Genomic DNA, 57,671 nt, shown 5'->3' with positions numbered 1-57,671 from the left:
TCTACGTACCGGAGGTCGACCAAGAGGACATCCCGGTATTCGACACCAGCGAATACACGTTCAACTATGCCTCGCTGTTCCGCGACAACCGCTTTTCCGGCGCCGACCGCGTCGGCGACGAGAACAAGCTGTCGCTGGGCGTGACCAGCCGCTGGATCGAGGACGACGGCTTCGAGCGTCAACGCATCAGCGTCGGCCAGGCCCTCTACTTCAAGGATCGCGAAGTCCAGCTGCCGGGCATCGACGCCAAGACCCGCGACGACGCGCACTCCAACGTCTCGCCGTACGCGCTGGAATACGAGTACCGCTGGAACCGCGACTGGCGCACCACCGCGGACTACAACTGGGATCCGGACAGCCGCAGCCCGCGTTCGGGCAGCGCGATGTTCCACTACCAGCCTGAAGACAACCCGAACAAGGTGGTCAACTTCGGTTACCGCTACCGCAACGACCAGGTCCGCTACGACCAGAACACCGGCAAATGGTCGGTGGGCGGCGGCGACTACGGCGTACCGGGCGATCCGAACTACGTGAAGGACTACTACAAGATCAAGCAGCACGACTTCTCGGCGATCTGGCCGATCGTGCCGCAGTGGAGCGCCATCAGCCGCTGGCAGTACGACTACAACCGCAATCGCACGCTGGAAGCCTTCGGTGGTTTCGAGTACGACAACTGCTGCTGGAAACTGCGCCTGATCAACCGTTACTGGGTGTCCTACGACGAGTTCAGTCAGCAGGCTCCGCAAAACGAAAAAGGCGACCACGGCGTCTTCCTCCAAATCGTCCTGAAAGGCCTCGGCGGTGTCGTAGGCACCAAGGTAGAGAGCTTCCTCGACAAAGGCATCCAAGGTTATCGTCAACGTGAAGACCAAGCTTTCTGATTGTCTGCGCCCGCTGATGCTGGGCGCGCTGTTCCTCGGTACTTCGGCCGGCGCCGCGGTGCAGTCCATCGATAAAGTGGTGGCCATCGTCGACAACGACGTGGTCATGCAGAGCCAGCTGGACCAACGCGTCCACGAGGTGCAGAAAACCATCGCCAAGCGCGGCGGCGGCCTGCCGCCTCCGGGCGTGCTGGACCAGCAAGTGCTGGAACGCCTGATCGTCGAGAACCTGCAACTGCAGATCGGCGAACGCTCCGGCATCCGCATCACCGACGAAGAGCTGAACCAGGCCGTAGGCACCATCGCCCAGCGCAACAACATGACCGTGGACCAGTTCCGCGCCGCGCTGTCCCGCGACGGCCTGTCCTACGACGAAGCCCGCGACCAGATCCGCCGCGAGATGGTCATCAGCCGCGTGCGTCAGCGCCGTGTGGCCGAACGCATCCAGGTGTCGGAACAGGAAGTGAAGAACTTCCTGGCCTCGGACCTGGGCAAGATGCAGCTCTCCGAAGAGCTGCACCTGGCCAACATCCTGATCCCGACCCCGGAAAGCGCCAACTCCGAAGCGATTCAGAGCGCCGCCCGCCAGGCCATGGACGTTTACCAGCAGCTCAAACAAGGCGCCGACTTCGGCCAGATGGCCGTGGCCAAGTCCGCCAGCGACAACGCGCTGGAAGGCGGCGACATGGGCTGGCGCAAGGCCGCCCAGCTGCCGCCGCCGTTCGACCGCGAACTGAGCAGCATGTCGCCGGGCGAAATCACCCAACCGGCCCGCACCCCGGGCGGCTTCATCATCCTGAAGCTGCTGGAGAAGCGCGGCGGCGAAGGCCAGGTGCGCGACGAAGTGCATGTGCGCCACATCCTGGTCAAGCCAAGTCCGGTCCGTGACGAGGCGAAGACCAAAGAGCTGGCCCAGTCGCTGTACAACCGCATCGAAGCCGGCGAAGACTTTGCCGAGCTGGCGAAGAAATACTCGGAAGACCCGGGTTCCGCCCTCAACGGCGGCGACCTGAACTGGATCGACCCGAACGCGTTGGTGCCGGAGTTCCGCGCCGTGATGGCCAAGTCCCCGCAGGGTCAGCTGTCCAAGCCGTTCCAGACCCAGTACGGCTGGCACGTGCTGGAAGTCCTTGGCCGCCGCGCCACCGACAGCACCGCCCAGGCGCGGGAGCAGCAAGCGATGACCGTGCTGCGCAACCGCAAGTACGACGAAGAGCTGCAGACCTGGCTGCGTCAGATCCGTGACGAAGCCTACGTTGAAATCAAACTCCCTGGCGCAGACCAGGCAGCGCAGTGAAACCCAAGCGTTTCGCGCTGACACCCGGCGAACCGGCCGGCATCGGTCCCGACCTGTGCCTGCTGCTCGCCTCGCAGGCCCAGCCGCACCCCCTGATCGCCATCACCAGCCGCGACCTGCTCCTTGAGCGGGCCGCGCAGCTGGGGCTGGCCGTCGACGTGCTGGCCGTCACCCCTGACCACTGGCCGGACGCTCCGGCGCCGGCCGGCAGCCTGTACGTCTGGGACACGCCGCTGAGCGCCCCGGTGGTCGCCGGGCAACTGGACAAGGCCAACGCCGCGTTCGTCCTCGAAACCCTGACCCGCGCCGGCCAAGGCTGCCTGAACGGCGACTTCGCCGGGATGATCACCGCCCCGGTGCACAAGGGCGTGATCAACGAATCCGGCATCGCCTTCTCCGGGCACACCGAATTCCTCGCCGACCTGACCCACACCGCCCAGGTGGTGATGATGCTCGCCACCCGCGGCCTGCGCGTGGCGCTGGTCACCACCCACCTGCCCCTGCGCGAGATCGCCGACGCGATCACGCCGCAGCGGCTGGAGCGGGTCACGCGGATCCTGCACGCCGACCTGCAAGACAAGTTCGGCATCGCCCGGCCGCGCATCCTGGTCTGCGGGCTCAACCCGCACGCCGGCGAAGGCGGCCACCTGGGCCATGAAGAAATCGACATCATCGAACCGACGCTGGAGCGTCTGCGCAGCGAAGGCATGGACCTTCGCGGCCCGCTGCCGGCCGACACCCTGTTCACCCCCAAATATCTGGAGCACTGCGACGCGGTGCTGGCGATGTACCACGACCAGGGCCTGCCCGTGCTGAAGTACAAAGGCTTCGGCGCAGCGGTCAATGTGACCCTGGGCCTGCCGATCATCCGCACCTCCGTCGACCACGGCACCGCCCTGGACCTGGCCGGCAGCGGCCGGATCGACACCGGCAGCCTGCAGGTCGCCCTGGAAACCGCCTACCAGATGGCCGAGACCCGTTTATGACCGAGCAATACCAACACAAGGCGCGCAAACGCTTTGGCCAGAACTTCCTGCACGATGCGGGCATCATCGACCGCATCCTGCGCGCCATCCACGCCAAGCCCGAAGACCGCATGCTGGAGATCGGCCCGGGCCAGGGCGCATTGACCGAAGGCCTGCTCGGCGCCGGCGCCCAGCTCGACGTGGTCGAGCTGGACAAGGACCTGATCCCGATCCTCAACAGTCAGTTCGCCGGCAAGAGCAACTTCAACCTGCACCAGGGCGATGCGCTGAAGTTCGACTTCAACACCCTCAACGCCGCGCCGAACACGCTGCGGGTGGTGGGCAACCTGCCGTACAACATCTCCACCCCGCTGATTTTCCACCTGCTGGACAACTCGCACCTGATCCGCGACATGCACTTCATGCTGCAGAAGGAAGTGGTCGAGCGCCTGGCCGCAGGCCCCGGCGGCGGCGACTGGGGTCGCCTGTCGATCATGGTCCAGTACCATTGCCGGGTCGAACATCTGTTCAACGTCGGCCCCGGCGCGTTCAACCCGCCGCCGAAGGTCGACTCGGCCATCGTCCGCCTGGTGCCCCACGCCGTGCTGCCGCACCCGGCCAAGGATCACCGGCTGCTCGAGCGCGTGGTGCGCGAAGCGTTCAACCAGCGCCGCAAGACCCTGCGCAACACCCTCAAGCAACTGCTCACCAGCGCCGAGATCGAAGCGGCGGGCGTCGACGGCAGCCTGCGCCCCGAGCAACTGGACCTGGCGGCGTTCGTACGCCTGGCCGACCAGCTCGCCGAGAAACCCCAGCAGCCGCCCAAGGCCGACTGACGGCGTCATCGGGCAACCGCCGCGCTGGTCTGTTGCCCGATACTTGCCTAGACTGAATCCCCATCAGCCGCACCCCTGCGTTGCGCTTCGCTCTTAAGGCCTTTTGCATGTCCGATCCCCGTTATCAGGTCGACGTCAGCGTGGTCACCCGCTACCTGGCAGACCAATCGCAACCCGAGCACGACCGCTTCGCCTTCGCCTACACCATCACCGTGCAGAACAACGGCGACCGGCCGGCCCGACTGATGTCGCGGCACTGGGTCATCACCGATGGCGACGGGCATGTCGAGGAAGTCCGCGGCGCCGGCGTGGTGGGCCAGCAACCGCTGATCGAAGCGGGCCAGAGCCACACCTACAGCAGCGGCACGGTGATGACCACCCAGGTCGGCACCATGCAGGGCTCCTACGAAATGGTCGCCGACGACGGCAAGCATTTCGACGCCGTCATCAAGCCTTTCCGCCTCGCCGTGCCCGGAGCCCTGCACTGATGGCGACCTACGCCGTGGGCGACCTGCAAGGCTGCCTCGAACCGCTCAAGTGCCTGCTCGGCCAGGTCGCCTTCGACCCGGCGCTGGACCGTCTGTGGCTGGTGGGCGATCTGGTCAACCGCGGCCCGCAGTCCCTGGAGACCCTGCGCTACCTGTACGGGCTGCGCGACTCGCTGGTGTGCGTGCTGGGCAACCATGACCTGCACTTGCTGGCCGCCGGCCAGAACATCGAGCGCATGAAGAAGAGCGACACCCTGCGCGAGATCCTCGAAGCCCCCGACGGCCCCGAGCTGCTGGACTGGCTGCGCCGGCAGAAGCTGATGCACTACGACGAGCGGCGCGAGATCGCCATGGTGCACGCCGGGATCCCGCCGCAGTGGTCGCTGCGCAAGGCGCTCAAGTGCGCCGAAGAGGTCGAGTCGGCCCTGCGCGACGACAACCTGTTCCCCGCCTACCTGGACGGCATGTACGGCAACGATCCGGCGAAATGGGACAACAGCCTCAAGGGCGTGACGCGCCTTCGGGTGATCACCAACTATTTCACCCGGATGCGCTTCTGCACCCCCGAGGGCAAGCTCGACCTCAAGAGCAAGGAAGGCCTGGACACCGCCCCGCCCGGCTACAAGCCCTGGTTCCAGCACAAGGAGCGCCGGACCCGCGGCCTGCGGATCATCTTCGGCCATTGGGCGGCGCTCGAAGGCATCGTCCACGAGCCCGGCATCTGCGCCCTCGACACCGGTTGCGTGTGGGGCGGCAGCCTCACCCTGATGAACGTCGACAGCGGCGAGCGCCTGTCGTGCAAATGCGACGACCACGGCAACGCCCTGCCGACCGTCGCCCCCCTTATCCCCCACTCCACGTCAGCCAGCGCCCCGCGCTAGACTGCGTCACCCGCCGGACCACAGGAACCCGCCATGAGCGAATTCAAACGCATCCCCCCGGAACAGGCCAAGGCCCTGCGCGAGCAAGGCGCCGTGGTGGTCGACATCCGTGACCCGCAAGCCTTCGCCAGCGGGCACGTCACCGGATCGCACCACCTGGACAACCACTCGGTCGCCGACTTCATCCGCAACGCCGACCTCGACGCCCCGACGGTGGTGGTCTGCTACCACGGCAACTCCAGCCAGAGCGCGGCCGCCTACCTGGTGGGCCAGGGCTTCTCCGACGTGTACAGCCTGGACGGCGGCTTCGAGCTGTGGCGTGCGACCTATCCTTCGGAAACCGCCCAAGGCGCCGCCGAATAATTTTTTTGCAACCTGCAAGCCCCGGCTCCCGCGGGCTTGCACGGTGGCGGACGAACGGTCTGCCACAACTAATTACGCATCTCGCCTTTACCTCGCCAATTCCCAACTATCCTTAAGCCCAGGCCATCCAAAACAGGGGAGAGCCGGTACACCGGCGCACGGGTCATCGGGAGTAGCTTTCGCGGTTGTCGGCGCGGAAGAGTTCTGGGGGGTAAACAACAGCTGCTCAAGCGGCTGCTTGCCAGCATCGACTGAGTGATCCGGCGTCGGCTCCACGTATCGAGCGAGGTGACGTCATGAGTATCTTTAGCCACTTCCAACAACGCTTCGAGTCCACACGCCAGGAAGAATTCTCGCTGCAGGAATACCTGGAACTGTGCAAAAAGGACCGCAGCGCCTACGTTTCCGCCGCCGAGCGTCTGTTGCTGGCCATCGGCGAACCCGAGCTGCTCGACACCTCGACCAATTCGAGGCTGTCACGCATCTTCTCCAACAAGGTGATCCGCCGCTATCCGGCCTTTGAGGACTTCCACGGGATGGAAGAATGCATCGACCAGATCGTGTCGTACTTCCGCCATGCGGCCCAGGGCCTGGAAGAGAAGAAACAGATCCTCTACCTGCTCGGCCCGGTGGGCGGCGGCAAGTCGTCCCTGGCCGAGAAGCTCAAGCAACTGATGGAGAAGGTGCCCTTCTATGCCATCAAGGGCTCGCCGGTGTTCGAATCGCCCCTGGGGCTGTTCAACGCCACCGAAGACGGCGCGATCCTCGAAGAGGACTTCGGCATCCCCCGCCGCTACCTGAACACCATCATGTCGCCCTGGGCGACCAAGCGCCTGGCCGAGTTCGGCGGCGACATCAGCCAGTTCCGCGTGGTCAAGCTGTACCCCTCGATCCTCAACCAGATCGCCGTGGCCAAGACCGAACCGGGCGACGAGAACAACCAGGACATCTCCGCGCTGGTGGGCAAGGTCGATATCCGCAAGCTGGAGGAATTCCCGCAGAACGACGCCGACGCCTACAGCTATTCCGGGGCGCTGTGCCGGGCCAACCAGGGCCTGATGGAGTTCGTCGAGATGTTCAAGGCGCCGATCAAGGTGCTGCACCCGTTGCTGACCGCCACCCAGGAAGGCAACTACAACAGCACCGAAGGCCTGGGCGCGATTCCGTTCACCGGGATCCTGCTGGCCCACTCCAACGAATCGGAGTGGCACACCTTCCGCAACAACAAGAACAACGAAGCCTTCATCGACCGGATCTACATCGTCAAGGTGCCTTACTGCCTGCGGGTCAGCGATGAGGTGAAGATCTACGACAAGCTGCTGTTCAACAGCTCCCTGGCCCGGGCCCACTGCGCGCCGGACACCCTCAAGATGCTCGCGCAGTTCACCGTGCTGTCACGCCTCAAGGAGCCCGAGAACTCCAACATCTACTCGAAGATGCGCGTGTACGACGGGGAAAACCTCAAGGACACCGATCCGAAGGCCAAGTCGATCCAGGAATACCGCGATGCGGCGGGCGTCGACGAGGGCATGAACGGCCTGTCGACCCGGTTCGCCTTCAAGATCCTGTCCAAGGTGTTCAACTTCGACCCGCACGAGATCGCTGCCAACCCGGTGCACCTGCTCTATGTGCTGGAACAGCAGATCGAACAGGAACAGTTCCAGGCCGAGACCCGCGAACGCTACCTGCGCTACCTGAAGGAGTACCTCGCCCCGCGCTACATCGAGTTCATCGGCAAGGAGATCCAGACCGCCTACCTCGAGTCCTACAGCGAGTACGGCCAGAACATCTTCGACCGCTACGTGCTGTACGCGGACTTCTGGATCCAGGACCAGGAATACCGCGATCCGGAAACCGGCGAGATCCTCAACCGCGTCGCCCTCAACGAGGAACTGGAAAAGATCGAGAAACCGGCCGGCATCAGCAATCCGAAGGATTTTCGCAACGAGATCGTCAACTTCGTGCTGCGTGCCCGCGCCAACAACAACGGCAAGAACCCGACCTGGCTCAGCTACGAGAAACTGCGGGTGGTCATCGAGAAGAAAATGTTCTCGAACACCGAAGACCTGCTGCCGGTCATCAGCTTCAACGCCAAGGCCAGCAAAGAGGACCAGCAAAAGCACAACGACTTCGTCACCAGGATGGTCGAACGCGGCTACACCGACAAACAGGTACGGCTGCTCTCCGAGTGGTACCTGCGGGTCAGGAAATCACAGTAACCCGCGGCCGGTCAGACCGGTTGTCGTCAGCCCGGGGCCTGTGTGCGCATTTTCTGTTACACAGGCCTCAGGAAGGTGTTCCAAAGGCGGTAGCGGGGTTCAGGCAGCACCCAAAGCGCTTGGGGGAGCGTGTACGTCCCTTGGCATTCGGTTCAATGCTGCATGAGCGCTCGGCCCTTTGCAGGACAGCTTCTAAGGAGCAGTCATGAGCTATGTGATCGACCGACGCCTCAATGGCAAGAACAAGAGCACGGTGAACCGCCAGCGCTTCCTGCGGCGCTACCGTGACCACATCAAGAAGGCTGTCGAAGAAGCCGTCAGCCGGCGTTCCATTACCGACATGGAGCACGGCGAGCAGATCAGCATCCCCGGTCGCGACATCGACGAACCGGTGCTTCACCACGGCCGCGGGGGCAAGCAGACCGTCGTGCACCCCGGCAACAAGGAGTTCACCGCCGGCGAACACATCGCCCGCCCGCCGGGAGGCGGCGGAGGCCGGGGGCCCGGCAAGGCCGGCAACTCCGGCGAAGGCATGGACGAGTTCGTCTTCCAGATCACCCAGGAGGAATTCCTCGAATTCATGTTCGAGGACCTCGAACTGCCGAACCTGGTCAAACGCAACCTGACCGGCACCGACACCTTCAAGACCGTGCGCGCCGGCATCAGCAACGAGGGCAACCCCTCGCGCATCAACATCATCCGCACCCTGCGCTCGGCCCATGCCCGGCGCATCGCGCTGTCCGGCAGCAGCCGGGCGAAACTGCGCGAGGTGAAGGAAGAACTGGCCCGGCTGAAACGCGAAGAGCCGGACAACTTCGGCGATATCCAGGATCTGGAAGCGGAAATCGAGAAACTCAGCGCCCGCATCCATCGGGTGCCGTTCCTCGACACGTTCGACCTCAAGTACAACCTGCTGATCAAGCAGCCCAACCCCAGCTCCAAGGCGGTCATGTTCTGCCTGATGGACGTGTCCGGCTCCATGACCCAGGCGACCAAGGACATCGCCAAGCGCTTCTTCATCCTGCTGTACCTGTTCCTCAAGCGGAACTACGACAAGATCGACGTGGTGTTCATCCGCCATCACACCAGCGCCCGGGAAGTGGACGAGGAAGAGTTCTTCTATTCGCGGGAAACCGGCGGCACCATCGTCTCCAGCGCCCTGAAGCTGATGCAGGAAATCATGGCCGAGCGCTATCCGAGCAACGAGTGGAACATCTACGCCGCCCAGGCCTCCGACGGCGACAACTGGAACGACGATTCGCCCATCTGCCGCGACATCCTGATCAACCAGATCATGCCGTTCGTGCAGTACTACACTTATGTGGAGATCACCCCCCGCGAGCACCAGGCCCTCTGGTACGAGTACGAACGCATCGCCGAAGCCTTTTCCGACACGTTTGCCCAGCAGCAACTGGTCTCGGCCGGGGATATCTATCCGGTCTTCCGTGAACTCTTCCAGCGCAGGTTAGTGACATGACCGCCAAAGAGCAGAAGCGCCAACCCATCTCCACCGGCTCCGAATGGACGTTCGAGCTGATCCAGGCCTATGACCGCGAAATCGCCCGCATCGCGGCCCGCTATGCGCTGGACACCTACCCCAACCAGATCGAGGTGATCACCGCCGAGCAGATGATGGACGCCTACGCGTCGGTCGGCATGCCGCTGGGCTATCACCACTGGTCCTACGGCAAGCACTTCCTCAGCACCGAAAAATCCTACAGCCGCGGGCAGATGGGCCTGGCCTACGAGATCGTGATCAACTCGGATCCGTGCATCGCCTACCTGATGGAAGAGAACACCATCTGCATGCAGGCCTTGGTGGTGGCCCACGCCTGCTACGGCCACAACAGCTTCTTCAAGGGCAACTACCTGTTCCGCACCTGGACCGACGCCAGCTCGATCATCGATTACCTGGTGTTCGCCAAGCAGTACATCATGCAGTGCGAGGAGCGCCACGGCATCGATGCGGTGGAGGATCTGCTCGATTCCTGCCATGCCCTGATGAACTACGGCGTGGACCGCTACAAACGGCCGTATCCGATTTCCGCCGAGGAAGAACGGCGGCGACAGAAGGACCGCGAAGAGCACCTGCAAAAGCAGATCAACGACCTGTGGCGCACCATCCCCAAGGGCACCGACAAGCTCAGCGACAAGGACAACGCCCGGTTCCCCGCCGAGCCGCAGGAGAACATCCTGTACTTCATCGAGAAGCACGCGCCGCTGCTGGAGCCGTGGCAACGGGAAATCGTGCGCATCGTGCGCAAGATCGCCCAGTACTTCTACCCGCAGCGCCAGACCCAGGTGATGAACGAAGGTTGGGCGACCTTCTGGCACTACACGCTGATGAACGACCTGTACGACGAAGGCCTGGTCACCGACGGCTTCATGATGGAGTTCCTGACGTCCCACACCAGCGTGGTGTTCCAGCCCGGGTTCGACAGCCCCTACTACAGCGGCATCAACCCTTACGCCCTGGGCTTTGCGATGTACCGGGACATCCGGCGCATGTGCGAGGAGCCCACCGAGGAAGACCGCCGCTGGTTCCCGGAGATCGCCGGCTCCGACTGGCTGTCGACCATCAAGTTCGCCATGAGCAGCTTCAAGGACGAGAGCTTCATCCTGCAGTACCTGTCGCCCAAGGTGATCCGCGACCTCAAACTGTTCAGCATCCTCGACGACGACCAGCGGGACGACCTGCTGGTGCCGGCCATCCATGACGAGGGCGGCTACCGGATCATCCGCGAGACCCTGGCGGCGCAGTACAACCTCGGCAACCGCGAGCCGAACGTGCAGATCTACAGCATCGACCGCCGCGGCGACCGCTCGCTGACCCTGCGCCACCAGCAGCATGACCGCAAGCCCTTGGGCGATTCCACGGAAGAAGTGCTCAAGCACCTGCACCGGCTGTGGGGCTTCGACATCCACCTGGAGACCCTGCAGGGCGACCAGGTGATGAAGACCCACCATGTGCCGCCGCGAAACGAGCACAGCGAAGGGGACTACGGTCGGCTCGACTTGGCCGTCATTCATCTTTGATCCCGTTCCAGCCTCCGAAAGTCCGGCGCAAGGGTTATCCTGTCGGGCCAACGGAGGTTTTTTATGCAGATTTACAAGGTCGGCGGCGCCGTGCGCGATCGCCTGCTGGGCAAACCGGTCACCGACATCGACTGGGTGGTGGTCGGCGCGACCACCGAAGAGATGCTCGCCCAGGGCTTTCGCCCGGTCGGCGCGGACTTCCCGGTGTTCCTTCACCCCAAGACCGGCGAGGAGTACGCCCTTGCCCGCACCGAGCGCAAGAGCGGCCGCGGTTATGGCGGGTTCACCTTCCACGCCAGCCCCGAGGTCACGCTTGAGGAAGACCTGATCCGCCGCGACCTGACCATCAACGCCATGGCTGAGGACGACGGTCAGAACCTGACCGACCCCTACAACGGCCAGCGCGACCTTGAAGACCGCATACTCCGTCACGTTTCCCCGGCGTTCGCCGAAGATCCGCTGCGGGTGCTGCGGGTGGCGCGTTTCGCCGCCCGTTATGCGGCACTGGGGTTCACCGTCGCGCCCGAGACCCTTGAACTGATGCGCACCCTCAGCGAATCGGGGGAGCTGGAAGCCCTGACCGCCGAACGCAGCTGGAAGGAGATTTCCCGCGCCCTGATGGAAGAGCAGCCGCAGGTGTTCATTCAGGTGCTGCGCGACTGCGGCGCGCTCAAGGTGCTGATGCCGGAAGTGGATGCGCTCTTCGGCGTGCCGCAGCCGGAAGCCCATCACCCGGAAATCGACAGCGGCATCCACACCTTGAGCGTGCTGGAGCAATCGGCGCTGCACAGGCAACCGCTGACCGTGCGCTGGGCCTGCCTGCTGCACGACCTGGGCAAAGGCCTGACGCCGCAAGAGGAATGGCCGAGGCATATCGCCCACGAGCACACAGGGCTGAAGTTGATCAAAGCGGTCAACGAACGCTTCAAGGCTCCGAAGGAGTGCCAGGAACTGGCACTGCTGGTCGGCCAGTACCACACCCACGGGCACCGCGCCCTTGAGCTGAAAGCCACGACGCTGCTGGAGTTGCTGCAGAGCTTCGACGTCTACCGCCGGCCGCAGCGTTTCGAGGAGTTCATTGCCGCTTGCGAGATGGACGCCCGCGGGCGAAAAGGCCTGGAACAGCGCAGTTATCCACAGGCGGATTACTTGCGCGGCGCCGCGACGGTGGCGCGCAGCGTGGCGGTACAGCCGTTGCTGGAGAAAGGTTTCAAAGGCCCGGAACTGGGCGAGGCGCTCAAGCGCGAACGGCTCAAGGCGTTGAAGGCGTACAAGGAGGCGGCGGCCTCCTGAAACGGGCAGTCCGAATCGTCGCGCCGCCGCTCCCGCAGGGAACGGCGGCGCTCACGGATTCTGTGCTCCCCCAAAAGTGAGGGAGCCAGCCTGCTGAAGAGGGCGTCAGTGAAGACACCGCTCAGGCCGACAACAGATCCTCGGGGGTCAACGGCTCGCCCCGCCACTCAAAGGCCACCGGTGCCAGTTCCTGATCGATCTGCGCCTCTGCCCACAGCGCAGCAAAGCTTTTTCCCACGCCCGGATGCACCCGCTCCGGCGCAATCAGCGACAGCGGCCACAGCACGAAGGCGTTTTTCAGGATCTCCGCCCGCGGCAGGACCAGCCCGTCGAAATTGCCCGTCAGGTCGCCGTACAGCAGCACGTCGATGTCCAGCGGCAGGCCCTTGCGGTCCGGCGCGTAACGGCCGTTGTCCGCCTCGATGAACTTCAAGCGGCGATCCAGCTCCATCAGGGGCAGGTCGGTGAACGCCGACACCACGAAATTGAAGAACGGACCGCTCTTGATGCCCACCGGCTGGCTCTCGAACACCGCCGAACAGCGGATATCCACCAGGAACGCGGCCAGGGCCTCGAGCCCGGCGCGCAAATGGGTTTCACGCTCGATATTGCTACCGAGGCCGAGGTAGACCTGAGTCAGCGACATCCGCGCTCGATCTCCACACCCACGCCGCCCTTGGCGGCCGGCACGGCGCCCGGCTTGGTCAGCTTCAGGCGCACCCAGGTGATCTTGAATTCGTCCATCAGCGTCTCGACCAGCCGTTCGGCGAAGGTCTCGACCAACTGGAACTGCGCCTGCTCGGCGAAGGCCTGGATCCGCGTGGAGACGCTGGCGTAGTCGAGCGCCAGGGTCAGGTCGTCGCCGGCGGCGGCCGGACGATTGTCCCAGGCGAAGCTCAGATCAAGGCGCAGGCACTGTCGGATGCCGCGCTCCCAGTCGTAGGCACCGATCACGGTGTCGACTTCCAGGCCCTCGATAAACACTCTGTCCAAGCACTTTTCTCCGTTGCACGACAAGGGCGCGTTGCGCCGTTAGAATCAGGGCGTCCTCGCCCGGAATAGTTAGCATGTTTTGGTCACTGGCGGTTTTCGCCTACCTGCTCGGCTCGCTGTCCTTCGCCATCTTGCTCAGCCGCCTGACCGGAAACCCGGATCCGCGAATGAGCGGCTCGGGCAATGCCGGCGCCACCAACATGCTGCGCCTGGCCGGCCGCAAACTGGCGGTCCTGACCTTGCTCGGCGATCTGTGCAAAGGCCTGCTGCCGGTGCTGATCGCCTCGGCGGCAGGCCTGTCGCCGCAGGACCAGGCCTGGATCGGCGTCTGCGCCGTGATCGGTCACCTGTTCCCGCTGTATTTCCGTTTCCGCGGCGGCAAAGGCGTCGCCACGGCGGCCGGCATGCTGCTGGGGCTGTATCCGCCCGCCGCACTGCTGGCCATAGCCGCCTGGCTGCTGACGTTCTACCTGACCCGCACCAGCTCGCTCGCGGCCCTCATCGCCACCCCCCTCACCCTGCCGCTGCTGGCCTGGCAGGAACCGGCCGCCCTGCTGCCGATGAGCACGCTCACGCTGCTGATCGTCTGGCGGCACCGGGGCAATCTACGCGACCTGTTCGCCGGGCGCGAACGGCATTTTTGAATGCCGCCCTTGAACGACGCTCATCCCAACGCGGACAACTGCTCCATCGGCCAGCGCGCCTGCACGGTGATCGCCAGGCTTTCCTGCTGGCCGGCCTGCAGCCGCTGGCAACCGGCGAACGCGATCATCGCGCCGTTGTCGGTGCAGAACTGCGGACGGGCATAGAAAACGCTGCCCTTCATGTCGCCGAGCATTTTCTCCAGCGACGCACGCAACGCCCGGTTGGCGCTGACGCCGCCGGCGATCACCAGGCGCTTCATGCCGGCCTGCTTGAGGGCACGCTTGCACTTGATGGTCAAAGTCTCCACCACGGCCTGCTGGAACGCCAGCGCGATGTCGCAACGGGCTTGCTCGCCGTCGTCCCCGGCGCTGACGCTCTGCTGCCAGGTGTTGAGGGCGAATGTCTTCAGGCCGCTGAAGCTGAAGTCCAGACCCGGACGGTCGCACATCGGACGCGGGAAGGTGAACCGGCCGGCGACGCCCCGCTCGGCGGCCTTGGCGATCTCGGGCCCGCCTGGATAGTTCAGGCCCATCATCTTGGCGGTCTTGTCGAAGGCTTCGCCGGCGGCATCGTCGAGGGTTTCGCCAAGCAAGGCGTATTGGCCGATGCCATCGACCCGGACCAACTGCGTATGGCCACCGGAGACCAACAAAGCGACGAACGGAAACTCCGGCGGTTGCGCCTCGAGCATCGGCGCCAGCAGATGGCCTTCCATGTGGTGCACGCCCAGCGCCGGAATGCCCCAGGCGAACGCCAGCGCCTGGGCGCAGGAGGCGCCCACCAGCAGGGCCCCGACCAGGCCTGGGCCTGCGGTGTAGGCGATCGCGTCGATCTCGGTCGGCACGCAGTCGGCCTCCGCCAGCACCTGCCGGATAAGCGGCAGCATGCGCTTGACGTGATCGCGGGAGGCCAGCTCCGGCACCACGCCGCCGTAGACGCGGTGCAGGTCGATCTGACTGAACAGCGCGTCCGCCAGAAGGCCGCGTTCACTGTCGTAGAGCGCGACGCCGGTTTCGTCGCAGGACGTTTCCAATCCCAGTACTAGCATGGGTTCTGGCCTTGTTTAGGCTAAATTCGAAGGCGCGCATGATAGTCGCCGCGTGATGCCCCGACCAGCGGTTTTCGATCAGAGGCTTTGCATTCCGAGCGTTGAGGGGTTAACATCCGCAACCCTTAAAAACCGACGTCTTCAAGTGCTCTTTTGCCGCGAGGATGTTGACCCCGGTAATGAATGAAGGTAGCTCTGGATGCCAGCCGTCAAAGTTAAAGAGAATGAACCCTTCGACGTAGCTCTGCGTCGTTTCAAGCGCTCCTGCGAAAAAGCCGGTGTACTGGCTGAGGTTCGTAGCCGCGAATTTTACGAGAAGCCAACTTCCGAGCGTAAGCGCAAGGCAGCAGCCGCTGTTAAGCGTCACGCCAAGAAAGTTCAGCGCGAACAGCGCCGCGCCGTTCGTCTGTACTGATACACAGACGTTCGTAGCAAGCTTCTGCCAAGCCCGGCCTTCCGCCGGGCTTATGGCATTTGCGGAAAACGCTTGATGCTTCACCGTCGAAGCCGCACATGCGACCGAGACAAATCCGCTTCACCGCGTCAGGCCTGGCTTCTTTGCCAGCGGTGCACGTCTTTTCTGACGGGCCTTTCGAGGCTGCCGACGAGCACACCCACTGATTCCTCTCACGACGATCAGCCCAAGGCACCTGCCTGCTTCATGAGCTATCCGAGGCCGCAATCCGGCCGTCAGCGGATTCAGCGCAACACTTTCAAACGGTCGAAATCCGATGGCTGCTAACGCCAAGGGAATTTCGGCAGATACACTTCCCGACAGCGATCACGCAGACGACACCGGTCGAGCCGCCGAAAGCACGCGCCCCGCCGGATGAGCCACGTCCTTTGCGCCCATCGCATCGGATCCTTTGAGCGCAGACGACGAGAACGCCATGGCCGGGTTGATCCCCCAGAGCTTCATTGACGACCTTCTGAACCGCACCGACATCGTCGACGTGGTCAGTTCGCGCGTGCAATTGAAGAAGGCCGGCAAGAACTTCACCGCGTGCTGCCCGTTCCACAAGGAAAAGACCCCGTCGTTCAGCGTCAGCCCCGACAAGCAGTTCTACTACTGCTTCGGCTGCGGCGCGGGCGGCAACGCCCTCGGCTTCCTCATGGACCACGACAACCTGGACTTCCCCCAGGCGGTCGAGGACCTGGCCAAGGCCGCCGGCATGGAAGTCCCGCGGGAGGAAGGCAGCCGCTCGCACAAGCCGCGCCAGCCGACCGATTCGCCGCTGTACCCGCTGCTCACCGCGGCCGCCGATTTCTACCGCCAGGCGCTCAAGAGCCACCCGGCGCGCAAGGCCGCCGTGGACTACCTCAAGGGCCGCGGCCTGACCGGCGAGATCGCCCGGGACTTCGGCTTGGGGTTCGCCCCGCCGGGCTGGGACAACCTGTTCAAGCACTTGAGCAGCGACACCCTGCAGCAAAAGGCCATGATCGATGCCGGGCTGCTGATCGAGAACGCCGAGACCGGCAAGCGCTACGACCGCTTCCGCGACCGGGTGATGTTCCCGATCCGCGACACCCGCGGCCGGATCATCGCGTTCGGCGGCCGGGTGCTGGGGGACGACAAGCCCAAGTACCTGAACTCGCCGGAGACCCCGGTGTTCCATAAGGGCCAGGAACTCTACGGCCTGTACGAAGCCCGCAAGAACAACCGCAACCTCGACGAGATCATCGTCGTCGAGGGCTACATGGATGTCATCGCCCTGGCCCAGCAAGGCCTGCGCAACGCCGTCGCGACGCTCGGCACGGCAACCAGCGAAGAGCACATGAAGCGCCTGTTCCGCGTGGTGCCCAACGTCCTGTTCTGCTTCGACGGCGACCAGGCCGGCCGCAACGCCGCCTGGCGGGCGCTGGAAGCCACGCTGTCGAGCCTGCAGGACGGCCGTCGCGCGCGCTTTCTGTTCCTGCCCGAAGGCGAAGACCCGGATACGCTGATCCGCGCCGAGGGCACCGATGCCTTCCGCGCCCGGATCAACCAACATGCGCAGCCGCTGGCGGACTACTTCTTCCAGCAACTGACCGAAGAGGCCGATCCGCGTTCGCTCGAAGGCAAGGCGCACATGGTCACACTGGCGGCACCGCTGATCGAAAAGGTGCCGGGCGCCAACCTGCGGATCCTGATGCGCCAGCGCCTGACCGAAATCACCGGCCTGAACAGCGAAACCGTCAGCCAGCTGGCCCAGAGCGCACCGCAGGAAGCGCCGCCGGCGTACGATCCCGGCATCGATTACGGCGCGATGCCGGACTACAGCGACTACCATCAACCGCAGGCGGCGGACATGTACGCGCCGCAGCAGGAGTGGACGCCGAAGAAATCCGGTTCCGGCGGCAAGAAATGGGAAAAGAAGCCCTGGGACAAGAACGGCAAGCGCGGCGGTGACCGCGACCAGCCGCGCGCCCCTCGGGTGCCTGCCGCCGTCGAGCCGCCGATCCAGGCCGCCCTGCGGACCTTGCTGCATCATCCGCAACTGGCGGACAAGGTCGAGGACGCCGGGCACTTCGCGGACGAAAGCCAGACCAACGCACAATTGCTGGTGGCCCTGCTCGAAGCCGTACAGAAGAATCCCAAGCTAAACTCAATTCAGTTGATCGCGCGATGGCACGGAACCGAACAGGGTCGCCTGCTCAGGGCGCTGGCCGAGAAGGAATGGCTGATCGACGGAGACAACCTTGAACAACAGTTTTTCGACACCATTTCCAGTCTGTCAGCCCGTCAACGCGAACGGAATCTGGAACAACTGCTCAGGAAAGCCCGTCAAAGCGAACTGAGCAGCGACGAAAAAAACCAGCTGCGCGACCTGTTGAGTCGCAATGCTCCCGCATCAAACCCGACCTCAACTGGCGCGTGAGGTCATAGCTCAGGTATAATCCTCGGCTTGTTTTTTGCCCGCCAAGACCTTCAGTGGATAGGGTGTTATGTCCGGAAAAGCGCAACAGCAGTCTCGTATTATTGAGTTGATCAAACTGGGCCGTGAGCAGAAATATCTGACTTACGCCGAGGTCAACGACCACCTGCCCGAGGATATTTCAGATCCGGAGCAGGTGGAAGACATCATCCGCATGATTAACGACATGGGGATCCCCGTACACGAGAGTGCTCCGGATGCGGACGCCCTTATGCTGGCCGACGCCGATACCGACGAGGCCGCTGCGGAAGAAGCAGCCGCCGCGCTCGCGGCGGTGGAGACCGACATCGGTCGCACCACGGATCCCGTGCGCATGTACATGCGTGAAATGGGTACGGTCGAGCTTCTGACCCGCGAAGGCGAAATCGAGATCGCCAAGCGGATCGAAGAAGGCATCCGTGAAGTGATGAGCGCGATCGCCCACTTCCCCGGCACCGTCGAGCACATCCTCTCCGAGTACGACCGCGTCACGTCCGAAGGCGGCCGCCTGTCCGACGTGCTGAGCGGCTACATCGATCCGGACGACGGCACCGCGCCGCCGGCCGCCGAAGTGCCGCCGCCGCTCGACGCCAAGGCCGCGAAAGAGGAAGAGTCCGACGACGATGACGAGGCCGAATCTTCCGATGACGAAGAAGAAGCCGAAAGCGGCCCGGATCCGGTCATCGCCGCCCAGCGTTTCGGCGCTGTCGCCGAGCAGATGGAAATCACCCGCAAGGCGCTGAAGAAGCACGGTCGCCACAACAAGGCGGCGATTGCCGAGCTGTTGGTCCTGGCCGACCTGTTCATGCCGATCAAACTGGTGCCGAAGCAATTCGAAGGCCTGGTCGAGCGTGTCCGCAGCGCCCTGGATCGCCTGCGTCAGCAAGAGCGCGCGATCATGCAGCTGTGCGTGCGTGACGCCCGCATGCCGCGTGCCGACTTCCTGCGCCAGTTCCCGGGCAACGAAGTCGACGAGAGCTGGTCCGACGCCCTGGCCAAAGGCAAAGGCAAGTACGCCGAAGCCATTGCCCGCCTGCAGCCGGACATCATCCGTTGCCAGCAGAAGCTGGTCGCGCTGGAGACCGAAACCGGCCTGACCATCGCCGAGATCAAGGACATCAACCGTCGCATGTCGATCGGCGAGGCCAAGGCCCGCCGCGCGAAGAAAGAGATGGTCGAGGCGAACCTGCGTCTGGTGATCTCCATCGCCAAGAAGTACACCAACCGCGGCCTGCAGTTCCTCGACCTGATCCAGGAAGGCAACATCGGCCTGATGAAGGCGGTGGACAAGTTCGAATACCGTCGCGGCTACAAGTTCTCGACCTATGCGACCTGGTGGATCCGTCAGGCCATCACCCGTTCGATCGCCGACCAGGCGCGCACCATCCGTATTCCGGTGCACATGATCGAGACGATCAACAAGCTCAACCGCATTTCCCGCCAGATGCTGCAGGAAATGGGTCGCGAACCGACGCCGGAAGAGCTGGGCGAGCGCATGGAGATGCCTGAGGACAAGATCCGCAAGGTATTGAAGATCGCCAAAGAGCCGATCTCCATGGAAACCCCGATCGGCGATGACGAAGACTCCCATCTGGGTGACTTCATCGAAGACTCGACCATGCAGTCGCCGATCGATGTCGCCACCGTGGAAAGCCTGAAGGAAGCGACCCGCGAAGTGCTGTCCGGCCTCACCGCCCGTGAAGCCAAAGTGCTGCGCATGCGTTTCGGCATCGACATGAACACCGACCACACGCTGGAAGAGGTCGGCAAGCAGTTCGACGTGACCCGCGAGCGGATCCGTCAGATCGAAGCCAAGGCGCTGCGCAAGCTGCGCCACCCGACGCGGAGCGAGCATCTGCGCTCCTTCCTCGACGAGTGACACCAGAACCCCCGGCCCAGGCCGGGGGTTTTGTTTTGCGGCAGATTAAATCCCCCGCCTCCCCCTCCCCCCGCGCAGCCCGTCTACACTCGAAGCATTCCCCCGTGCCATAACGAGACCGTTATGCCCAGACTGCCGACCGTGCTTTTTTTGCTGTCGCTGATCACCTGGACCGCAACGGCTGGCGCGCTGACTCTGACCGACGAAGAACGTGCCTGGCTGGCGGCTCACCCGGATTTGCGCCTGGGCGTGGACGCCTCGTGGCCGCCCTTCGAGTTCCGGGACGACCAGAACCGCTACCAGGGCCTGGCGGCGGACTACATCGACGTGATCCGCCAGCGCCTGGCGATCAAGCTCACGCCCATCGAGCCGGTGAGCTGGACGGTGGTGCTGGCGCAAGCGAAGGAGGGCAGCCTGGACCTGCTGCCGGGCATCATGTCCACCCCGGAGCGCCAGACCTACCTGGCGTTCACCCGCCCCTACCTCGACTTCCCGATCGTCATCCTCGCCCACGTCGGCGGCCCGCAGCCGCGCAAGCTGGACGACCTGTACGGCCTGAAAATCGCCGTGGTGGAAAACTACGCGCCCCATGAATTGCTGCGCACCCACCATCCCGACCTGAACCTGGTGGCCATGCCCAACGTCAGCTCAGCGCTCCAGGCCCTGGCGACCGACGAAGTGGACGCCGTGGTCGGTGACCTCGCCTCCAGTGTCTGGAGCCTGCGCCAACTCAAGCTCGACGGCCTGTACGTCAGCGGCGAAACGCCCTATCGCTACCAGTTGGCGATGGCCGTCCCCCGGGACAACAAGATGCTGGTGACCATCCTGGACAAGGTGCTCGCCGACATGTCCCCGGAGGAGATCAGCAGCATCCAGGAGCATTGGGTCGGCAACGTCCTCGATCACCGGACATTCTGGTCGGATCTTCTGATATACGGCCTGCCAGGCCTGTTGTTGCTGTTCAGCGTGCTGGCGGTGGTGATCCGCATCAACCGCCGCCTGAGTTCGGAGATCGCCCGGCGCATCGACCTCGAGCAGGAACTGCGCAGCAGCGAGTACCACTACCGCGGTCTGGTGGAGAGCCTGTCGGCCATCGCCTGGGAAGCGCGGATCAGCGATTTCACCTACAGCTACGTTTCGCCCCATGCCGAGGATCTGCTGGGCTATCCGCTGTCCCACTGGCTGATCCCGGGTTTCTGGCGCAACATCATCCACCCGGCGGATCTGACCCGGGCCCAGAGCTTCTGCGACCACGAGGTAGAGGCCGGGCGCGACCACAGCCTCGACTACCGGGTGATCACCGCCGACGGCCGCTGCCTGTGGGTCCGCGACATCGTCAGCCTGATCGAGCACGGCCACGAGCCGGTGATGCGCGGCCTGATGATCGACATCAGCGAAGCCAAGCGCACCGAAGAGGCGCTGCGGCTGTCGGAGCAGAAATTCGCCTCGGTGTTCCAGCAGTGCCCGGACATCCTGGTCATCGCCCGGCTGTCCGACGGCTGCCTGCTGGAGGTCAATGAAGCCTTCGAAGAACAGATCGGGCTGAAGGCCGAAGACGTGATCGGCCAGACCGCCACCGAACTGAACATCTGGGGGATTCCCGGTGTCGGCCCGGGACTCTTGCAACGCCTGCAGGCCGGCAGCATCCGCAACCTGGAGATGCCCTTTCGGCGCAGCAACGGCCAACTGTTCACCGGCCTGATCTCCGCCGAGCCGTTCGACCTGGACACCACGCCGGCCCTGGTGGTGGTGGTGCGCGACATCTCCCAGCTCAAGGAAACCCAGCAACAGCTGCAGACCTCCGAGGAAAAGTTCGCCAAGGCGTTCCATGCCTCGCCGGACGGCCTGCTCCTGTCGCGCCAAAGCGACGGTCTGCTGCTGGAGGTCAACGAAGGCTTCAGCCGCATCACCGGCTACAACAGCGCCATGTCGGTGGATCGCTCGGCGCTGGATCTGGGGATCTGGGTCAACCTCAACGAACGCAAGCAGATGCTCGACCTGCTGCACCGCGACGGCTACGTGCGCGACTTCAGCTGCCACATCCGCCGCAGCGACGGGCAGATCCGCCTCTGCGAGGTCTCCAGCCGACCGCTGCCGATCGGCGAGGACGACTGCATGCTGACCATCGCCCGGGACATCACCGAGCGGCACCTGATGCAGGAGAAACTGCAACAGGCGGCCACGGTGTTCGAAAGCACCGCCGAAGGCGTACTGATCACCGATACCCAGCAGCACATCAGCGCCGTCAACCGTGCCTTCACCGAGATCACCGGCTACAGCGAAAGCGAGGCCCTGGGCCACACCCCTCGCCTGCTGGCGTCCGGCCTGCACGACAGCGCCTTCTACGCTGCCATGTGGCACCAGTTGACCGACGAAGGCCACTGGCAGGGCGAAATCTCCAACCGGCGCAAGAACGGCGAGCTCTACCCCAGCTGGCTAACCATCAGCGCCGTGCGCAACCGCGACCGCTCCATCACCCACTTCGTCGCGGTATTCGCCGACATCTCCAGCCTCAAGCACGCCCAGGCCAAGCTCGATTATCAAGCCCACCACGACCCCCTCACCGGCCTGCCGAACCGCACCCTGTTCGAGAACCGCCTGCTGATGGCGCTGAACAGCCAGCAGGAGGACGGTGGCCAGGGTGCCGTGCTGTTCCTGGACCTCGACCGCTTCAAACACATCAACGACAGCCTCGGCCACCCGGTCGGCGACCTGCTGCTCAAGGGCATCGCCGTGCGCCTGAAGGAACAGCTGCGCGACATCGACACCGTCGCCCGCCTGGGCGGCGACGAATTCATCATCCTGCTACCCGGCCTGCAGCAGGCCAGCGACGCCGACTACATCGCCAACAAGCTGCTGCACTGCTTCAGCGCGCCGTTCCAGGCCGGCGAGCACGAGTTCTTCATCAGCGCCAGCATCGGCACCAGCCTCTATCCACGGGACGGCTGCGACGTGGCCACGCTGGTCAAGAACGCCGATGCGGCGATGTACCGCTCCAAGGCCAAGGGCCGCAACCGCGTCGAAAGCTACACCCGCGACCTCACCGCCCAGGCCAGCGAACGCGTGGCCCTGGAGCACGAACTGCGCCGGGCCATCGAACGCGATGAGCTGTACCTCTACTACCAGCCGAAAATCAGCCTCGACGACCACCGCCTGGTCGGCGCCGAAGCCCTGATCCGCTGGCGTCACCCCAACTTCGGCGAGGTGCCGCCGGAGCATTTCATTCCGCTGGCCGAAGAGAACGGCATGATCCTGCAGATCGGCGACTGGGTGCTGGAGACCGCCTGCCGGCAGATGTTCGAGTGGAGCCAGATCTACGAAAGCCTGGGCCCGCTGTCGGTCAACCTCGCCGGCGCCCAGCTGCGCCAGCCGAACCTGCTGGGCCGCATCGAGCAACTGCTCAAGGACAACCGCCTCAGGCCGGACCTGTTGCAACTGGAAATCACCGAGAACTTCATCATGAGCCAGGCCGAAGAGGCGCTCGCCGTGCTGCACCAGCTCAAGCGCCTGGGCGTGCAACTGGCCATCGACGACTTCGGCACCGGCTATTCCTCGCTCAGTTACCTCAAGCGCCTGCCGCTGGACATCCTCAAGATCGACCAGTCCTTCGTCCGCGGCCTGCCCGACGACCCGCACGACGCAGCCATCGTCCGCGCCATCATCGCCCTGGGCCGCAGCATGCAGTTCACCGTGATCGCCGAAGGCGTGGAGTCCCAGGCCCAGGAGCAGTTCCTCGCCGCCGAAGGCTGCGAACAGATCCAGGGCTACATCGTCAGCCTGCCCCTGCCGCCCGAAGAGTTCGCCGCCACGTTTCTGCGCATTGCCGTATCGGATTTTTCGGATAGCACAGCCGCCAAACCGTCGCTATAATCCGCCGCCTACTGAGGGCCTATAGCTCAGTCGGTTAGAGCAGAGGACTCATAATCCTTTGGTCCACGGTTCGAGTCCGTGTGGGCCCACCAGACACCAAAAAGCCGCGCGAATGCGCGGCTTTTTCATGTCTGCGTCTCAGCCCTCAGCGCGGCAACGCATACGCAATCACATAATCCCCCCGATCCGTCGACTGCCGGGCCCCGCCCGCCGTCAGCAGGATGTACTGCCTTCCGGTCTTGGGCGACACGTAGGTCATCGGCCCCGACTGGCTGCCCACCGGCAGGCGGGATTTCCAGATTTCGTCGCCGGTACCGGTGTCGAAGGCGCGCAGGTAGAAGTCCTGGGTGCCGGCGAAGAACAGCAGGCCGGACTGGGTGGCGAGCGAGGCGCCCAGGGTCGGCATGCCGATCGGGATCGGCAGGTGCATGCGGATGCCCAAGGGGCCTGTGTCCTGCACGGTGCCGACCGGCACTTGCCAGACCAGTTTGCGGGTCTTCAGGTCGATGGCGGACATCGTGCCGAACGGCGGCTTCTGGCACGGAATGCCCGCCGCCGACAGGAAGCGCTCGCGCATCGCGCCGAACGGGGTGCCTTCCTGCGGCACCACGCCCATCTCGATGCCGCTGGCGCCGGCGGCGATCCGGTTGCGCGGGATCATGTAGTTGGCCAGGCCCAGGCGCATGTCGTTGACGAACAGGTAATGGGAGTTCGGATCCACCGACACGCTGCCCCAGTTCATGCCCCCGAGGGAGCCGGGGAACTGCAGCGCGCGATCCATGCCCGGCGGGGTGTAGACGCCCTCGTGGCGCATGCCCTTGAACTGGATGCGGCACATCAGTTGGTCAAACGGCGTGGCGCCCCACATGTCGGATTCGGTCAGGGTCTGGTTGCCGATGGAAGGCATCTCCACCGAGAACGGCTGGGTCGGCGAGTAGCGTTCGCCGGGCACGTTGCCTTGCGGCACCTTGCGTTCCTCGACGCGGGCGATCGGTTTGCCGGTCTCGCGGTTGAGCAAGAAAATCTCGCCCTGCTTGGTCACCTGCGCCAGCGCCGGCTGCGTGCCGCCCCGGTCGTCCGGCAGGTCGTACAGCAGCGGCTGGGCCGGCAGGTCGAAGTCCCACAGGTCGTGATGGGTGGTCTGGAAGTGCCAGCGCACCTGACCGGTCTTCACGTCGAGGGCGACGATGGAGGAACTCCACTTGTCGTCGAACTCGGTGCGCTGGCCGCCGAAGAAGTCTGGTGTGGCGTTGCCGGTCGGCAGGTAGACCAGCCCGAGTTTGGCGTCGTAGGACATGGCCGACCACACGTTCGGCGTGCCGCGGGTGTAGGTCTCACCGGGCGGCGGGCGTTTGGTGATGTTCGGGTTGCCCGGATCCCAGGCCCACACCAGCTCGCCGCTGCGCACATCGTAGGCGCGGATGACGCCCGGCGGCTCGCCCGTGGAGTAGTTGTCGGCCACGCGGCCGCCGATGATCACCACGTCGCCGGCCACCAGCGGGGTCGAGGTCTGCTGGTAGTAACCCGGTTTGACGTCGCCCATGTCGGTTTTCAGGTCGACGGTGCCTTTGTCGCCGAAGTCGGCGCAGGGCTCGCCGGTTTCGGCGTTGATCGCAATCAGGCGCGCATCGCCGGTCGGCAGGAACAGACGTTTCGCACAGGCTGCCGGGGCAGCGGCCGACCCGTCTGAAGGCGCTTCGAAGTAACCCAATCCCCGGCATCGCTGCCAGTTCGGTGCGCTGCCCTGAGGGTCGAACTTCCAGCGCTGGGTGCCGGTGTCGGCATCGAGGGCGAAGACCTTGCCGTAGGCGGTGCAGGCGTAGACCGTGTCGCCGATCTGCAGCGGCGTGTTCTGGTCTTCGGCGCCGGCACCGGTGCTCTGCGGGATGTCGCCGGTGTGGAAGGTCCAGGCCACCTGGAGCTTGTCGACGTTGGCCTTGTTGATCTGGTCCAGCGCGGCAAAGCGGTTGCCGGCGGTGGTGTTGCCCCAATGGGCCCAGTCCTTCTGCTCCGTGCCCGGCGTGACTGGGGTGACGGCCGGCACGCTGGAGGCTTCGACCACGTGGGTCGGCACAAACATGTAGGCCAGGGCCGCGGCGATGCCGACGCCCAGCACGCCCGCCAGCCCGTGGGCGCCCCGCCCTGCCTTGGCACCGGAGACCCGCGCCAGCGTCGGGTAGACCAGCGCCACAACGAAGCCGATCACGGCGAAGGTCAGCACCCGGGAAACCAGCGGCCAGTATTCCAGGCCAGCGTCCCACAGCGCCCAGATCACGGTGAGGATCAACGCGACGCCGTACAGCCATGCCCCTTGCCGTTGGCCACGGGCGATCATTGCCCCGGACACCAGCATCGCCAGGCCCATCAGCAGAAAGTACCCGCTGCCGCCCAAGGCGACGAGCCAGCCACCGCCGCCGGCCAGACCGAGCCCGATCAAGGCAATCAACACACCCAGACCGCGCAGCAGCCATTTGCTGCCGGCGGCAGCCCCAGAATCGTTCATGTCGGACGTTGTTCCCATTTGTGACAAGGGCGGAATAATGTACCGGACGGTTACTTATGGCAATTTGTCGCAATAGAAATGAACCAGACAGTCCAAAAAACCGTTCGATTATCGGCCGTAAGCGTTCTCGCGCCTGAATCTGTAACATGCAGCCCATCCGTCCGCGCCCCTGGAGACGCCCTTTGCCTGACATCCGCCCGCCCGTGCTCGACGAAATCGACCGCCAGCTGATCGCCGCCCTGCAAATCAACGCCCGCGAAAGCGTGGCGATGCTTGCGCGGCAATTGGGCATCGCCCGCACCACCGTGACGTCGCGGCTGGCGCGGCTGGAAAAGGCCAAGGTCATCACCGGTTATGGCGTGCGCCTGGGCCAGCGGGTGGTGGACGGCGGATTGCAGGCGTACGTGGGCATCACCGTGCAGCCGCGCTCCGGCAAAGAGGTGCTGCGCCGGCTCAGCGCCATGGCGCAGGTGCAACAGCTGTGTGCGGTGAGTGGCGAATTTGATTATGTGGCGTGGCTGCGCACCGACTCGCCGGAGCAACTGGATCAGTTGCTCGACCAGATCGGCAGCGTGGACGGGGTGGAGAAGACGACCACGTCGATCATCCTGAGCAGCAAGATCGACCGGGGGCAGCCGGTTTGACCGTCGGGTTCGGCATTTCGGTCGTGCGGTCGGGCCTCATCGCGAGCAGGCTCGCTCCTGTTTTGCTCACTATGCACACCAGCTTCGTCATATCGACTGATGAATCAGCATAACGACGACACTTTGCGTCTTATTAACGTGTTCTGCGCTCCCTAGAATGGCCGGCATCTTTTCCTATACTCAGACGCGCATCCGGCGTCGGGTCGCCAGCAAGGTCAGCCATGAACAAGAACAATCGCCATCCTGCAGACGGTAAAAAGCCGGTCACCATCTTCGGCCCGGACTTCCCATTCGCCTTCGACGACTGGATCGAACACCCAGCCGGCCTGGGCAGCATTCCTGAGCAGCACCACGGCGCGGAAGTGGCGATCGTCGGCGCCGGCATCGCCGGGCTTGTGGCCGCCTACGAGCTGATGAAGCTGGGCCTCAAGCCCGTGGTCTACGAGGCCTCGAAGCTGGGCGGCCGCCTGCGCTCCCAGGCGTTCAACGGCACCGACGGCATCGTCGCGGAACTGGGCGGGATGCGTTTCCCGGTGTCGTCCACCGCGTTCTACCACTATGTCGACAAGCTCGGCCTGGAAACCAAGCCCTTCCCCAACCCGCTGACGCCGGCCTCCGGCAGCACCGTGATCGACCTGGAAGGCAAAACCCATTACGCACAGAAACTGGCGGATCTTCCTGCACTGTTCCAGGAAGTGGCCGACGCCTGGGCGGACGCCCTGGAGGACGGCGCGCGCTTCGGCGAGATCCAGCAGGCGATCCGCGACCGCGACGTGCCGCGCCTCAAAGAGCTGTGGAACACCCTCGTGCCGCTGTGGGACGACCGCACCTTCTATGACTTCGTCGCCACGTCCAAGGCGTTCGCCAAACTGTCGTTCCACCACCGCGAAGTGTTCGGCCAGGTCGGTTTCGGCACCGGCGGCTGGGACTCGGACTTCCCCAACTCGATGCTGGAAATCTTCCGCGTGGTGATGACCAACTGCGACGATCACCAGCACCTGGTGGTCGGCGGCGTCGAACAGGTGCCTCAGGGCATCTGGCGGCACGTGCCGGAGCGCTGCGTGCACTGGCCGCAAGGCACCAGCCTGAAGTCGCTGCACCGCGGCGCGCCGCGTTCGGGCGTGAAGAAGATCGCCCACGCGCCGGGCGGCCGTTTCGCCGTCACCGACAACAACGGCGACACCCGGGAATACGCCGCCGTGCTGACCACCTGCCAGAGCTGGCTGCTGACCACCCAGATCGAGTGCGAAGAGACCCTGTTCTCGCAAAAGATGTGGATGGCCCTCGACCGCACCCGCTACATGCAGTCGTCGAAAACCTTCGTGATGGTCGACCGGCCGTTCTGGAAGGACAAGGATCCGGAAACCGGCCGCGACCTGATGAGCATGACCCTCACCGACCGCCTCACCCGCGGCACGTACCTGTTCGACAACGGCGACGACAAGCCGGGCGTGATCTGCCTGTCGTACTCGTGGATGAGCGATGCGCTGAAGATGCTCCCGCACCCGGTGGAAAAGCGCGTGAAACTGGCGCTGGATGCATTGAAGAAGATCTACCCGAAGGTCGACATCGCCTCGCGCATCATCGGCGATCCGATCACCGTGTCGTGGGAAGCCGACCCGCACTTCCTCGGTGCCTTCAAAGGCGCCCTGCCCGGCCACTACCGCTACAACCAGCGCATGTACGCGCACTTCATGCAGGACGAGATGCCGGCCGAGCAGCGCGGGATCTTCATCGCAGGCGACGACGTGTCGTGGACCCCGGCGTGGGTCGAAGGCGCGGTGCAGACTTCGCTCAACGCGGTGTGGGGAATCATGAAACACTTCGGCGGCGCCACACATAAAGAGAACCCGGGCCCGGGTGATGTGTTCAAAGACATCGGCCCTGTCGCCCTGCCTGAGTAAGAGGAACCCCCGATGCGTGTAGCCCTTTACCAATGTCCGCCGCTGCCCCTGGAACCGGCCGCGAACCTGCAGCGCCTCCAGCGAGTGGCGATGGAGGCCAAGGGCGCCGACCTGCTGGTGCTGCCGGAGATGTTCATGACCGGCTACAACATCGGCCAGGAAGCGGTCGGCACGCTGGCCGAGGTCTACAACGGCGAATGGGCGCAACAGATCGGACGGATCGCCAAGGCCGCCGGCCTGGCGATCCTCTACGGCTATCCGGAGCGCACCGCCGACGGGCAGATCTACAACGCCGTGCAGTTGATCGACGCCCAGGGCGAACGCCTGTGCAACTACCGCAAGACGCACCTGTTCGGCGATCTCGACCGGTCGATGTTCAGCCCCGGCGAAGATGAGTTTCCCATCGTCGAGCTCAACGGCTGGAAGCTCGGTTTCCTGATCTGCTACGACGTGGAGTTCCCGGAGAACGCCCGGCGCCTGGCCCTGCAAGGCGCCGAGCTGATCCTGGTGCCGACGGCGAACATGGTGCCGTACGACTTCATCGCCGACGTCACCGTCCGTGCCCGCGCCTTCGAAAACCAGTGCTACGTGGCCTACGCCAATTACTGCGGCCACGAAGGCGACATCCATTACTGCGGCCAGAGCAGCATCGCCGCGCCGGACGGCAGCCGCATCGCCCAGGCCGGCCTGGACGAAGCCTTGATCGTCGGCGAACTGGACCGGCGCCTGATGGCCGATTCCCGCGCCGCCAACCGCTACTTCACCGACCGTCGCCCCGAGCTGTACGACGCACTGAACAAACGCTGACCCTGCGTAATCCGCTAGCATGGGCACCTCACCGTTCTGGAAGTGCCCATGCCTGCGCCGACTCATTCCCGCCCCCACACCGAAACCCTGGCCAGCGGCTTGCGCGTGACCCTGCGCCACGTGCCCGGCATGACGCGCAGCGCCGCCGTGCTGCGGGTGGCCGCCGGCAGCCATGACGTGCCGTTGGCATGGCCGGGCATGGCGCATTTCCTGGAGCATCTGCTGTTTCTCGGCACCGAGCGCTTTCCCGCGCAGCAAGGGCTGATGGCCTACGTGCAGCGCCACGGCGGCCAGGTGAACGCCAGCACCCGCGAACGCACCACGGACTTTTTCATTGAGCTACCGACCGCGTCCTTCAGCGAAGGGCTTGAGCGTCTGTCGGACATGCTCGCCCATCCCCGCATGAATCCGGACGATCAGTTGCGCGAACGGGAAGTGCTGCACGCGGAATTCGTCGCCTGGTCGCAGGATGCGGCAGCCCAGCAGCAACAGGCGCTGTATGCAGGTCTGGCGGCCGACCATCCGCTGCGCGGCTTCCATGCCGGCAATCGGGACAGCCTGCCGGTGCCACAGGCGGAATTTCAGCAGGCGTTGAAGGCCTTCCATCAGCGGTTCTATCGCACCGGCCAGATGACCCTGAGCCTGGTCGGCCCCCAGAGCCTCGACGCATTGCAGGCACTGGCCCGGCAGTTCGACGCGGCGCTGCCGGTTGGGGATAAGGTTGCGCAAACGCCTCCCGTACCCTTGGTGGCTGGCTCGGCGAAAAGTTATCAACAGGTCGGTGAAGGAGTGCTTCACCAGTTGTTTGCTCTTGAGGATCTGCCGGACGGATCCGCCGAAGCGATGGCGTTCCTCTGCCATTGGCTGAACAGCGCCAAACCCGGCGGGCTGCTCGCCCACCTGCGCCATCAGGGACTGGCGCAAGCCCTGAAGGCCGAGCCGCTGTACCGCTTCGGCGGGCAAGCCTTGCTGCATGTGCAGTTCAGCACTCCCGCCAAGGGTGCCGAAGCCCTCGTCGAAACGCTGCACGACTGGTTGAGCTTCTTTGCCGCGCAGCGGGACTGGCCGGCATTGCGCCAGGAATACGCGACGCTGCTGCAACGCCGGCAACAGGTCAGCGGCGCGCTGCAATCGGCGCAGGCGGACAGCGAGCAATCGGAAAGCAGCCTGTCCGATGCCGGCGCCGCTGTGCTCGGACAACTCCTGCGCCAGCTCGGCGTTGTGGATAACTTCAGCGACCGTTGGCATCTGCCCGCCGCCAATCCGTTCTTGCGTGAAGCGCCGCCGCTGGCCAACGCTAACCTGATCCGCGGCCAGACCAGCGCCCACCGCGGCCTGCGCACCTTTGCCCAGGATCGCTCGCGCAGCCGCCGGGAACGCTCGGCGATGCAGTTCAGCCAGGCCTTGCCGGATACCGGCGAAGAAGGCGCGGTGTTTGTGCGCTGGGTGCTCGCATCGGCCCCGGCCGAAGGGCTGCCGGCGAGGCTGCAACGGGCTCTGCAAGACGTGGGCGAGGACGCGCGTCAGGCCGGGGTCGAGCTGACCTTCGCGACAACGGGGAATCAATGGCTGCTGAAACTCACCGGCCTGCAGGAGCCGATGCCGGCGGTCCTCGAATCTGCGCTGCAAACGCTGACGCAAACGGACGGCGATGCCCCGCCGGCCGAACCGGAGAGGCCATTGATGCCGATCCGCCAGTTGCTCAAGGCGTTGCCGGAGCAAGGCCTGGAATCCGTCGGCAGCGCTGACGACGCCGCGCACCTGTGGACAACGGCGCGCTGGGACGGTCTGGCCCTCGGCCTCAACGCCAGGACCCAGTCGGCCATGGGCCTGGCCCTGAGCCGCATTCCGGGCACCGCGGACAATCAATTGCCGCCGCAGCCGGCGATCAACGGCGAACGGCTCTGGACTCACATCGATACCGCGTCCCGCGAGCATGCGCTGCTGCTGTTCTGCCCGGCCGCCCGCCACGGACTCGACGACGAAGCAGCCTGGCGCCTGCTGGCCCACATTGGCCAGACGCCGTTCTACCAACGCCTGCGGGTCGAGCTGCAATTGGGTTATGCGGTGTTCAGCGGGATCCGCTCGGTGCACGGCCAGACCGGGCTGCTGTTCGGCGTGCAGTCGCCGAGCGTTGCGCCTGCCGGGTTGCTCGAACACATCCGGCAGTTCATGGACGCGCTTGCGGCGCTTACCGAAAGCCTTGACGATCAAGCGTTCCGGCAACAGCGCCAGGCGCTGGCCGATCAGTTCGACGTCAACGGCCTCGCCCTGAAGGACGCCGCCGAACTGCTGTGGCAGGCCAGACTGGCCGGCCATCCGTCGGATTATCTGGCGCAGTTGGCCTGCGCCATCGGCGAGACGAACCGTGTGGCCCTGACCGACGCCGCGCAGCGCCTGATCAGCGCCGAAGGCGGCTGGCGCTGCCTGGCCGACAGCCCTTCGCCGGGTGCGCCGTGGCGAACGGCAAAATGATCATTACCTGAGCTGCAATGAGCTTTCTCGCAGATTCACGGGCAAAGCCTCTGAAATTTTGAGTAACATAGCCGCCTAACTATTTTGAACGTCATCGCGCTGCCATGGACTATACCTATGGATAGCGCTGTCTCAACCACCCGAAACCATTGAGGAGTCACCTTATGTCCTGGACCAAACCGGCCTACACCGACCTGCGCATCGGCTTCGAAGTCACCATGTACTTCGCCAGCCGCTGAGTCCTGCCCCAGGCAGAACACAGCAGTGCAACGCCTCGGCCCGCCGGGGCGTTTTGTTATCCGCGTTGAAATGATGGAGCGCTCATGTTTGTCCAGATTCTGGGTTCGGCCGCCGGCGGCGGTTTTCCGCAGTGGAACTGCAACTGCGTCAACTGCGCCGGCTTTCGCGACGGCAGCCTGAACGCCCGGGCCCGCACCCAATCGTCCATCGCGATCTCCGATGACGGCGTGAACTGGGTGCTGTGCAACGCCTCGCCGGACATCCGCGCCCAGCTCCAGGGCTTCGCCCCGATGCAGCCGGGCCGGGCCCTGCGCGACACCGGCATCGGCGCGATCATCCTGATGGACAGCCAGATCGACCACACCACCGGCCTGCTCAGCCTGCGCGAAGGTTGCCCGCATCAGGTCTGGTGCACGGACATGGTCCACGAAGACCTGAGCACCGGTTTCCCGCTGTTCAACATGCTCAAGCACTGGAACGGCGGCCTGGACTGGAACCGCATCGAGCTCGACCAGAGCTTCACCATCGCCGCCTGCCCGAACCTGCGCTTCACCCCGCTGCCCCTGCGCAGCGCCGCGCCGCCGTATTCGCCGCACCGCTTCGACCCGCACCCGGGCGACAATATCGGCCTGATCGTTGAAGACCTGAACACCGGCGGCAAGCTGTTCTACGCTCCGGGGCTGGGCAAGGTCGATGCGCCGCTGCTGGCGATCATGGCCGGCAGCGACTGCGTGCTGGTGGACGGCACGCTGTGGGACGACGATGAGATGCAGCGCCGCGGCGTCGGCACCCGCACCGGCCGCGAGATGGGCCACCTGGCCCAGAACGGCCCCGGCGGCATGCTCGAAGTGCTGGAGCAATTGCCTAAGCAGCGCAAGGTGCTCATCCACATCAACAACACCAACCCGATCCTCGACGAGGATTCGCCGGAGCGGGCGGAGCTGGCGCGGCGTGAGGTCGAAGTGGCCTATGACGGCATGAGCCTGGTGCTCTAGTTGATGGCATCATCGCTGGCCAGCCAGCTCCCACAAGGTTCCGTGATACACACAAAACCTGTGGCAGCTGGCTGACCGGCGAAGGCGTCCTGACCGGCACCCAAGAATCCAACGGTTGTTCCCGGAGAACCGACATGAGCGACACCCCGATGTCCCCCGCCGAATTCGAGGCGGCGCTGCGCGCCAAGGGCGCCTACTACCACATCCATCACCCGTACCACGTGGCGATGTATGAAGGCCGGGCCACCCGTGAGCAGATCCAGGGCTGGGTCGCCAACCGCTTCTACTATCAGGTGAACATTCCCCTGAAGGACGCGGCGATCCTGGCCAACTGTCCGGACCGCGAAATCCGCCGCGAGTGGATCCAGCGCCTGCTCGACCACGACGGCGCGCCCGGCGAGGACGGCGGCATCGAGGCCTGGCTGCGCCTGGGCCAGGCGGTCGGCCTCGACCCGGATCAACTGCGTTCCCAGGAACTGGTGCTGCCCGGCGTGCGCTTCGCGGTCGACGCCTACGTCAACTTCGCCCGCCGCGCCAGTTGGCAGGAAGCCGCCAGCAGCTCGCTGACCGAGCTGTTCGCGCCGCAGATCCACCAGTCGCGCCTCGACAGCTGGCCCCAGCATTACCCGTGGATCGACCCGGCCGGCTACGAATACTTCCGCACCCGCCTGGGCCAGGCGCGCCGGGACGTGGAGCACGGCCTGGCGATCACCCTGGAGCACTACAAGACCCGCGAGGGCCAGGAGCGCATGCTGGAGATTCTCCAGTTCAAACTGGACATCCTTTGGAGCATGCTCGACGCCATGAGCATGGCCTACGAACTGAACCGCCCGCCGTATCACAGCGTGACCGGAGAACGGGTCTGGCATAAAGGAATCACCCTATGAGCTTCGACCGCAGCCTGATCCCGCAGTGGCGCCCCGGCTACCGTTTCCAGTACGAACCGGCGCAGAAAGGCCACGTGCTGCTGTACCCCGAGGGCATGATCAAGCTCAACGACAGCGCCGCGCTGATCGGCGGCCTGATCGACGGCGAGCGGGATGTCGCCGCGATCATCGACACCCTCGCGCTGCAGTTCCCCGGCGTGCCGGAGCTCGGTGACGACATCGAGCAATTCATGGAGGTCGCCCGTGCAGAGCACTGGATCACCCTTGCCTGAACCGTCGGTGCAGGTGCCGCCCAAACCCGAGGTCGGCCTGCCGCTGTGGCTGCTCGCCGAGCTGACCTACCGCTGCCCGCTGCAATGCCCGTACTGCTCCAACCCGCTGGACTTCGCGCAGCAGGGCCAGGAACTGAGCACCGAACAGTGGCTCAAGGTGTTCCGCGAGGCGCGGGAGATGGGCGCGGCGCAACTGGGCTTTTCCGGGGGCGAACCGCTGGTGCGCCAGGACCTCGCCGAACTGATCGGCGAGGCGCGCAAGCTGGGCTTCTACACCAACCTGATCACCTCGGGCATCGGCCTCACCGAGCAGAAGATCAGTGACTTCAAGAAAGCCGGCCTCGACCACATCCAGATCAGCTTCCAGGCCAGCGACGAGCAGGTGAACAACCTGCTGGCCGGCTCGAAGAAGGCCTTCGCCCAGAAGCTGGAGATGGCCCGGGCGGTCAAGGCCCATGGCTATCCGATGGTGCTCAACTTCGTCACCCACCGGCACAACATCGACAAGATCGACCGCATCATCGAGCTGTGCCTGGCGCTGGAGGCGGATTTCGTCGAGCTCGCCACCTGCCAGTTCTACGGCTGGGCGCAGCTCAACCGCGTCGGCCTGCTGCCGACCCGCGAGCAACTGGTGCGCGCCGAGCGCATCACCAACGAGTACCGCGCCAAACTGGAGGCCGAAGGGCATCCGTGCAAGCTGATCTTCGTCACCCCGGACTACTACGAAGAACGCCCCAAGGCCTGCATGAACGGCTGGGGCAGCCTGTTCCTGACAGTCACGCCGGACGGCACGGCCCTGCCCTGCCACGGCGCCCGGCAGTTGCCGGTGCAGTTCCCCAACGTGCGCGACCACAGCATGCAGCACATCTGGTACGACTCGTTCGGCTTCAACCGCTTTCGCGGCTACGACTGGATGCCCGAGCCGTGCCGCTCCTGCGACGAGAAGGAACAGGACTTCGGCGGCTGCCGCTGCCAGGCCTTCATGCTCACCGGCGATGCGAGCAACGCCGACCCGGTGTGCAGCAAGTCCGCACACCACGGCGTGATCCTGGCCGCCCGCGAAGAGGCCGAACACGCCACCCAGACCATCGATCAACTGGCCTTTCGCAATGAACGAAACTCGCGCCTCATCGCCAAGGGCTGAACCGTTCAGCGCCACCGCCGCCGTCACCGCCGGGGTGGATTTCGCCGAACTGCAACTGGGCGCCCTTGGCCTGTGCTGGAACGAATACCGTCCCCAAGACGCCGCATGCCGGATCTGGCACTGGCGGGACGGGCAGGCCCGATGCCTGACCCCGCCCGGGTTCAGCGTGCGCAGCCGCGTGTACGAATACGGCGGCGGGGCGTTCTGCCTGACGGATGACGGGGTGGTGTTCGTCAACGAGGCGGATCAGCAGCTTTACCGCCAAACGCCGGAAGGGGCGCCCGAGGCGCTGACCTCCGGCGAGTGCCGCTATGGCGACCTGGGTTTCTACGGTGGCCAGGTGCTGGCGGTCGAAGAACAGCGCGAACGGCACCGCTTGGTGTCCGTCGGTCTGGCTGACGGCCACCGGCAGGTGCTGGCCGAAGGCGCGGACTTCTACGCCGCTCCGGTCGTGAGCCCCGACGGCCGGCGTCTGGCCTGGATCGAGTGGAGCCGGCCGCATCAGCCGTGGACGTCGACCCGGTTGATGGTGGCCGAACGCACGGCGCAGGGAGTTGGCGCGGCACGATGCATCGCCGGGGACGGGCCAGAAGAGTCGGTCCAGCAACCGCGCTTCGATGCTGACGGACGGCTGGGGTGCCTGACCGACCGTGGCGGGCATTGGCAGCCATGGGTCGAGTCCGCAGACGGCCTGCAGCCATTGGCCAGCGCCGAGGCCGACCACGCCCCGGCGCCCTGGCAGATGGGCGGCTGCACGTGGCTGCCGCAGGGCGAGACGTTTCTGGCCAGTTGGAGCGAAGGCGGCTTCGGTCGTTTGGCACTCGCCGGCGAAGACTTCACCGGCGCTTACAGCCGCTTCCGTCATCTCGCGCTGGATGAGCGTTTCATCTACGCCATCGCCGCCTCCCCCGTGAGCCCGTCGGCGGTCATCGCCATCGACCGGACCTCGCACGAGGTAACGGTACTGGCCGGCGGCGCTGCGCCGCTGCCCGCCGAACGCATCAGCCGACCGCAGACCCTGCGCTACCCCAGCGGCGGCGGGGAGGCCCACGGTTTCTTCTATCCGGCCACCAACGGCGACGCACGGCCGCCGTTGGTGGTGTTCATCCACGGCGGCCCGACGTCGGCCTGCTACCCGATCCTCGATCCGCGCATCCAGTACTGGGCGCAACGCGGCTTCGCCGTCGCCGACCTCAACTACCGGGGCAGCAGCGGTTACGGCCGTGAATATCGGCAGGCCCTGCACCTGAACTGGGGCGAGGTGGACGTCGAGGACGCCTGCGCGGTGGTGGCGCATCTGTCCGGACGCGGCATGATCGACGGCGAACGCGCCTTTATCCGAGGCGGCAGCGCCGGCGGCTACACCACCTTGTGCGCCCTGGCGTTCCACCGGGTGTTCCGCGCCGGCGCCAGCCTGTACGGAGTCAGCGATCCGCTGGCGCTGGGCCGGGCGACCCACAAGTTCGAGGGCGATTACCTGGACTGGCTGATCGGCGATCCGCAGCGGGACGCCGAACGCTACGCCGCCCGCACGCCCCTGCTGCATGCGGGCAACATCGGTGTGCCGGTGATTTTCTTTCAGGGCGAACTGGATGCGGTCGTGGTGCCGCAGCAGACCCGCGACATGGTGGCGGCGCTTGAGCGCAACGGCATTCCGGTCGAGGCGCACTATTACGCCGATGAGCGCCACGGCTTCCGCCGCGCCGCGAACCAGGCCCATGCGCTGGAGCAAGAGTGGGCGTTCTATCGGCGGGTGATGGATTCGATGGACTGACCCCATCGCGGGCAGGCTCGCGATGGGGTCAGTCAGACGCCGTAGCGCTCAACGCTTGGCGATGATGTACACCGCATGCACGATCCCCGGAATGTACCCGCACAACGTCAGCAGAATGTTCAGCCAGAACGCGCCGCCGAATCCGACCTGAAGGAATACCCCCAGCGGCGGCAGGATGATGGCGATGATGATGCGGATAAAGTCCATGGGCAGCTCCTGTTCGGGATGGGGTCGGCTCAAGCCGTACAAGCCAATCGACCTGCACGCCGGGTCAGGGGTTCAGTGCAATCGCCGCTCACGGCACAAAAAAACGCCCCACGCGAAAAGAATCAGGCGTGAGGCGTGCGTTATACCGCGAGACGGTTCTTGAATTCGGGTGGGAAACGTCAGCTCAGACGGCAATCCCTTTGCGGCATTGCACCTGCGCGGTGCGCACCCGGGAGAAGGCCCGCGCCAGGCGAACCAGCATCTCGTCGATGTTGGCCTGGCTGACCGTCAACGCCGGGGTGAAGCGCAGGCAGTCCGGTTGCGGCGCGTTGAGCAGCAGGCCTTCATGCAGCGCGGCTTTGACCACAGCATCCGCCGAGTCGTCCGACAGGCTCAGCCCCCAGAACAGGCCCTGACCGCGCAATTCGCCGTGCCCGTATCGATGGGCCAACCGGGCCAGGCCTTCTCGCAGATGCTGGCCGTTGTCGTTCACGTGCTGAAGAAAGGCGCGGTCCTGCACGCTGTCGAGCACCACCAGGCCGGCGGCGGTCATCAGCGCATTGCCGTGATGGGTGCCGCCCAGCTCGCCGGCGTCGAAACAGCACGCGGTGCCCCGCGCCAGCAGCGCCGCCAGCGGCACACCGCCGCCGAGCCCCTTGCCGAGCACGACGATGTCGGCGCGCACGCCGAAGGTTTGCTCCGCGAGCAACGTGCCGCAGCGGCCGATGCCGGTCTGCACCTCATCGAGGATCAGCAGGATACCCAGTTCGCGGCACAGGCGCTCGACGCCCTTGAGGTAATGCTCGCTGGCCGGGATCACACCGGCATCGCTCTGGATCGGCTCAAGCATGATCGCCACGGTCTGCGCGTCCACCGCCGCATGCAAGGCCGGCAGGTCGTTGAACGGCACTTGGTCGAAACCCGGCAGCAGCGGCGCGAAACGGTTGGTCAGGTTGGCGCTGTCCGAGGCCGAGATCGTCGCCAGGCTGCGGCCGTGACAACCCTGGCGGGCCACGATGATCCGCGAGGCGCCGCCGCGGTGCCGCTGCCCCCATTTGCGCGCCAGCTTGATCGCCGCCTCGCAGGCTTCGCTGCCGCTGTTGAGCAGGTAGGCCTGATCGCTGGCGGTGCCGGCGCACAGGCGCTCGGCGAGGCTGAGCATGCCGCGGTTGAGCAGGTTGAAGCCGGGGTTGATCAAGGCCTGGGCCTGGCCGGCGATGGCCTTGACCAGGGCCGAAGGGCTGTGGCCGAGGCTGTTGGCGCCGCCGGCCTGAGAAAAGTCCAGGTACGCGCGGTCGTTGCTGTCCCACAGCCACGAGCCTTGGCCGCGCACGAATACCTGCTGCGGGCGCTCGACGCCGGACATCAGGCGCTCCACGCCGTCGCCAGCATCGGTTTGCCCGGCTTCGAAAGCCAGGTCATCGAGGCTCGGCGCCGGACGCCGCAATCCGAACAGCGTCATTGGAAAAAACCTCGTTTGAGGTTTTTTGAACTGCCTATGCAAACTCGGTTGAAACAAACGCTGGTCATTGCCCTTTCCGGCCCTGCAAGCCCTGTGAATGCGGTTAGACTAGGCCGGTTCCCGGCGTCGGGCCATTTCGATTTACCAGCATTTTCGATAAGTAACGCTTATGGATTTCAAACAACTGCGCTATTTCGTCGCGGTCTACGAGGAAGGTCATGTCGGGCGGGCGGCCGAGCGGCTGTCGATCTCCCAGCCGGCCCTGTCCCAGCAGATCCGCCAGCTTGAACAGCACCTCGACGTCACCCTATTCGAGCGCAGCAGCAAACGCCTGCTGCCCACCCTCGCCGCCCACACCCTGTACAACCACGCCCTGCCGTTGCTCGACGGCCTGCAGCGGGCCCGGGAAGCCCTGGGCAACTTCAAGGGCCAGGCTCTGCGCACCCTGGCCATCGGCGTGCTGCAGACCGTGCACACCAGCCTGGTGCCGCAGATGCTCGAACGGGTGCGCAAGGCCCAGCCCCATCTGGTGGTGCAGATCTATGAGCTGACGGGGCTGGAGATCGAACGGCGCCTGCTCAACGGCTCGCTGGACATCGGCATCAGCTACTTGCCGCCGCGCCAGCCCGGGTTGCATGGCGTGAAGCTGTACGAAGATGAACTCACGCTGGTCATCCCGGCGGATCACCCGTTGCGGGAATTCAAGAAAGTCTCGATGAGCCAGGCCGCCGAACTGCCGATGTTGCTGCTGGGGGAAGAGTTCCAGATCCGCCAGATCTGGCAGGCGCAACTGACCCGGCTCGGGCGACGCCCGCACGTGCAGGCGGAACTGAACAACATGGTGGGGATTCTCGACAGCCTGCACCACACGCGGCTGGCGACGGTGCTGCCCGGCCGTTCGCAGCAGGAGTACGACGATCAGGGCCTGCTATGGAAGCCGCTCAGCGAACCGCGGGTGCCGCTGACGGTGGGGCTGGTGTGTCGCGACGTGCAACGCCAGCAGGCTTCGATGAGCTTGCTGCGAACCTTGCTGGAAGAGGTGATGCAGCGTGAGGCCGATCCGCTGTAGTCCGCGAAAGGCCTTGAGGCGAGGGGTGGAAACTGTTCTGCGGGCATAAGAAAACCCCGCCGAAGCGGGGCTTTGCAGACTGTTTCCCTGACATCCATTTCACTCCGCCACCCTGGCAGAATCCTACGTGTCCGTGTTGTTGCTTTGCGCTTCCTGCGCGACGTCCATGGAAAGAAGATTAGCTCTGGATCCAATCTGCGCATAGGGGAGAAAAGCGGCACGTCATGTAAGCGAAAGCTTACATGACGTGGCTGACTCAGAACTGCGCCGCGTCCAGCAGGTACAGCGACTCGCTGCCGGCCTTCACCGAAGCGCTCAGCGAGTGGATCCGCGGCAGCAGGCGGGCGAAGTAGAACCGGGCGGTGCCGAGCTTGCTCGCGTAGAAATCGTCCTGCGCCTCTTTGCCCAGCGCGGCCTTGGCCATCAGTGCCCACATGTAGGCGTAGGCGGCGTAGCCGAACGCTTGCAGGTACTCGACCGAAGCCGCGCCGATTTCGTTCGGGTTGGTCTTCGCGCGGTCCAGCAGCCAGGCGGTCAGTTCGTCGAGGACATCGACCGCCGCGTTCAGCGGCTGGGTGAACTCGGCGAGACCGGCGTCGGCGGTCGCGGTGAAGTGGCGCATCTCATCGGCGAACAGCTTGTAGAACGCACCGCCGCTGCCGACGATCTTGCGCCCCACCAGATCCAGCGCCTGGATGCCGTTGGTGCCTTCGTAGATCTGGGTGATGCGCACGTCACGCACCAGTTGCTCCTGGCCCCACTCGCGGATGTAGCCATGGCCGCCGAAGACCTGCTGGCCATGGACGGTGGTCTCAAGGCCCAGGTCGGTGAGGAACGCCTTGGCCACCGGGGTCAGCAGCGCCACCAGGTCTTCCGCGCGCTTGCGGGTCGCGGCGTCTTCGCTGAACTTGGCGGTGTCCAGTTGCATCGCCACATAGGTGGAGAACGCACGGCCGCCTTCGTTCGAGGCCTTCATGGTCAACAGCATGCGGCGCACGTCCGGGTGGACGATGATCGGGTCGGCGACCTTGTCCTTGTTCTGCGCGCCGGTCGGCGCACGGCTCTGCAGGCGGTCACGGGCGTATTCGAGGGCGTTCTGGTAGGAGCGCTCGCCGGTGGCCAGGCCCTGGATGCCCACGCCCAGACGCTCGTAGTTCATCATGGTGAACATCGCGGCCAGGCCCTTGTTCGGCTCGCCGACCAGATAGCCTTCGGCTTCGTCGAAGTTCATCACGCAGGTGGCGGAGGCCTGGATGCCCATCTTGTGCTCGATCGAGCCGCAGGTGGCCGGATTGCGGGCGCCCAGGCTGCCGTCGGCGTTGACCAGGAACTTCGGCACCAGGAACAGCGAGATGCCTTTCGGGCCCGCCGGCGCGTCCGGCAGCTTGGCCAGCACCAGGTGGATGATGTTCTCGGTCAGGTCGTGCTCGCCGCCGGTGATGAAGATCTTGGTGCCGCTGACCTTGTAGGTGCCGTCGGCCTGAGGCTCGGCCTTGGTGCGGATGATGCCCAGGTCCGTGCCGGCGTGCGGCTCGGTCAGGCACATGGAACCGGCCCAGACCCCAGCGTACATGTTCGGCAGATACGCGGCCTTCAGCTCTTCGCTGGCATGGGCGTTGATCGACAGGCACGCGCCGGCGGTCAGCATCGGGTACAGGCCGAACGCGAGGCTGGCGGAGTTGACCATTTCCTCGACCTGGGCCGACACGGCCTTGGGCATGCCCATGCCGCCGTAGGCCGGATCGCCGCCGACGCCGACCCAGCCGCCTTCGGCGTAGGTCTGGTAAGCCTGCGGGAAACCGGCCGGCGTGGTGACGGCACCGTCGGCCCAACGGCAGCCTTCTTCGTCGGCGGCCCGGCTCAGGGGCGCGATGCTTTTGCTGGTGACCTTGCCGGCCTCTTCGAGAATCGCTTCGACGGTCTCGGCGTCGACGGTCTCGGCCAACGCCGGCAGTTCGGCCCAGAGCTTGGCGACCTCGAACACTTCATTGAGGACGAAGCGCATATCGCGCAGCGGCGCTTTGTAGTCAGCCATGGCAAACCTCGCAGATCTAAACAGGTGATTCGTGGAGTGGTGGTTTCGTTGAGCCGGAGTGTACATCAACAACTTTTGCGACACATAGGGTCAACAGATGACCATTATGTAATTTTTGGTCACCGCATTCCGCACGTGAAGGCCTTGTGGCGAGGGCGCTTGCTCCCGCCGACAGCGCAGCCGACCCAAAGTCAGCGCTGCGCACTCGAGCGGGAGCAAACCACAGGAGATGTCAGAGCGAGAACAGCTCCGCCGGCAGCTTCATCAGGCAATCGCTGCCCGCCTCGACCGCGGCCCGATGAGCGGCGGTGCGCGGCAGCAGGCGCTTGAAATAGAACTCGCAGGTGGCCAGCTTGCCCCGGCAGAAATCGCCGTCGCCCTCGCCCGCCTCCAGTTGCGCCTGGGCCACCTGGGCCATGCGCAGCCACAGGTAAGCCAGGACGATGTAGCCGCTGTACATCAGATAGTCCACCGACGCGGCACCCACCTCGTCCGGGTTCTTCATCGCCGCGCCGCCGACCAGCAGAGTCAATTCGCCCCACTGTCGGTTGAGCTGATCGAGCTGCGCAACGAACCCGCCCAACTGCGCATGGCCGGCGTGCGCTTGACAGAACTTGTGCACGATCCGGGTGAATCCGCGCAGCAGCTTGCCCTGGCTGCCGAGCACCTTGCGCCCGAGCAGGTCCAGCGCCTGGATGCCGTTGGTGCCTTCGTAGATCGGCGCGATCCGGCAGTCCCGCACCAGTTGCTCCATGCCCCATTCGCGGATGAAGCCGTGGCCGCCGAACACCTGCATGCCGTGGTTGGTCACCTCCAGCCCGGTCTCGGTCATGAACGCCTTGCAGATCGGCGTGAGGAACGCCAACAGGTCCTCTGCCTCGCGGCGGGCGGCCTCGTCCCGGCTCAGGTGGGCGATGTCGAGCATCTGCGCGGTGAAGTAGGTCAAGGCGCGGTTGCCTTCGTTGAAGGCTTTCATGGTCAGCAGCATCCGCCGCACGTCCGGGTGGACGATGATCGGGTCGGCCGGCCTGTCGGGTGCCTTGGCGCCGGTCAGCGAGCGCATCTGCAAGCGGTCGTTGGCGTAGCGGACCGCGCCCTGGAAGCTCGCCTCTCCCAGACACAGGCCTTGCATGCCGGTGCCGAGCCGCGCGTGGTTCATCATGGTGAACATGCAGTTCAGGCCCTTGTTCGGCTCGCCGATCAGAAAGCCTTTGGCCCCGTCGAAGTTCATCACGCAGGTGGCCGACCCCTTGATGCCCATCTTGTGTTCGATGGAGCCGCAGGTCACACCGTTGCGCTCGCCCGCCTCCCCCGCCGCATCAGGCAGGAACTTGGGCACGATGAACAGCGAAATGCCCTTGGTGCCGGCCGGCGCGTCCGGCAGCTTGGCCAGCACCAGGTGGATGATGTTGGCGCTCATGTCGTGCTCGCCGGCGGAGATGAAGATCTTGCTGCCGGTGACCGCGTAACTGCCGTCGGCCTGGGGCACGGCGCGGGTCTTGATCAGGCCCAGGTCCGTGCCGCAGTGGGCTTCGGTCAAGCACATGGTGCCGGTCCAGCGGCCGGCGGTGAGCGGGTTCAGGTAGGTCTGTTTCTGTGCGTCGCTGCCGTGGGCGTGGATCGCCGACATGGCGCCGTGGGTCAGGCCCGGGTACATGCCCCAGGAGGTGTTGCTGGAGGCGACCATCTCGCTGACCGCCAGCCCCAGCGAGCTCGGCAGGCCCTGGCCGCCGTAGGCCGGATCCGCCGCCAGCCCGTGCCAGCCGCCTTCGACGTACTGCGCGAACGCTTGCTTGAACCCTGTGGGCGTCGTCACCGTTCCGTTGTCGAAACGGCAGCCTTCTTCGTCGCCGCTGCGGTTGAGCGGCGCCAGCACGTTCTCACAGAATTTCGCACCCTCTTCGAGGATCGCATGCACCATGTCCGGGCTGGCGTCGTGGGCGCCGAGGGCCGCGTAGTGGGCATGGAAACCGAAGACGTGGTCGATCAGAAAGCGCATGTCGCGCAAGGGGGCCTTGTACTCGGGCATGGTGCTTCTCCTTCAGCGGTTTGCCCTCAACCTACCGCCGGCCGCCCTGCCCCCACAATCAATGTACAGGCGCTGAATGCGCCGTCATCAGTCAGCCCGCAGCATTCTCCGTGCGCACCGCGCCGCGGCGGGTCTGCCCGAACGCCATCACGCAGTTGCGCCCAGCGCCCTTGGCGCTGTAGAGCGCCTGGTCGGCGGATTTGAGCACCTCTTCCGGCGTACGCTGCTCCAGGCGTTCGGCCGCCCCGATGCTGATCGTGACCGACACGCTGGACGCCCCGGAACCGCCGCGGCGCTGACGCCCCTGGTGGTCGTCCTGGGGGCGGTTCTCCTGGTTGCGCAACTGGATGTTGTAGGAGGCGATCGCCTCGCGGATGAGCTCCAGGTGCGGCAGGCATTCCTCCAGGGTCTTGCCGGCGAACACCACGGCGAATTCCTCGCCGCCGTACCGGTAGGCCCGGCCGCCGCCGGTGACTTTCGACAGTTTGCTGGCCACCAGCCGCAGCACCTGGTCGCCCACGTCGTGGCCATGGGTGTCGTTGAATTTCTTGAAGTGGTCGACGTCGGTCATCGCCAGCACATAGTTGCGACCCAGGCGCTGCATCCGCTCGTTCAGCGCACGGCGCCCGGGCAGGCCGGTCAGCTCGTCGCGGAACGCCATCTGGTACGCCTCGTGCGCAACGGCGGCGGCGATCATCAGCATCACCTGGCTGCACATGATGTTCAGGGTGAACGGCAGGATGAAGGTCTTGGGCAACATCCAGAACACGCCCAGCAACCCCACCAGCTGCGCGGCGTGCAGCGGACGCGGGTTGCGCCAGTACTGCCAGGCCAGCAGCAGGAAGGCCGACAGGAATACCGGGTACGACAGCTGGATCAGGCTCATCCATGCGCCGTGCAGCGCCGGCCAGCGGATTTCCGACAGCCACATCAGCAGCGCCTGGGGATAACTCTGCTCCAGGCCCAACGCCACGCTGCCGAAGGCAAGCAGCACGGCGAACCGCGCCACCATGTCCTGGAACAGGTGCGTGCGCTCCTGCCAGGCGGCGAACAGGCCGAACAGCAGCGGCAGCAGCAGGCAGACCAGATGGAACACCACCGCCGCGTCCTCGCGCACCCGGCCGTTGTCGCGGTAATAGTCGGTCTGGGTGTCGAGCAAAAAGTAGGCGATGTACACGGTGACCATCAGGAACAGTTCGCGCTGGCGACGGTAGACCGCACAGTACGAACCGCCCAGCAACAGCACCAGGGTCGGCAGCACGTTGAACAGCGAAGTGAAGAACACGTTGAGGTCTTTGACGTACGCAGCCGCCAACCCCGCGAGCAACAACAGCAGTGAAGGTAGGAAATGACTGAAACGTACAGCAGAAGAACGCGGCAAGGGTAAAGCTCCGACCCGTCATAGCAAAGAGATATCATTGTGCCTGCAATGTGGACTGATGGGCACACACAATGTGATCCACATCACAGCCAGTCTCTTTAACGGCCGAAACCCTCGATTTCTGAGCGCAGGACTCAGGTTTTTTACAACGGCCGGACGTGCGGGCCAGCATGGCCACTATTCCTGGTGGCCATGCTGGCCAATCTCCCTCACAGATCGTTGTAGAACGGCAGCAACGGCCCTTCTTCCGGCCGCCGGCCTTCGGCGCCGTAGGGCTTGAGGCTGATCGTCGCGTCCGCCGCCTGGCGGGTCGTCACCTTCGGACTGGCGGGCCGCTGGGTCACGGCGTTCACGTCACCGACGTGGCCCTGCGGGAGCACCAGCGACGGATGATCGAACGGCGCCCGTTCCCAGGCGACGCGCGGGTCGGTCAGGGCCACTTCCATGAATTTCACCAGCGCGTCGACCTCGTCCGGCGTCAGGTTCAGCGCGGTCATGTCCGGGTCGAGGTTGGACGTGTTGTGCTGGTTCACCGCCGGGTGCTCGAAACCGCTGGTGTTGTTGGCGTCCTCGCCGCGCCGGTCGCCGCCGCGGTTGTAGAACTCCATCACTTGCTTGAGCGTCGCGCGGCTGCCGTTGTGGAAGTACGGCCCGGTGAGCGCGATGTTGCGCAGGGTCGGCGTCTTGAAGGCGCCGTCGACCGAATCGCGGAAACCGACGTTCGGCTTGAGCGTGGCGTCGCACGGGATCGCGGCGCTGAGCGGCGCCTCGAAGGTGCACACATCGACATTCAGCGGGTCGGGAATCTGCCCGCCCTGCAGCACGGTGTTGTACTGGCGGGTGAACGACCAAGGATTGCCCCACGCGTCCGATCCGCCCAAGGCCAGGTCTTCCGCCGTCGGCCGCACGCCGGTGTTGTAGAAGCCGTTGTCGTAGAGGGTGGTCAGGTTGTCTGCCATCACCATCCGCTCGATGCGTTCACGCGGGTGCATCAGCAGGCGGCTGGCGGCGTTGGTCAACTCGGGGCCGCCGTGGCAGTTGACGCATTTGCCCTTGCCGAGGAACAGGTTCATGCCTTCGACCTGCTGGGCGTTCATCGCCGTCGTGTCGCCTTGCAGGTAGGCGTCGATGGGCGCCTGATCGGACACCAGCGTGGCTTCGTACATCTGGATCGCCAACCCGAAGAACAGCGGAAAGTTGGCCTCCATCTGCGTATACGGCGCACCACCCACCAACACGTTCTGCGTGGCGTTCCACAGGCGCGGCTGGAAGGCGTTCTTGATCAGCTCGCGGTAGGTCGGGCGGCGTGCGCCGGACACCGGCGCCAGCACCGAGTCGGTGGACGAGATCCGCTGCTGCTTGAGCATCAGCGTGTCGAGCATGCGCCGGCCGATGTCGGCGAAGGTGCGGCCGCCGCAGGACATCTCCACCGCACTGCCGGGCGGGCCCACGGCCTGGGAGGCGGCGGACGCGTCGTTGAGCGCCAGCCTCACTTTCTGCGCCACGCCGCTGCTGCCGGCGGTGACGTAGATGCCCGCGTCCGGGTCGCGGTTGCCGAACGGCGAGAAGCCGTTGAACACGTTGTTGGCCCGGCCGTCCCAGAAGTTGCGCACGTTGAAGGCCGCGTTGATCACCGACGGCGCGTTGCGCCCGGTGCTGCGGCGCACGTTGACGCCGCCGATCTGGAAGATGCCGTCCGGCTGCTGGGTGCACTTGTCGAACCGCGCCTGGTTGGGCTTGACGAAGTTGGCGTCGAACACGCCCTGGGAGCCGACCACGTCATCGGTCGAATACACGATGGGCGAATTGCGCTCCAGGGGATTGCTCAGCACATGGGTCGGAAAGTCGGTTTTCTTCAGCGTGTAGTTCGGGCCGCCCTTGCCGCCGGACAGGGTGGCGTAGGACGCCACGTCCCCCGGAATGTTGGAGGCCACGAACGGCTTGTTGAAGATTGACGCGACGTTGGGGTCGGTGTGCGCCTGGCCGGGGTTGAGCTGGTTGGTGATGCGGTGGTCGACGCCCGCGTGGTAATGGCACGAAGCGCAGGCGGTGGCGCCGTCGCTGCCGATCTCCATGTCCCAGAACAGCGCCTTGCCCAGCAGGATCGCCGCCTGGCGGTTGAGCACGTAGTCGGTCATCAGGTCGACCTTGCGTCCGCCTTCGGTGCCCGAAGGATCCGGCGGCAGCATGCCGCGCAGGGATTGCAGGCTGGGGACTTCCGGAACCGGCGGATCCACTTCCGCCGGATCGGCGGCCATGGCGCCGTGGGCGCACAGCGCGAACGGGATCCAGAAGGTCAAACGAACGGGTCGACTGATGTTCATAGGCTTCACCCTGACGGTTGTGTTCAAGTGGCCGGGCGTGATGCTTCTATGAGCAGGCAGTTCTCGTCAGCGCCGGTTGACAGGCGCGGTGCAATTAATTTGCCACTCCTTTCTGAAACATTTGGAATCAATAAACACAAAGCTTCCCCATTGGCCTGCACCACGGCCAGTGGGGAACCTGCCCCGATATCGGGGAAAACCGAGCGCAAAAAAAACCGCTGCCCCACAGGGGGCAGCGGTCTTCAAGCGGACAGCGCCGAGGCTCAGTAGCCCAGGGCGAAATCTTCTTCTTTCATGTCCATCAGGTTGTTCGCGCCCGACAGCATGGCCGCCACGTGGGTGCGGGTACGCGGCAGCAGGCGCTGGAAGTAGAAGCGCGCGGTCTGCAGCTTGGCGGTGTAGAACGCCTCGTCGGTGGTGCCGGCGGCCAGTTTCTCGGCGGCCAGGCGGGCCATGTCGGCCCAGAAGTAGGCCAGGCAGGCGTAACCGGAGTACATCAGGTAGTCCACCGACGCCGCGCCGACTTCTTCGCGGTCTTTCATGGCGGCCATGCCGACCTTCATGGTCAGTTCGCCCCACTCTTTGTTCAGTGCGGCCAGCGGGCCGACGAACTCTTTGACCGCTTCGTTGCCTTCGTTGGCCTGGCAGAACTTGTGGACGATCTTGGTGAAGCCTTTGAGGGCCTCGCCTTGGGTCATCAGCACTTTGCGGCCCAGCAGGTCCAGGGCCTGGATGCCGGTGGTGCCTTCGTACAGCATCGAAATGCGGCTGTCGCGAACGTTCTGCTCCATGCCCCACTCGGCGATGAAGCCGTGGCCGCCGTAGATCTGCACGCCGTGGTTGGCGGACTCGAAGCCGACTTCGGTCATGAACGCCTTGGCGATCGGGGTCATGAAGGCCAGCAGTGCGTCGGCCTTCTTCTTCTCTTCTTCGTCCACGCCGTACTTGACGATGTCGACCTGCTTGGCGGTGAAGTACACCATCGCGCGGTTGCCTTCGGCGAACGCCTTCATGGTCAGCAGCATGCGGCGCACGTCAGGGTGCACGATGATCGGGTCAGCGGCCTTGTCCGGCGCTTTCGGGCCGGTCAGGGAACGCATCTGCAGACGGTCGCGAGCGTACTTCAGGCCGCCCTGGAAGCCGATCTCGGCGTGGGCCAGGCCTTGCAGCGCGGTGCCCAGACGTGCGGTGTTCATGAAGGTGAACATGCAGTTGAGGCCTTTGTTCGCCGGGCCGATCAGGAAACCGGTGGCGCCGTCGAAGTTCATCACGCAGGTGGCGTTGCCGTGGATGCCCATCTTGTGTTCGATCGAACCGCAGGCCACAGCGTTGCGGGCACCGACGGTGCCGTCGGCGTTCGGCAGGAACTTCGGCACGATGAACAGGGAAATGCCTTTGGTGCCGGCCGGAGCGTCCGGCAGGCGGGCCAGCACGATGTGGACGATGTTGTCGGCCATGTCGTGTTCACCGGCCGAGATGAAGATCTTGGTGCCGGTGACTTTGTAGGAACCGTCGGCCTGAGGTTCGGCCTTGGTGCGCAGCATGCCGAGGTCAGTGCCGCAGTGCGGCTCGGTCAGGCACATGGTGCCGGTCCACTCGCCGGAGACCAGTTTGGTCAGGTAGGCCTCTTGCTGCTCGGGGGTGCCGTGCTCGGAGATGGTGTTCATCGCGCCGTGCGACAGGCCCGGGTACATGCCCCACGACCAGTTGGCTTCGCCGACCATTTCGCTGACCGCCAGGCCCAGCGATTCCGGCAGGCCCTGGCCGCCGTGCTCGACGTCGTGGGCCAGGCTCGGCCAGCCGCCTTCGACGAATTGCTTGTAGGCCTCTTTGAAGCCGGTCGGGGTTTTCACGCCGGACTCGCTCCAGGTGCAGCCTTCGGTGTCACCCACGCGGTTCAGCGGTGCCAGCACCTGCTCACAGAACTTGGCGCCCTCTTCGAGAATGGCGTCAACCATGTCCGGCGTTGCTTCGGCGCAGGCCGGAAGGCTCTGATAGTGCGCCTCGTAGCCGAGCAGTTCGTCACGTACGAAGCGAATATCACGCAAGGGGGCCTTGTAGTCAGGCATAGCGATAAACCTCTGCTGATGTAACCGGGAATGAACGACCGCGTAGATTTGTTGTGACGGTCAAACAGTTGTTTGAAACATACGTTTACGCCGAAATCTTGTCAAGCGTCGATCTCTGGCCGTTTGTCATGGTGATCGGCGAACGCCGGACGCAGCCGTGCGCCGCGCACCGGGCGAATGCACGCAGGATGAAAAAAGATTAGTTGAGGAAGAAGGACTTACAACGAAAACGCCGCGAACAGGTCGCGGCGTCGGGCAAAGCGAGGCAACAAAAAAATCAGGCGTAGGTGTCGATCAGCGTACCGAGCACTTCATCGGAAGCCTTGGCGACCTTCACGCCCAGTTCCGCCTGGAATTTGCCTTGGGCCATCTCGACCATGTTGCTGGCCAGATCCGATTGCTGGCTGCGGTCAACGCCGCGCAAGCGCTCGACCTGCAGCTCCGACGACTGGCTGGTGGCGGCACGTTCGATGGTGTTGCCGGCGATCTGGCTGGCCGCCTGATCGACGCGGTTCTGCCCGGTCTGAATGGTGCTCAGCCCGGCATAGAAAGCGGTGTTTCCGGAAATTTCCATGGAGCTCTCGTCCCTGGGAAGGATCAATGGCGACCATTGAACCAGAGCCGCCCGAAAAACGCCCGTCAAAAACACTAATGGCACACTGCCTTGTCATAGGCAAAAGCCGCGTTTCGAACCGCTCAGTCGAGCAGATCCAGGTGCAGGTGCCCAGCCACCGCCTCGGCGCTGGCCGGCTTGAGCTTCGGCACCCGGCCCAGGCACGGCGCCGGGATCCGCTCGGCCAGCGTCGCCAGGTTCTCCTCCAGTCGCGAGGTCTTCGGATCGATGATGTTCGCCACCCAACCCGCCAGCTGCAGCCCGTCCCGTGCGATCGCTTCGGCGGTCAGCAGCGCGTGGCTGATGCACCCCAGGCGCACGCCGACCACCAGGATCACCGGCAACTGCAAGGCGATCGCCAGATCCGACAGATTGTCCTGGTCCGCCAACGGCACCCGCCAGCCGCCCGCGCCTTCGATCAGGGTGAAATCGGCGTTCAGCGCCAGGATCTGGCGCATCGGCGCCAGCAGCGACTGCACGGTCAACGCGACGCCCGCTTCCCGCGCCGCCAGATGCGGTGCGATGGCCGGCTCGAAAGCGACCGGGTTGACCTGCTGATACGACAGCGGCAACGAACACTCGGCCTGCAACGCCAACGCATCCGAATTGCGCAGGCCCTTGGGCGTCACCACGCAACCGGAGGCCACCGGTTTGCCTGCCGCGGTGCTCAGCCCTGCCGACCGCGCGGCATGCAGCAAGCCGGCGGCCACGGTGGTCTTGCCGACGTCGGTGTCGGTTCCGGTGATGAAATAGGCTGCGCTCATAAGGGTTTCTCCAACACGGCATAGACCACTTGATAAGTCGCCGGCAGTCCCTGTGCCTGCCGAAACCGTTCGTACGCCTCGACCAACCCGAGAATCCGAGCCCGCCCGGTCAGCCCGCCGGGCCGGCCGGGGTTGAGGTTGTGCGCGCCCAAGGCCTTGAGTTCATGGGTCAGGCTACGCACGTCCGGGTAGTGCAGCACATGGGGCCGGTTTTCCAGGCTGACCGTGCGCAAGCCGCTGGCCGCGCACAATTGCCCGTACCGCTCGAACTCGCGGAACCGGTTGACATGCACCAGGCCATCGACCTGACGCCAACTGTCGCGCAGTTCGTACAGCGTCCCTGTGCAAAGACTAGCAAACGCGAAGATTCCGCCCGGTTTCAGCACCCGCGACGCCTCGGCCAGCACCGCCCCGAAGTCGGCGCACCACTGCACCGCCAGGCTGGAGTACACCAGGTCGCAGGTCGAATCCCGCAGGGGCAGACGCTCGGCATCGCCCGCCACGAAGTAGTCGGCACCGCCCAAAGGACGGGCGTGATTGAGCATGCCTTCGGCGATGTCCAGGGCCAGCCCCTGGCCGGCGTCGAAACGTGCGGCCAGGGCACGGGTGAAATGCCCGGTGCCGCAGCCCAGGTCAAGCCAGCGGGACGGCACGAAGCCCTCAGGCAAGCGCTGCATCAACTGGTTGCCGACATCGCGCTGCAACTCGGCGACGCTGTCGTAGCTGCCCGCCGCCCGGGAAAAGGAAGCCGCCACCTGGCGCTTGTCTGGCAAGCCGCCGGGTGCAGCGCTGGACCATTCAGTCATCACCGCACTCATGTAGAAAAGCCTGGATCGCGCCCGCCACCCCCTCGGGGTTCTCCAGCGGGAATGCATGGCTGGCCTGCTCGACCAGACCGACCTCGACATCCGCGATCAACGCGAACAGTTCGCCTGCCGCCTCGGCCGGCACCAACCCGTCGAGACCGGCGAACAGGTGCAGTTGCGGCCCGTGAAAGGCCTGCAAGGCAGCGCGCGTGTCGAGCCCGGCCAGCACCTGCAGCCCGGCCGTCAGCGCGGCCGGCGATGGCTCCGGCGCACCGCCGAGCAACTGCCGCGACACGCCGCGCGGGTCTTGCGCGCCCTGGGCGCACAACAGCGAGAAACGCTTGAGGGTCGCCTGCGGATCGGCGCGGCACCCGGCCAGAAACGCCTCAAAGGTGTCCTGCGCCATCGCGCTCGGCCATTGCTCGCGCACGACAAAGGACGGGTTGCTCGCCAAGGTCAGCAAGCCGCAGCAATGTTCGCCGCGCCGCGCCGCCAGCTCGCTGGCGAGCATGCCGCCCAGCGACCAGCCGCCGAGCCAGGCGTCCTGGGGAAGGCGTCGGTCGAGTTCATCCAGCCAGTCTTGCGGGTCGCCGGAGTCCAGCGCCGGCAACGGCTCGATCTCGACCTTCAGGTGTTCGTCGAGCCCGCGCAGCTTGGCGGCCAGCGGCTCCAGCGGCGATGCGCCCAGCCCCCAGCCGGGCAACAGGATCAGTCGGTCACGCATGGTTCGGCTCCAAGGCCAGTCGGGCACAGCAATCGGCCAGACCGTCCAACAATTGCTGCACCTGAGCTTCGCTGTGGGCGGCGGTGAGCGTCACCCGCAGCCTCGCGCTGCCGGCCGGCACGGTCGGCGGACGGATCGCCGTGACCATCAACCCGCGTTCGCGCAGCATCTGCGACAGGCGCACCGCGCGCCCGGCGTCGCCGATCAGGATCGGCTGGATCGGCGTGAAGCTGTCCATCAGTTCCAGGCCGATCTGCTCGGCGCCCTGGCGGAAGCGGCGGATCAGCGTCTGCAGATGCTCGCGCCGCCAATGTTCGCTCCGCAGCAGCTCCAGGCTTTTCAGGGTCGCGCAGGCCAGCGCCGGCGGCTGGCTGGTGGTGTAGATGTACGGGCGGGCGAACTGGATCAGGCTCTCGATCAGCTCTTCGCTGCCGGCGACGAACGCGCCGGCGGTGCCGAACGCCTTGCCCAGGGTGCCGACCAGCACCGGCACGTCGTCCGGGCTCAAGCCGAAATGCTCGACGATCCCGCCGCCGTTGGCGCCCAGCGGGCCGAAGCCGTGGGCGTCGTCGACCATCAGCCACGCGCCTTTGGCCTTCGCTTCACGGGCCAGCGCGGGCAGGTCGGCCAGGTCGCCGTCCATGCTGAACACGCCGTCGGTGACCACCAGCGTGTTGCCGGTGGCCTTCTCCAGACGCTTGGCCAGGCTCTCGGCGTCGTTGTGCAGGTAGCGGCTGAACCGTGCGCCGGACAGCAGCCCGGCATCCAGCAGCGAGGCGTGGTTGAGGCGATCCTCCAGCACCGTGTCACCCTGGCCGAGCAGCGCCGTCACTGCGCCCAAGTTGGCCATGTAACCGGTGGTGAACAGCAATGCCCTCGGCCGGCCGGTGAATTCGGCCAAGGCTTCCTCGAGGGCATGGTGCGGGCCGCTGTGGCCGATCACCAGATGCGAAGCACCGCCGCCCACGCCCCAGCGTTCGGCGCCGGCGCGCCAGGCTTCGATCACCTGCGGATGATTGGCCAGGCCCAGGTAGTCGTTGCTGCAGAACGCCAGCAACGGCTGGCCGTCGACCACCACTTGCGGCCCTTGCGGGCTTTCGAGCAGGGGGCGCTGACGATAGAGGTTTTCGGCACGGCGGGCGGCAAGGCGTGCGGCGAGATCGAAAGACATGCAGGCCTCGGCTTTCAATTGACTCGGATCCCCTGCGGCGGGGCTGCCCGCGATAGCGGCGCGTCCGGCATTGAGGCTGCCTGACGCTCCGCTCTCGCGGGCAAGTCCGCTCCCGCAGGTCTTGTGCATTCCTTCAGGGGAATGCGCGCGAACTTCAGACGGCGGCGTTGTAGAACTGCTCGCTGCTCTTCTGCTCCACCAGGGCCTGCTCGATGGCGGCCTGATGCACCTCATCGGAATGCTCTTCGCGGGCCTCAGGCTGGATGCCCAGGCGAGCGAACAGGCGCATGTCCTTGTCGGCCTGAGGGTTGGCGGTGGTCAGCAGTTTCTCGCCGTAGAAAATCGAGTTGGCGCCGGCGAAGAACGCCAGGGCCTGCATCTGCTCGTTCATCGCCTCACGGCCGGCGGACAGGCGCACATGGGACTTGGGCATCAGGATCCGGGCCACGGCCAGCATGCGGATGAAGTCGAACGGGTCGACGTCTTCGGCGTTCTCCAGCGGCGTGCCGGCGACTTTCACCAGCATGTTGATCGGCACCGATTCCGGGTGCTCCGGCAGGTTGGCGAGCTGGATCAGCAGGTTGGCGCGGTCGTCGAGGGATTCGCCCATGCCGAGGATGCCGCCGGAGCAGATCTTCATGCCCGCATCGCGCACATAGGCCAGGGTCTGCAGGCGCTCGCTGTAGGTGCGGGTGGTGATGATGCTGCCGTAGAACTCGGGCGAGGTGTCGAGGTTGTGGTTGTAGTAGTCCAGACCGGCCTTGGCCAGGGCCTGGGTCTGCTCCTGGTCGAGACGGCCCAGGGTCATGCAGGTTTCCAGGCCCAGGGCCTTCACGCCCTCGACCATCTTCAGCACGTAAGGCATGTCCTTGGCCGACGGGTGCTTCCAGGCCGCGCCCATGCAGAAGCGGGTGGAGCCGATGGCTTTGGCGCGGGCGGCCTCTTCCAGCACCTTCTGCACTTCCATCAGTTTTTCTTTTTCCAGCCCGGTGTTGTAGTGGCCGGACTGCGGGCAGTACTTGCAGTCTTCCGGGCAGGCGCCGGTCTTGATCGACAGCAGGGTGGACACCTGGACGCGGTTCGCGTCGAAATGCGCGCGGTGCACGGTCTGCGCCTGGAACAGCAGGTCGTTGAACGGCTGGACGAACAGCGCTTTGACTTCGGCCAAAGACCAATCGTGACGCAGGGTGGCAGTGGTGCTCGCGCTCATGGGCGTTTCCTTGGTTATGCTTGGCTGGCGCCGCAGGCAATGGAATACCCACAGGCGCGACACGGATGTTCGCCATATTTAAGGAAGAGCGATGCACTGTCAACCACATGTCAATTGGTCGGTTTACATCTGGTTAAAAAACAATCAGACCTGCCTGCTCTGCGATGAGCCGGCAGACGCCGAAACACCCCTGTGCCCGGCCTGCGAAACCGAGTTGCCATGGCTGGGCGATCAGTGCCTGACCTGCGCCCTGCCCTTGCCGGCGCCCGGCCTGACCTGCGGCGACTGCCTGAAGGATCCGCCGGCGTTCGAACAGGTCGCCGTGCCCTGGGCCTACGGCTTTCCGGTGGACAGCCTGATCACGCGCTTCAAACACAACGCCAAATGGCCGCTCGGCCACCTGCTCGCCGACGTTCTCGGCCAGTTCCTGCACTATCGCTTCGATGAGGGCCTGCCGCGCCCGGACGCCCTGTTGCCCGTGCCGCTGGCACGCCAGCGCTTGCGCCGACGAGGGTTCAACCAAGCGCAGATGCTCGCCCGCTGGCTGGGCGAGCGGCTCGGGCTGCCTAGCGAGGACGACATACTGCAGCGAGTCCTCGACACCGACGCCCAGCAGGCCCTCGACGCGAAAGCGCGCAAACGCAACCTGCGCACGGCGTTTGCCCTGGCGCCGGACGCAGCGGTCAAGGGGCGGCACCTGGCGCTGGTCGATGACGTGCTGACCACCGGCGCCACCGCCCAGGCCCTCGCCCGGCTGTTGCGCAATGCCGGGGCCGCGCGGGTGGACGTCTACTGCCTGGCGCGCACGCCGAAGCCCGATCCCCGGTAGGCGCGAGCCTGCCAGGCGCTGCGCCTGGCTTGACTCCGGTGGCGCAAGCCGCCAACTTCACACCCCATCAGCCGAGTTCAAAGCCACCGCCATGTCCCTGCCCACCCTGTTGTCCCAGCACATCGCCCGTCGCCCGCAGCGCATCGCCCTGCTGCAACACATCGCCGAACAGGGCTCGATCACCCGCGCCGCCAAGAGTGCCGGCCTGAGCTACAAAGCCGCCTGGGACGCCATCGACGAACTGAACAACCTGGCGCAGAAGCCGCTGGTGGAACGGGCCGTGGGCGGCAAGGGCGGCGGCGGGGCGAAGCTGTCCGAAGAGGGCGAACGGGTGCTGCGCCTGTACCAGAAGCTCCAGGCCCTGCAGGCCCAGGTGCTGGAAGCCGCCGAGGACGCCAGCGACCTGGACCTGCTCGGCCGACTGATGCTGCGCACCAGCGCCCGCAACCAGTTGCACGGCAAGGTCGTGGCCATCGAAGGACAGGGCCGCAACGACCTGATCCGCCTGCAACTGGCCGAGCACCTCTGCATCGCGGCGCAGATCACCCACGACAGCACCGTGCACCTGGAGCTTGAGCCGGGCACCGGCGTGGTGGCGTTGATCAAGGCCGGCTGGCTCGAACTGCTGGGCAAGGATCAGCCTGCAACACCCGGTCACAATCTTCTGGACGGCACCCTCGAAGCGATCCTCGACGCCGAGGACGGCCCCAGCGAAGTGCGCATCGTCCTGCCCAACGGCCAGACCCTCTGCGCCCTGGCCGAACCGCTGGAGCTGCGCACCCGCGGCCTGGGCCCGGGCCGGCCGGTGCGCGTGCAGTTCTCGCCCTCCAATGTGCTGATCGGCACGCCGCTCTGACCGGCACCTGCAACGAAAGCGTCATCGACCCACATTAAGGTTGGCTGCCAAAACCAAGCAGGGAGCCTGATGTGAGCCTATTAGAAGAAAACCAATCCACCGACCTCGAGAAAATGGTCGGCCTCAGCCGCCGCGGTTTCATCAGCGCCGGCGCGCTGTGCGGCGCGGCGATGTTCCTCGGCGGCAACCTGCTGAGCCGCAGCGTCCTGGCCGCCGGCGTCAGCGCCGGCAACAGCCGACTGCTGGGCTTCGACAGCATTCCCGCCGCCACCGCCGACAGCATCAGCCTGCCCAAGGGCTACACCTCGTCGGTGCTGATCAGCTGGGGCCAGCCCCTGCACAAGAACGGCCCGGCCTTCGATCCGAGCGGCAACGGCACCGCCGCCGCGCAGGAAGTGCAGTTCGGCGACAACAACGACGGCATGAGCCTGTTCGAATTCCCCGGCGACAAGAATCGCGCGCTGATGGCGATCAACAACGAATACACCAACTACCGCTACCTCTACCCCCACGGCGGCCTGCCGCAGTCGGCCGAGGACGTGCGCAAGGCCCTGGCCTGCGAAGGCGTGTCGGTGATCGAGGTGCAGCGCAGGAACGGCCAGTGGCAGTTCGTCCAGGGCTCGCGCTACAACCGACGCATCCACGGCAACTCGCCGCTGCGCATCAGCGGCCCGGCCGCCGGCCACGAACTGATGAAGACCAGCGCCGACAAGCACGGCAAGAAAGTCCTCGGCACCTTCCAGAACTGCGCCAACGGCAAGACCCCGTGGGGCACCTACCTGACCTGCGAAGAGAACTTCACCGACTGCTTCGGCAGCAGCAACGCCCAGCAACAGTTCGATGCGGCGCAGAAGCGCTACGGCGTGTCCGCCGCCAGCCGCGAGATCAA

At 65.2% G+C, this 57,671-nt stretch carries 47 protein-coding genes and 1 tRNA gene (2 of these 48 only partly in view); 31 read left to right on the top strand and 17 right to left on the bottom strand.

Annotation, left to right across the window (positions count from 1 at the left end; translation table 11 throughout):
• The 11 genes from CAG29_RS03405 to CAG29_RS03355 form a co-directional block, all read left to right on the top strand.
• Positions 1-881: the final stretch of an LPS-assembly protein LptD gene (locus CAG29_RS03405; RefSeq protein ID WP_085636824.1), read on the top strand. Its footprint begins 1,933 nt before the window's first position; only the last 881 of its 2,814 coding nucleotides appear in the window; its start codon lies off the left edge, out of view; the stop codon is at positions 879-881.
• A complete protein-coding gene (gene surA / locus CAG29_RS03400; protein WP_139831412.1) occupies positions 862-2,178 on the top strand; it encodes a peptidylprolyl isomerase SurA in 1,317 nt (438 codons plus the stop codon). The genes CAG29_RS03405 and surA overlap by 20 nt, the downstream gene beginning before the upstream one ends.
• Entirely contained in the window at positions 2,175-3,164 is a 990-nt protein-coding gene (gene pdxA / locus CAG29_RS03395) for a 4-hydroxythreonine-4-phosphate dehydrogenase PdxA (protein ID WP_085629942.1), read from the top strand. The genes surA and pdxA overlap by 4 nt, the downstream gene beginning before the upstream one ends.
• The gene (rsmA, locus tag CAG29_RS03390; RefSeq protein WP_085586268.1) at positions 3,161-3,979 is read left to right on the top strand and encodes a 16S rRNA (adenine(1518)-N(6)/adenine(1519)-N(6))-dimethyltransferase RsmA; all 819 of its coding nucleotides are present in this window, start codon (positions 3,161-3,163) and stop codon (positions 3,977-3,979) included. Before pdxA ends, rsmA begins: the two co-directional genes overlap by 4 nt.
• Positions 3,980-4,086: 107 nt before the next feature.
• On the top strand, positions 4,087-4,467 hold the full coding sequence (gene apaG / locus CAG29_RS03385) for a Co2+/Mg2+ efflux protein ApaG (protein WP_085586270.1): 381 nt from the start codon (positions 4,087-4,089) through the stop codon (positions 4,465-4,467).
• Entirely contained in the window at positions 4,467-5,348 is an 882-nt protein-coding gene (locus CAG29_RS03380; protein ID WP_085586272.1) for a symmetrical bis(5'-nucleosyl)-tetraphosphatase, read from the top strand. Before apaG ends, CAG29_RS03380 begins: the two co-directional genes overlap by 1 nt.
• 33 nt (positions 5,349-5,381) lie before the next feature.
• The gene (glpE, locus tag CAG29_RS03375) at positions 5,382-5,711 is read left to right on the top strand and encodes a thiosulfate sulfurtransferase GlpE (RefSeq protein ID WP_085586274.1); all 330 of its coding nucleotides are present in this window, start codon (positions 5,382-5,384) and stop codon (positions 5,709-5,711) included.
• Positions 5,712-6,007: 296 nt separating this feature from the next.
• Positions 6,008-7,930, top strand: coding sequence for a PrkA family serine protein kinase (locus tag CAG29_RS03370; protein WP_085586276.1), 1,923 nt, complete (start codon positions 6,008-6,010; stop codon positions 7,928-7,930).
• Positions 7,931-8,135: 205 nt separating this feature from the next.
• Positions 8,136-9,407, top strand: a complete 1,272-nt coding sequence (locus tag CAG29_RS03365; protein WP_007959907.1) for a YeaH/YhbH family protein — start codon at positions 8,136-8,138, stop codon at positions 9,405-9,407.
• Complete coding sequence (locus CAG29_RS03360) at positions 9,404-10,966, top strand: SpoVR family protein (protein ID WP_085586278.1); 1,563 nt, start codon at positions 9,404-9,406, stop codon at positions 10,964-10,966. Before CAG29_RS03365 ends, CAG29_RS03360 begins: the two co-directional genes overlap by 4 nt.
• Before the next feature lie 63 nt (positions 10,967-11,029).
• A complete protein-coding gene (locus CAG29_RS03355; RefSeq protein ID WP_085693862.1) occupies positions 11,030-12,259 on the top strand; it encodes a multifunctional CCA addition/repair protein in 1,230 nt (409 codons plus the stop codon).
• A 121-nt stretch (positions 12,260-12,380) separates the two neighbouring features.
• Here the strand turns inward: CAG29_RS03355 and folK are convergent, their stop codons facing one another.
• Together folK and folB are read right to left on the bottom strand one after the other, a co-directional pair.
• Positions 12,381-12,905 carry a 2-amino-4-hydroxy-6-hydroxymethyldihydropteridine diphosphokinase gene (gene folK, locus CAG29_RS03350; RefSeq protein ID WP_085586282.1) on the bottom strand — a complete coding sequence of 175 codons (525 nt, stop codon included), beginning with the start codon at positions 12,903-12,905 and terminating at the stop codon, positions 12,381-12,383.
• Positions 12,896-13,252 carry a dihydroneopterin aldolase gene (gene folB / locus CAG29_RS03345; RefSeq protein WP_085586284.1) on the bottom strand — a complete coding sequence of 119 codons (357 nt, stop codon included), beginning with the start codon at positions 13,250-13,252 and terminating at the stop codon, positions 12,896-12,898. Before folB ends, folK begins: the two co-directional genes overlap by 10 nt.
• A 74-nt stretch (positions 13,253-13,326) precedes the next feature.
• Between folB and plsY the strand changes: the two genes are divergently transcribed.
• On the top strand, positions 13,327-13,896 hold the full coding sequence (gene plsY / locus CAG29_RS03340; protein WP_085586286.1) for a glycerol-3-phosphate 1-O-acyltransferase PlsY: 570 nt from the start codon (positions 13,327-13,329) through the stop codon (positions 13,894-13,896).
• A 20-nt stretch (positions 13,897-13,916) separates the two neighbouring features.
• On the opposite strand, the gene tsaD is transcribed toward plsY, so the two are convergent.
• Positions 13,917-14,945: a tRNA (adenosine(37)-N6)-threonylcarbamoyltransferase complex transferase subunit TsaD gene (gene tsaD / locus CAG29_RS03335; RefSeq protein ID WP_085586288.1), complete on the bottom strand. Its 1,029-nt coding sequence runs from the start codon at positions 14,943-14,945 to the stop codon at positions 13,917-13,919.
• 199 nt (positions 14,946-15,144) lie between these two features.
• Here tsaD and rpsU point away from each other — a divergent pair, with 199 nt between their 5' ends.
• The 5 genes from rpsU to CAG29_RS03305 all read left to right on the top strand — a co-directional run bounded on the left by rpsU (position 15,145) and on the right by CAG29_RS03305 (position 23,680).
• On the top strand, positions 15,145-15,360 hold the full coding sequence (rpsU, locus tag CAG29_RS03330) for a 30S ribosomal protein S21 (RefSeq protein ID WP_002551877.1): 216 nt from the start codon (positions 15,145-15,147) through the stop codon (positions 15,358-15,360).
• A 475-nt stretch (positions 15,361-15,835) separates the two neighbouring features.
• Positions 15,836-17,803, top strand: a complete 1,968-nt coding sequence (gene dnaG / locus CAG29_RS03325) for a DNA primase (RefSeq protein WP_085637143.1) — start codon at positions 15,836-15,838, stop codon at positions 17,801-17,803.
• 67 nt (positions 17,804-17,870) lie between these two features.
• Positions 17,871-19,718, top strand: a complete 1,848-nt coding sequence (rpoD, locus tag CAG29_RS03315; RefSeq protein WP_085586292.1) for an RNA polymerase sigma factor RpoD — start codon at positions 17,871-17,873, stop codon at positions 19,716-19,718.
• A 123-nt stretch (positions 19,719-19,841) separates the two neighbouring features.
• Positions 19,842-23,588 carry a bifunctional diguanylate cyclase/phosphodiesterase gene (locus CAG29_RS03310; RefSeq protein WP_085586294.1) on the top strand — a complete coding sequence of 1,249 codons (3,747 nt, stop codon included), beginning with the start codon at positions 19,842-19,844 and terminating at the stop codon, positions 23,586-23,588.
• A gap of 15 nt (positions 23,589-23,603) precedes the next feature.
• A tRNA-Ile gene (locus tag CAG29_RS03305) sits at positions 23,604-23,680 on the top strand.
• A 53-nt stretch (positions 23,681-23,733) separates the two neighbouring features.
• Here CAG29_RS03305 and CAG29_RS03300 read toward each other — a convergent pair.
• Positions 23,734-26,091: a glucose/quinate/shikimate family membrane-bound PQQ-dependent dehydrogenase gene (locus tag CAG29_RS03300; protein ID WP_085693861.1), complete on the bottom strand. Its 2,358-nt coding sequence runs from the start codon at positions 26,089-26,091 to the stop codon at positions 23,734-23,736.
• A gap of 182 nt (positions 26,092-26,273) precedes the next feature.
• Here CAG29_RS03300 and CAG29_RS03295 point away from each other — a divergent pair, with 182 nt between their 5' ends.
• From CAG29_RS03295 to CAG29_RS03250, 10 genes are all read left to right on the top strand, one after another.
• On the top strand, positions 26,274-26,735 hold the full coding sequence (locus CAG29_RS03295; protein ID WP_046029956.1) for an Lrp/AsnC family transcriptional regulator: 462 nt from the start codon (positions 26,274-26,276) through the stop codon (positions 26,733-26,735).
• Between the two features lie 221 nt (positions 26,736-26,956).
• Positions 26,957-28,639, top strand: a complete 1,683-nt coding sequence (locus CAG29_RS03290) for an NAD(P)/FAD-dependent oxidoreductase (RefSeq protein ID WP_085586300.1) — start codon at positions 26,957-26,959, stop codon at positions 28,637-28,639.
• A 12-nt stretch (positions 28,640-28,651) separates the two neighbouring features.
• A complete protein-coding gene (locus tag CAG29_RS03285; protein ID WP_085636854.1) occupies positions 28,652-29,446 on the top strand; it encodes a carbon-nitrogen hydrolase family protein in 795 nt (264 codons plus the stop codon).
• 48 nt (positions 29,447-29,494) lie between these two features.
• A complete protein-coding gene (gene pqqF, locus CAG29_RS03280) occupies positions 29,495-31,921 on the top strand; it encodes a pyrroloquinoline quinone biosynthesis protein PqqF (RefSeq protein ID WP_085693860.1) in 2,427 nt (808 codons plus the stop codon).
• Between the two features lie 164 nt (positions 31,922-32,085).
• A complete protein-coding gene (pqqA, locus tag CAG29_RS03275; protein WP_003422658.1) occupies positions 32,086-32,160 on the top strand; it encodes a pyrroloquinoline quinone precursor peptide PqqA in 75 nt (24 codons plus the stop codon).
• 84 nt (positions 32,161-32,244) lie between these two features.
• Positions 32,245-33,156: a pyrroloquinoline quinone biosynthesis protein PqqB gene (gene pqqB, locus CAG29_RS03270; protein WP_085586306.1), complete on the top strand. Its 912-nt coding sequence runs from the start codon at positions 32,245-32,247 to the stop codon at positions 33,154-33,156.
• 134 nt (positions 33,157-33,290) lie between these two features.
• Positions 33,291-34,043 carry a pyrroloquinoline-quinone synthase PqqC gene (gene pqqC / locus CAG29_RS03265; protein ID WP_085693859.1) on the top strand — a complete coding sequence of 251 codons (753 nt, stop codon included), beginning with the start codon at positions 33,291-33,293 and terminating at the stop codon, positions 34,041-34,043.
• Positions 34,040-34,315 carry a pyrroloquinoline quinone biosynthesis peptide chaperone PqqD gene (gene pqqD / locus CAG29_RS03260; RefSeq protein WP_085693858.1) on the top strand — a complete coding sequence of 92 codons (276 nt, stop codon included), beginning with the start codon at positions 34,040-34,042 and terminating at the stop codon, positions 34,313-34,315. The genes pqqC and pqqD overlap by 4 nt, the downstream gene beginning before the upstream one ends.
• On the top strand, positions 34,287-35,459 hold the full coding sequence (gene pqqE / locus CAG29_RS03255) for a pyrroloquinoline quinone biosynthesis protein PqqE (protein ID WP_085655809.1): 1,173 nt from the start codon (positions 34,287-34,289) through the stop codon (positions 35,457-35,459). Before pqqD ends, pqqE begins: the two co-directional genes overlap by 29 nt.
• The gene (locus tag CAG29_RS03250) at positions 35,425-37,233 is read left to right on the top strand and encodes a S9 family peptidase (RefSeq protein ID WP_085693857.1); all 1,809 of its coding nucleotides are present in this window, start codon (positions 35,425-35,427) and stop codon (positions 37,231-37,233) included. Before pqqE ends, CAG29_RS03250 begins: the two co-directional genes overlap by 35 nt.
• 48 nt (positions 37,234-37,281) lie before the next feature.
• Here CAG29_RS03250 and CAG29_RS03245 read toward each other — a convergent pair whose 3' ends face one another.
• Together CAG29_RS03245 and CAG29_RS03240 are read right to left on the bottom strand one after the other, a co-directional pair.
• Positions 37,282-37,440, bottom strand: a complete 159-nt coding sequence (locus CAG29_RS03245) for a YqaE/Pmp3 family membrane protein (RefSeq protein ID WP_065259115.1) — start codon at positions 37,438-37,440, stop codon at positions 37,282-37,284.
• 184 nt (positions 37,441-37,624) lie between these two features.
• On the bottom strand, positions 37,625-38,902 hold the full coding sequence (locus CAG29_RS03240) for an aspartate aminotransferase family protein (RefSeq protein ID WP_085693856.1): 1,278 nt from the start codon (positions 38,900-38,902) through the stop codon (positions 37,625-37,627).
• A 169-nt stretch (positions 38,903-39,071) separates the two neighbouring features.
• Between CAG29_RS03240 and CAG29_RS03235 the strand changes: the two genes are divergently transcribed.
• On the top strand, positions 39,072-39,971 hold the full coding sequence (locus tag CAG29_RS03235; RefSeq protein WP_085586319.1) for a LysR family transcriptional regulator: 900 nt from the start codon (positions 39,072-39,074) through the stop codon (positions 39,969-39,971).
• Between the two features lie 256 nt (positions 39,972-40,227).
• Here CAG29_RS03235 and CAG29_RS03230 read toward each other — a convergent pair whose 3' ends face one another.
• The 11 genes from CAG29_RS03230 to bioB all read right to left on the bottom strand — a co-directional run bounded on the left by CAG29_RS03230 (position 40,228) and on the right by bioB (position 55,097).
• Positions 40,228-42,006, bottom strand: a complete 1,779-nt coding sequence (locus CAG29_RS03230; protein WP_085586321.1) for an acyl-CoA dehydrogenase C-terminal domain-containing protein — start codon at positions 42,004-42,006, stop codon at positions 40,228-40,230.
• Between the two features lie 232 nt (positions 42,007-42,238).
• Entirely contained in the window at positions 42,239-44,035 is a 1,797-nt protein-coding gene (locus tag CAG29_RS03225; RefSeq protein ID WP_085586323.1) for an acyl-CoA dehydrogenase C-terminal domain-containing protein, read from the bottom strand.
• A 91-nt stretch (positions 44,036-44,126) separates the two neighbouring features.
• Positions 44,127-45,416: a GGDEF domain-containing protein gene (locus CAG29_RS03220; RefSeq protein WP_085629952.1), complete on the bottom strand. Its 1,290-nt coding sequence runs from the start codon at positions 45,414-45,416 to the stop codon at positions 44,127-44,129.
• Between the two features lie 209 nt (positions 45,417-45,625).
• Positions 45,626-47,740: a cytochrome-c peroxidase gene (locus CAG29_RS03215; protein ID WP_085586328.1), complete on the bottom strand. Its 2,115-nt coding sequence runs from the start codon at positions 47,738-47,740 to the stop codon at positions 45,626-45,628.
• Between the two features lie 263 nt (positions 47,741-48,003).
• On the bottom strand, positions 48,004-49,809 hold the full coding sequence (locus CAG29_RS03210; RefSeq protein WP_085586330.1) for a phenylacyl-CoA dehydrogenase: 1,806 nt from the start codon (positions 49,807-49,809) through the stop codon (positions 48,004-48,006).
• A 277-nt stretch (positions 49,810-50,086) separates the two neighbouring features.
• Positions 50,087-50,383, bottom strand: a complete 297-nt coding sequence (locus tag CAG29_RS03205) for a pyrroloquinoline quinone biosynthesis protein PqqE (protein ID WP_085586332.1) — start codon at positions 50,381-50,383, stop codon at positions 50,087-50,089.
• A gap of 122 nt (positions 50,384-50,505) precedes the next feature.
• Positions 50,506-51,186, bottom strand: coding sequence for a dethiobiotin synthase (gene bioD, locus CAG29_RS03200; protein WP_085693855.1), 681 nt, complete (start codon positions 51,184-51,186; stop codon positions 50,506-50,508).
• On the bottom strand, positions 51,183-51,992 hold the full coding sequence (gene bioC / locus CAG29_RS03195) for a malonyl-ACP O-methyltransferase BioC (RefSeq protein ID WP_085636873.1): 810 nt from the start codon (positions 51,990-51,992) through the stop codon (positions 51,183-51,185). The genes bioD and bioC overlap by 4 nt, the downstream gene beginning before the upstream one ends.
• Positions 51,985-52,716 carry an alpha/beta fold hydrolase gene (locus tag CAG29_RS03190; protein ID WP_085586338.1) on the bottom strand — a complete coding sequence of 244 codons (732 nt, stop codon included), beginning with the start codon at positions 52,714-52,716 and terminating at the stop codon, positions 51,985-51,987. The genes bioC and CAG29_RS03190 overlap by 8 nt, the downstream gene beginning before the upstream one ends.
• Complete coding sequence (bioF, locus tag CAG29_RS03185; protein WP_085586340.1) at positions 52,709-53,887, bottom strand: 8-amino-7-oxononanoate synthase; 1,179 nt, start codon at positions 53,885-53,887, stop codon at positions 52,709-52,711. Before bioF ends, CAG29_RS03190 begins: the two co-directional genes overlap by 8 nt.
• 154 nt (positions 53,888-54,041) lie before the next feature.
• A complete protein-coding gene (gene bioB, locus CAG29_RS03180) occupies positions 54,042-55,097 on the bottom strand; it encodes a biotin synthase BioB (protein ID WP_085586342.1) in 1,056 nt (351 codons plus the stop codon).
• 91 nt (positions 55,098-55,188) lie between these two features.
• Between bioB and CAG29_RS03175 the strand changes: the two genes are divergently transcribed.
• The 3 genes from CAG29_RS03175 to CAG29_RS03165 form a co-directional block, all read left to right on the top strand.
• Entirely contained in the window at positions 55,189-55,926 is a 738-nt protein-coding gene (locus tag CAG29_RS03175; RefSeq protein ID WP_085655816.1) for a ComF family protein, read from the top strand.
• A gap of 91 nt (positions 55,927-56,017) precedes the next feature.
• Positions 56,018-56,782, top strand: a complete 765-nt coding sequence (locus tag CAG29_RS03170) for a TOBE domain-containing protein (RefSeq protein ID WP_085586346.1) — start codon at positions 56,018-56,020, stop codon at positions 56,780-56,782.
• Positions 56,783-56,853: 71 nt separating this feature from the next.
• On the top strand, positions 56,854-57,671 hold the beginning of the coding sequence (locus tag CAG29_RS03165; protein ID WP_085693854.1) for a PhoX family phosphatase. It continues 1,084 nt past the right edge of the window; the window shows 818 of its 1,902 coding nt (coding positions 1-818); the start codon lies at positions 56,854-56,856; the stop codon falls past the right edge of the window.

It is taken from the genome of Pseudomonas sp. B7(2017) (assembly GCF_002112745.1).
In the GTDB taxonomy this organism is placed as follows: Bacteria; Pseudomonadota; Gammaproteobacteria; order Pseudomonadales; family Pseudomonadaceae; genus Aquipseudomonas; species Aquipseudomonas ekonensis.
The sequence above is the reverse complement of the archived record's forward strand: the minus strand, read 5'-3'. Positions and strand labels throughout refer to the sequence as shown.

Coding starts and splice junctions, on each gene's coding strand:
- rsmA (WP_085586268.1), top strand. CDS start 3,161: ATGACCGAGCAATACCAACACAAGGCGCGCAAACGCTTTGGCCAGAAC.
- apaG (WP_085586270.1), top strand. CDS start 4,087: ATGTCCGATCCCCGTTATCAGGTCGACGTCAGCGTGGTCACCCGCTAC.
- CAG29_RS03380 (WP_085586272.1), top strand. CDS start 4,467: ATGGCGACCTACGCCGTGGGCGACCTGCAAGGCTGCCTCGAACCGCTC.
- glpE (WP_085586274.1), top strand. CDS start 5,382: ATGAGCGAATTCAAACGCATCCCCCCGGAACAGGCCAAGGCCCTGCGC.
- CAG29_RS03370 (WP_085586276.1), top strand. CDS start 6,008: ATGAGTATCTTTAGCCACTTCCAACAACGCTTCGAGTCCACACGCCAG.
- CAG29_RS03365 (WP_007959907.1), top strand. CDS start 8,136: ATGAGCTATGTGATCGACCGACGCCTCAATGGCAAGAACAAGAGCACG.
- CAG29_RS03360 (WP_085586278.1), top strand. CDS start 9,404: ATGACCGCCAAAGAGCAGAAGCGCCAACCCATCTCCACCGGCTCCGAA.
- CAG29_RS03355 (WP_085693862.1), top strand. CDS start 11,030: ATGCAGATTTACAAGGTCGGCGGCGCCGTGCGCGATCGCCTGCTGGGC.
- folK (WP_085586282.1), bottom strand. CDS start 12,905: ATGTCGCTGACTCAGGTCTACCTCGGCCTCGGTAGCAATATCGAGCGT.
- plsY (WP_085586286.1), top strand. CDS start 13,327: ATGTTTTGGTCACTGGCGGTTTTCGCCTACCTGCTCGGCTCGCTGTCC.
- tsaD (WP_085586288.1), bottom strand. CDS start 14,945: ATGCTAGTACTGGGATTGGAAACGTCCTGCGACGAAACCGGCGTCGCG.
- rpsU (WP_002551877.1), top strand. CDS start 15,145: ATGCCAGCCGTCAAAGTTAAAGAGAATGAACCCTTCGACGTAGCTCTG.
- dnaG (WP_085637143.1), top strand. CDS start 15,836: ATGGCCGGGTTGATCCCCCAGAGCTTCATTGACGACCTTCTGAACCGC.
- rpoD (WP_085586292.1), top strand. CDS start 17,871: ATGTCCGGAAAAGCGCAACAGCAGTCTCGTATTATTGAGTTGATCAAA.
- CAG29_RS03310 (WP_085586294.1), top strand. CDS start 19,842: ATGCCCAGACTGCCGACCGTGCTTTTTTTGCTGTCGCTGATCACCTGG.
- CAG29_RS03300 (WP_085693861.1), bottom strand. CDS start 26,091: ATGAACGATTCTGGGGCTGCCGCCGGCAGCAAATGGCTGCTGCGCGGT.
- CAG29_RS03290 (WP_085586300.1), top strand. CDS start 26,957: ATGAACAAGAACAATCGCCATCCTGCAGACGGTAAAAAGCCGGTCACC.
- CAG29_RS03285 (WP_085636854.1), top strand. CDS start 28,652: ATGCGTGTAGCCCTTTACCAATGTCCGCCGCTGCCCCTGGAACCGGCC.
- pqqF (WP_085693860.1), top strand. CDS start 29,495: ATGCCTGCGCCGACTCATTCCCGCCCCCACACCGAAACCCTGGCCAGC.
- pqqB (WP_085586306.1), top strand. CDS start 32,245: ATGTTTGTCCAGATTCTGGGTTCGGCCGCCGGCGGCGGTTTTCCGCAG.
- pqqC (WP_085693859.1), top strand. CDS start 33,291: ATGAGCGACACCCCGATGTCCCCCGCCGAATTCGAGGCGGCGCTGCGC.
- pqqD (WP_085693858.1), top strand. CDS start 34,040: ATGAGCTTCGACCGCAGCCTGATCCCGCAGTGGCGCCCCGGCTACCGT.
- CAG29_RS03250 (WP_085693857.1), top strand. CDS start 35,425: ATGAACGAAACTCGCGCCTCATCGCCAAGGGCTGAACCGTTCAGCGCC.
- CAG29_RS03245 (WP_065259115.1), bottom strand. CDS start 37,440: ATGGACTTTATCCGCATCATCATCGCCATCATCCTGCCGCCGCTGGGG.
- CAG29_RS03240 (WP_085693856.1), bottom strand. CDS start 38,902: ATGACGCTGTTCGGATTGCGGCGTCCGGCGCCGAGCCTCGATGACCTG.
- CAG29_RS03235 (WP_085586319.1), top strand. CDS start 39,072: ATGGATTTCAAACAACTGCGCTATTTCGTCGCGGTCTACGAGGAAGGT.
- CAG29_RS03230 (WP_085586321.1), bottom strand. CDS start 42,006: ATGGCTGACTACAAAGCGCCGCTGCGCGATATGCGCTTCGTCCTCAAT.
- CAG29_RS03225 (WP_085586323.1), bottom strand. CDS start 44,035: ATGCCCGAGTACAAGGCCCCCTTGCGCGACATGCGCTTTCTGATCGAC.
- CAG29_RS03215 (WP_085586328.1), bottom strand. CDS start 47,740: ATGAACATCAGTCGACCCGTTCGTTTGACCTTCTGGATCCCGTTCGCG.
- CAG29_RS03210 (WP_085586330.1), bottom strand. CDS start 49,809: ATGCCTGACTACAAGGCCCCCTTGCGTGATATTCGCTTCGTACGTGAC.
- CAG29_RS03205 (WP_085586332.1), bottom strand. CDS start 50,383: ATGGAAATTTCCGGAAACACCGCTTTCTATGCCGGGCTGAGCACCATT.
- bioD (WP_085693855.1), bottom strand. CDS start 51,186: ATGAGCGCAGCCTATTTCATCACCGGAACCGACACCGACGTCGGCAAG.
- bioC (WP_085636873.1), bottom strand. CDS start 51,992: ATGACTGAATGGTCCAGCGCTGCACCCGGCGGCTTGCCAGACAAGCGC.
- CAG29_RS03190 (WP_085586338.1), bottom strand. CDS start 52,716: ATGCGTGACCGACTGATCCTGTTGCCCGGCTGGGGGCTGGGCGCATCG.
- bioF (WP_085586340.1), bottom strand. CDS start 53,887: ATGTCTTTCGATCTCGCCGCACGCCTTGCCGCCCGCCGTGCCGAAAAC.
- bioB (WP_085586342.1), bottom strand. CDS start 55,097: ATGAGCGCGAGCACCACTGCCACCCTGCGTCACGATTGGTCTTTGGCC.
- CAG29_RS03175 (WP_085655816.1), top strand. CDS start 55,189: ATGCACTGTCAACCACATGTCAATTGGTCGGTTTACATCTGGTTAAAA.
- CAG29_RS03170 (WP_085586346.1), top strand. CDS start 56,018: ATGTCCCTGCCCACCCTGTTGTCCCAGCACATCGCCCGTCGCCCGCAG.